Raw genomic sequence first — 57,671 nt, 5'->3', positions numbered from 1 at the left:
ATGCCGAAGTCGGGCTCGATGACGTCGCCCGCGCCGGAGAGGATGAAGGTCTTCTCCTTGTCGGCGACGATGAGGAGGGCTTCCAGACGGCGGAGGAAGCGGTCGGTGCGCCAGTCCTTGCCGAGCTCGACGCAGGCGCGGGCCATGTTCTTCTGGTGCTCCTTGAGCTTGCCCTCGAAGCGCTCGAAGAGGGTGAAGGCGTCGGCGGTGCTGCCGGCGAAGCCAGCGAGGACCTGGCCCTCACCGAGCTTGCGGACCTTCTTCGCCGTGTTCTTCATCACGGTCTTGTCGAAGGAGACCTGGCCGTCGCTGGCGATGGCGACCTTACCGTCGCGCCGCACGCAGAGGATGGTGGTGCCGTGGAACATAGGGCCACGGGTCTAACAAGCCGGGGCCCGCTTTTCCAAGGAACAGTGGCTGCCTGTCCGCTCGCGTACCGTTGATCCGCCCGGACGGGCCGGGCTGGGCCTCACGCCCGGGGGTGCGCGGCGTCGTAGACCTGCTGGAGCTGCTCCCAGGTCACCTGGGTATACCGCTGCGTGGTGGACAGGCTCGCGTGGCCGAGCAGCTCCTGGATGCTGCGGATGTCCGCGCCGCCTCCCAGCAGGTGCGTGGCGAACGAGTGGCGCAGCGCATGCGGGCTCACCTTGCGAGCCAGCGCGCACTTCAGCACGTGGGCATCCAGGTGCCGGGCGATGCTCCTCGGTGTCAGCCGGCCGCCACGGAAGTTGAGGAACATGGCCTCCGGCGCCTGTCCCGCCTTCGGAGTGGCCAGCAGCTCGCCCCGGCGCGCGAGGTACGCCTCCAGCGCGCGGACGGACTGTGCATTCACCGGCACCAGCCGCTCCTTGCTGCCCTTGCCCATGACCCGGACGATGCGCCCGCTCCGGTCCACGTCCAGCGTGTCCAGGCCACACAGCTCGCTGATGCGCAGCCCTCCCGCGTAGAGCAGCTCCAGGATGGCCTTGTCCCGCAGCCCGAGCACCGTCTTCAGGTCATGCACGTCGAGGAGGGCGAACACCTCCTCCACCGGCAGCACCTTGGGCAGCGCCTTCGGCAGCTTCGGACTCTTCACCAGCTTCGCCGGGCTGGCCGGCAGCAGCTTCTGCCGCACGAGGTACTTGTAGAAGGACTTGATGCTCGCCAGCCGCCGCGCCCGACTCGCGGGCGCGTGGTCCGTGCTCAGCGTGCCCAGGTAGCCACGAATCGCCGCGTGCGAGCCCGCCAGGAGCGACAACTTCATCCGCTCCACCAGGTAGCGCTCGAAGTCCACCAGGTCGATGAGGTAGTTGCGCACCGTGTGCGGGGACGAGCCCTTCTCGTCCTCCAGGTGGGAGCGGAACTTCTCCAGCAGCGGCGACAGGTTCGTCATGGCGCGGTCAGCCTACGGGGCCCGGAGATCCTCGCAAGATTCACGGCCCGGGGGAATGACACCCGCCTCCTCGCTCCCGAGGCGGGCTCACCGTGAGTGTTCGTCCCCTACTTCGTCGCGGGCGCCGCGGCAGGAGCTGGAGCCGCCGGAGCAGGCTCGGCGGTCGACGGCAGCACCACCGTGCAGGTGTCCTCGGACAGCCACTGCGCTCCACACATCGCCGTGAGGACGGGCACGCGGACCAGCCAGAGCACGACGAACAGTGCCAGCAGGATGAGGCCCAGCCGCGCCCAGCCGGACAGCCCCTCCTCCTCGCCGTCCTCCTCCCGCTGCCGCACCAGCTCCGGACGCACCATGTCCATGCGGTCCACCCGCGCGCCCTTGGGCAGCCTCGGCCGGCGCGTCACCAGCGAGGACAGCGCGGGCGTCAGCATCAGCCGGTCATTCAGCGCCCAGCCCGAGCCCTCCAGCAGCAACGCCAGGTTGCGCCGCCGCAGCTTCAGCCACCCCAGCAGCCCCGCCGGAGCCATCACCACCAGCGCAATCACCGTCGCCGCCGAGATGAGGTCCACCAGCGTCAGTGACTTCACCTGCGTCACGATGAACGCGAACGACGAACCCAGCGCCGCCGCCGCGATGCTGCCCGCCGCCACCATCCCCGCGATGCCTCCCGTCGGTGCCGCCGCCGCGGCCGCCGGAGGCGCACCCGGAGCCGGAGCCGGCGCAGCCACCGCCTGCGTGTAGCCCTTCTCCAGCGTCGTATCGAAGGTCTTCTCCCCCGTCGTCGCCAACCCCTCCACCTTGCTGGTGATGAACGCGCCCATCCGCGTGAAGGGCATGGTCATCGACTCCCACAGCGACACGGGCTGACGGACGACCTGCATCACCGTGGCGTCGTGCTCCTTGCCGTCCACGTCGTAGAAGATGCCGCGCTTGCCCACCACCAGGTCCGTGCTCCGGCCGCGCGTGACGGGCACCGCCACCTCGTAGCCCGGAGTCCCGTCCTTCGGCGCCACCTGCACGTAGAGGACGCACGTGGTCCCCTGCCCCGTCAGCGCCGAGTGCGCCGCCCGGTTCGTCGTCAGCACCGACAGCGTGTACTTGCGCCCGCCCAGGATGAGCGTCCCCCGCTCCACCAGCGCCAGCCGCCTCGGCATGTAGATGTTGGGCATGCTGATGAAGTTGTTCGCGAACACCAGCAACCACCGCTGGTACAGCACGAGCCGCTCCAGCTCGACGATGGCGTCCAGCGTCGGCTTCAGCGCCAGGTCCGCCGCGCACTCGGCCTCAATCGCCTCCAGGTCCGCCTCCGGCACGGACGGGAGCGCGTCCACCAGCTTCCGCACCGGGCTTGAGTCGAACTTCGCCTGCCACCCGAGCACCGCGTCCGCCTTCGCGGACATCTCCCGCCAGGCCGGGTCCGTCAGCCGCCGCGCGTCGCCTGTCACCGACGTGGCCACGTCCCGATGGAACGCCTCCAGCTGCTCGAACGCGGGGCCCCGGTGGAGTCTCGACCACTCCAGCACTCCCGCCGGCTCGGGCGGGGCGATGGGCAAATCCCCCGCCGCCTTCCCCAGCGCCGCCAGGTCTCCCAGCGCGCCCTCCACCCGCTCCGAGCGCAGGCGCAGGCTCGTCGCCGCCTCGGGCTGCGCGGCCACCAGCCGGCACTGCACGAAGTACGTGTCCAGCAGCGGCGCCACCTCGCGGATGCGCTTCGCCGTGTCCAGGCTCGTCTCGCCCCACGCAAACGCCGCGGGCCTCGCCTCCAGGTGCGCGAGCAGGGCCGTGCGCTCCTCGCGGAAGCGCTTCACCATCGCCGGGTCGACGCCCGGCTCGCCCGCCCGGTTCTTCACCTCCGGGAAGCTGGCCATGAGGTCCACCGCCAGCGGGCGCAAGCGCTCGGGCAGGTGCGCGGGGGAGACGATGCCGTCCCCGTTCTGCCCCGCCGCGCGCAGCGCCGAATCGCTGGCCCGCACCTGCTCCAGCGAGATGCGCGCCCCGTCCGGCGCCTTCAGCGTGCGGAGGATGGTCTCCGCCGCGCTCCGCAGCGGGCGGGCCTCCTCGGTGAGGGAGTCCAGCTCCAGCACGGGACTTCCCGCGTCCGCGCCCCGCCGGTCCTTCAGCCGCTTCGCCGCCCACTCCACCGCGGCCCGCACCTCCGCCACGCGGATGCGGCTGTTGCCGTCCGCGTCCATGAACGTGAGGAAGCGCGAGTCACAGCTCAGCCCCTCGAGCGGACACGCCGTGGCGATCCACTGCGTCTCGGGGATGCGCACCGCCTCCTCGAGGACATCGAAGGACGGAAGGTCGACCTGGAGGGAGCCGCCATAGCGGCGATAGACGAGAGAGGCCATACGGGCCGCGCAAATAAGCACACTGCGCGCGGCCCTGCACGCCTCCCGCGCCCGCTCACTTCGCGGCGGAGGAGTCCTCTGCCGTCGCGGGCACGCTGTAGACACCCGCCTTGGGGCCCTGCGCGATGATGTACACGGCGCGCGAGTCGTCCTTGCCACCGAAGGACACCGGCACCTGCACGCCCTGGTCGAGCGGCCTGCGCGCCTGGGTCTTCACGTCGTACACCGCGACGTCGTACGTGTCCGAGTCCATCCGCGCATACGTGGCGAGCACCCGCTGGCCGTCCGCGGACAGCTTGTAGCTGAAGACGCCCTGCATCCACGTCTGGGGCTCCGCGGTGCGCGGCAGCCCCAGCGCCTTGAAGTCACACGAGCGCCCGTTGCGGATGCAGTTGGAGCGGAACACCACCTGCGTGTTGCCCGGCATGAAGCCGTAGCCGAACACGCCCTTGTGCACCTTCTCCGCCTTCTCCTCGCCCAGCGTGTACAGCATCAGGTCCACCGAGTACTCGGGCTTGAGGAAGCGCGAGAGGAAGAGCACGTAGCGCCCGTCCGAACCCCAGAGGAAGTTGGGCACCCGTCCTCCCACCTGCTTCGTCGCCCCGTCCGGCAGCGACGCCACGGACATCAGCCCCGCGCCCGCCGTCGCGTCGTACTTCTCCAGGAAGCCCACCGCCTGAGAGTCCGGAGAGAAGGCGAACCTCTCCACCCGGTCTCCCAGCTTGCGCCCCGCGCCACCCGCCGCCGGCCCCATGTACAAGTCCCCGGGCACGTCCGGCTTCCCGTTCTCCGTGCGCCCCAGCCACTTGCCGTCCGGCGAGAAGGCGAAGACGCCCGACGCCACCGCCAGCCGCTTCGGCTTCAGCGCCGGCAACTCCGCGAGGTACAAGTCGTACAGGCCGCGCACGGACTCGCTCCGCACCTGGAAGGCCACCCGCTGCCCCTCGGGGGACACCGTGTAGTCGCCCACCTGGTCCGCCAGCTTGCGCGGGGCCTCCTCGGGCTTGTCCACGGACACCGCCGCCAGTCCGCCCGCCGCGGTCAGCCGGCGCTTGATGAGCAGCGTCTTCCCGTCCGGAGTGAACTGCGCGGTGCTCACCTCCGCCGCCACGTCGGTGAAGGGGCCCGAGGGCAGCGGCCCCAGCTTCAGCCGGCCGGCATCCACGAACGCCAGCCGCGAGCCGTCCGGGCTGGGCAGCATGTAGCTCACCGCCGTGCCCAGCACGGTGGGCTCCGCCTTCGCGTCCTCCAGTGACGCCACCGTCAGCGCGCCGGACTGGGAGGCCGGGTTGTAGCCCGCGAGGAAGAGCACGTGCTTCGAGTCCGGCGCGACGAGCAGCCCGCCCGGCACGTTCGTCACCCCGTCGCCCAGCTTGCGCGAGTCCCCGCCCTCCACCGGCACCACGTGCAATTCGCCCAGCAGCATCTGCGGGGGCACCCCGTCCAGCCGGGGCTTCTGGCCGTTCAGGAGGTACGTGGCATGACGCCCGTCCGGCGTCACCCGCAGGTCCGCCGCGCGGCCCGACGCCAGCAGCAGGCCCTGCCCGGCTCCGGGCGCTCCACGGCTCGGAGCCGGAGCGCTCGCCGCCGCGCCACCGCCCGTCGCGCCGGTGCTGGCACCGGGGGCCGCCTTGCCCCCGCCGCCGTCGTCCCCCTTCTTGCAGCCCGCCCCCGCCACCGCGAGGGCGGCCAGCAAACCTGCACCCAGAAGTCGCCCCTGCCGCGTCCGCATCATGCGCTCCTCTGTTCCACGTGCTCCGGGGTGCCCGGCACCGGGACACCCGCGTGCGGCAGCCACCCGGCCAGGTCCTGCTTCGCCCGCGACGAGTACGCTGCCCGCTTGTCCGCCTTCTTCACCCGCCCGGCCAGCGGCGGGAAGAGGCCGAAGATGATGTTGGAGGGCTGGTGCGGGTAGTCCGGCGGGTGCGCTTCTCCCGTCACGTGACGGAACAGCGAGCCCAGCGCCGTGGTGGCCGGCGGCGGCACCCACTCCTTCCCTGTCAGCTTCGCATGCAGCGCCAGCGCCACCAGGTACCCGCACGCCGCGCTCTCCACGTAGCCCTCCACTCCCGAAATCTGCCCCGCGAAGTACAGCCGCGGCTCCGACTTCAGCGACAAGTCCCTCGACAGCAGCCGGGGCGAGTCGATGAAGGTGTTGCGGTGGATCTGCCCCATCCGCAGGAACTCCGCCTGCTGGAGTCCGGGGATGCACGTGCTGAAGATGCGCTTCTGTTCACCCCACGTCAGCCGCGTCTGGAACCCCACCATGTTCCAGGACGTGCCCGCCGTGTCCTCCATGCGCAGCTGCACCACCGCGTAGGGCGTCTGCCCCGAGCGTGGGTCCTGCAGCCCCACCGGCTTCATCGGCCCATAGGCCAGCGTGTCGTCGCCGCGCTCCGCCATCACTTCAATCGGCAGACACCCTTCGAAGTACTTCGGTTCCTCGAAGGCGTGCGGCACCACCTTCTGGCCGGCCTTCACCTCGGCGATGAAGCGGTAGTACTCGTCGCGCGTCATCGGCAGGTTGAGGTAGTCGTCCCCGCCGCCCTTGCCATAGCGGCTCTGGCGGAACGCCACGTCCAGGTCGATGGAGTCCCCTGAGATGATGGGGGCGATGGAGTCGTAGAAGTAGAGCTTCGTCCCCACGTGCCGCTCCAGCTCGCGGGTGAGCGCGTCCGACGTGAGCGGCCCCGAGGCCACCACCACCGGGCCCTCGTCCGGCAGCCGCTCCACCTCGCCCGCCACCACCTCCACGCCCGCCATGCGCTGGAGCGACTCGGTAATCGCCCCGGAGAAGCGCTCGCGGTCCACCGCCAGCGCGTCGCCCGCGGGCACCCGGTGCGTGTCCGCGGTGCCCAGCACCAGCGAGCCCAGGGCGCGCAGCTCCGCGTGCAGCAGGCCAATGGCGCTCTCCGGGTTGTCCGAGCGCAGCGAGTTGCTGCACACCAGCTCCGCGAACTGATCCGACTTGTGGGCCGGCGAGCGCTTGTGCGGCTTCATCTCGCGCAGCACCACCGGCACACCCCGGCGGGCGAGCTGGTATGCGCACTCGCTGCCCGCCAGCCCGCCGCCAATCACCGTCACCCGCTGCTTCACGTCTGACATCCACACCTCCCGGGCGCGCGCTCAGCCCGTCCGTCAACAGTTAGCAGGACCGGGCCGCGCTTTCCCAGCAGTGAAAGCGGGCACGTCAACCCTCTGTCTCAACGGCCTCACGCCTGCCCGGTTGCCCACCAGCCCGCCACACCTCCCCGTTGGAAGGCGCGGTTTCCCTACCTGGGTTGAACCCCTACGTTTCTCGCGTTCGCCGCTCGGGGGCGGCCTGCATCCGGGCGAGCGGAAGTGACCTCGAAGACTGGAGCGTCGGAGACGATGGCCATGCCCAGAAGCAATGACCTGAAGAGGATTCGCGAGCTCCTCCAGCGCCGACGGAGGGAGATCCTCACGGCGAACGCGGGCGCACACCGTGAGCTGACCGCACTCAAGGATCAGGAGAGAGACCCTGAGTACGAGGAGAACGCCCAGTCGGAGCTGGCGGACTACACGCTGTCCAGCCTGATGGAGTCGCAGCGGCGGGAGATCATGCTGATCGACGCGGCGCTGCGGCGCATGGACATGGGCGTCTTCGGAGACTGCGTGGACTGCGGCTTCGAGATTCCCATTGAGCGGCTGGAGGCCCTGCCCTTCGCCATCCGCTGCGAGGAGGACGCCAGCATCCACGAGCTGGAGACGCGAGGCGGGCCCCAGGCCACGCACTCGCTGTAGCCCGGGCGCGGACGACCGAGAGGCGCTCCCGCCGCTGCCCTGGGAGCGCCCTACTCGCCTTCCTTCTGGAGGACCACGAAGCGGTAGTTCTCCAGCTCGTTCTGCCCCGCCGTGTAGAGCACGGTGAGGAGCATGTCGTAGGGGATCTTCTTGTCCGCGATGACGGACAGCTCCCGGCTGAAGGGCGCCGACGGGTTGCGCTCGGCGATGTACTTCAGCTTCTCCACTTCCTTCTTCAGCTGGGCGTCCAGCGGCAGCACCAGCCGGCCCTGCACCTTGTCGGCCGGAATCTGACCGTTCTGGAGCCGCAGCACCTCGCGCTCGCCCACTAGGATGTTCTTGGGGGTAATCGTGACGGCCACCGTGTCCTTCGGGGTGGCGCGCGTGGTGGAGACGGGCGGCCGCACGTCCTCGGACGCGGTGATGGCCGCGGAGGACGACGCGAAGGACTTGAGCAGGAACACCAGGAGGATGGTCATCATGTCCATCATCGCGGTGATGTTCAGCTCCTTGATTTCCCCCGCGGCCTCGCGCTCCTTGCGCTTCTTGCGCGCCAGCGCCTTGCGGTAGCGCAGGCGGGCCAGCGCCTCTTCATCGGCCTCGGTGGGGACGGGTGTCGTCGGCTCGGCCATGATTCAGATCGCCCCGAGGGTGACGTCCGGGAACAGGATGCGGCGCTGCGGGCCCTGCGTCTCGCGGATGGCGTCCAGCGTCAGGGTGAGGGCCTCGTAGGGGATGTCCGAGTCCGCGCCCACGATGACCTTCGTCTCCTTGGGGAAGGCCGCCTTGATCTCCACCATCTTCGCGTTGAGCGCCTTGAAGTCGTAGGCGCCGTCCGCAAGCACGGGGATGGTGGGCGCGTCCGCGGCGCCGCCCTCCTGCGTGAGCACGGTGTTCTCGCTGCTGACGAAGTGCCCCTTCTTGGAGATGAGCACGGACAGCGTCAGCTTCGGCTCGTCGGCGCCCTCCTGCGTCATGCCCGCGGAAGGCGCGCCGTAGGCCGGGGCATTCACGTTCAGGATGCCGAACGTGGCCAGGCCGGTAATCGACAGCAGCATGAAGATGATGAGGTTCATGAGGATGTCGAGGTACGGGACGATGTTCAGCTCGCCCGACTCCTCTTCCTCACGGACCTTCAGCTTGCGGCGGGAGTAGTGGAACGCCATGGACGCGCACCCCTCGCCTCAAGAAGCGCGGGACTCGAGCTCCGTGGTGGCCGGGTCCGTCCCGCCGCGCCGCGACAGGAGGTTCTCCAGCTTCAGCGCGTTGAGCTCCAGCGACTCCACCAGCCCCTTCGCGTACGAGGTGAGGAACAGGTGGAAGACGATGCAGATGACCGCGATGGAGAGCGCGAAGGCGGTGTTGTTCATCGCCTTGGAGATACCGTCCGACAGGAGCACCTGCTTCTGCTCCGCCGGCACGTTGCCGAGCGCCTGGAAGGTGCCGATGAGGCCGAAGATGGTGCCGACGAGGCCCACCAGCGTGGCGATGTTCGCCAGGGACCACAGCCAGGGGATGCGCTTGGACACGTGCGGGCTGTGCTCGATGATGGCCTCTTCCACCGCCTTGGCGACTTCAATCTCGCCGCGGTTGGCGTTCACCAGGCCCGCGCGGATGACCTTCGCCAGCGGCGAGTGGGGCGCCATGCCGCACACCTTCACCGCGCGGTCCAGGTTGCCGCTGCGCACCAGCTTGGAGATCTGCTCCATGAACGGAGGCGCCGGCAGGTTGTAGCGGAACACCACGGTGACGATGCGCTCCAGCGCCACCGCCAGCGAGCACGCCAGCCAGAACAGGTTCACGAACATGAACGGGCCGCCATCCTTGAAGAACTTGATGACGGAGTCCGTGAAGCCCATCTTGCCGCCCTCCGTGGCCGCAAGAGTCACGTCCAGCAGCAGCTCGCTCACCGAGAGAATCATCGCGCCTGGTGTCCTTTCGACGCCCGCCCCCCCGGGTGGGCCCGTCCGGACACGGGCGCCCACGAGACACACCCCGAGGAGGAGGCAGCCTGGACTTCTAGGGCGGGCCCGCCGAGGCTGTCAAGCCACGGACAGGGCCCAGCCCTTTGGAACTACTGGGCTTTCAAGCAGCCGAGGAGGCTTCCGGTCCGCCGGGTACGCCCGCCTGCTCCACGACCTCACGCCGGTAGTCGCATTCCTTGTTGGGGCAGGAGATGTAGGCACCGTCCCGCTTGGAGAACTTCTGCAGGAGGTACGGGGACGCGCACTGCGGGCACTGCTCGGCCAGGGGCCTGTCCCACGCGGCGAACTTGCAGTCCGGGTAGCGGTTGCAGCCGAAGAAGATCTTCCCTCGGCCGCTGCGGCGCTCCGTGAGGTAGCCCTGCTTGCACTCCGGGCACCCCACGCCGATGGAGATGGGCTTGGACGTCTTGCAGTCCGGGTAGCCGGAGCAGGCCATGAAGCGCCCGAAGCGGCCACGCTTGATGACCATGGGCTTGGCGCACTTCTCGCACTTCTCGTCCGTGGTCTCCTCCTCCACGATGACGATCTTCCCCTCGGCGTCCCGCTTGAAGTCCTTGGTGTTCTTGCAGTCGGGGTAGTTCGAGCAGGCGAGGAAGTGCCCCATCTTCCCGAACTTGATGAGGAAGAGGTTGCCGCACTTCTCGCAGGCGATGTCGGTCTTGATCTCCTCGCGCTTGACGTCGCGCATCTCCGCCTTCGCCTTCTCGAGCGTCTCCTTGAAGGGCCCGTAGAAGTCGTGCAGCACGGCCTTCCAGCTGGTGCCGCCCTCGGAGATCTGGTCCAGCTTCTCCTCCATGGTGGCGGTGAAGGTGACGTCCAGCTCGTGGGGGAAGTGCTTGACCAGCATCTCGTTGGTCATCTGCCCCAGGTCCGTGGGCCGGAAGCGGGTCTCCAGCTTCTCCACGTACTTCTTGTCCTGGATGGTGGACAGAATCGCGGCGTAGGTGGAGGGGCGGCCGATGCCGCGCTCTTCCAGCTCCTTCACCAGCGTGGCCTCGCTGAAGCGCGGGGGCGGCTGGGTGAAGTGCTGCTCGTGGAGCAGCTTCTGGAGGGTGAGCTTCTCGCCCTCGGTGAGGAAGGGCAGCTCGCCGATGGCATCCGCGCCGTCCGCGCCCTCTTCCCCGGCGGCCTTCGCCTTCTCCTTCTCGGCCTCCTCCTCGGGGGTGAGGCCCGCGCCGTAGACGGCCAGGTAGCCGGCGAACTTCAGCGTGCTGCCCGAGGCGCGGAACGTGGCCCGGCCCGCGGAGATGTCCGCGCTCGTCTGGTCATACACGGCGGGCATCGTCTGGCACGCCACGAAGCGGTTCCAGATGAGCTCGTAGAGGCGGAACATGTCCGTCTCGCCCATGGCCTCGAAGAAGGGCCGCACCCGCTCGGGCGGGTACTCCAGGGACGTGGGGCGGATGGCCTCGTGCGCGTCCTGCGCGCTCTTCCGGGAGCGGTACACCACCGGCTCGGCCGGCAGGAAGTCCTTGCCGTACTTGCCTTCGATGAACTCGCGCACCTGCTTCACCGCGTCGTCCGACAGACGGGTGGAGTCCGTACGCATGTACGTAATCAGTGCCGTCTGGCCCTCCTCGCCGAGGGGCACGCCCTCGTAGAGCTTCTGGGCCAGCGTCATCGTCTTCTTGGCGGAGAAGGACAGCCGGTTGGCGGCCTCCTGCTGCAGCTTGGAGGTGATGAACGGCGCGGGCGCGTTGCGGCGGCGCTCGCGGCGGTCCACCTTGGCCACGACGAAGTCGGCCCCCTGGAGCTCGGCGACGAGCCCCTCGGTGGTGGCGCGGTCCTTCAGCTCCATCTTCTTGCCGTCCACCTTGGACAGCTTGGCCTTGAAGGGCGGCGGTCCGGCGGTGCCGGCCAGCAGCGCGTCCAGCGACCAGTACTCCTCGGGGACGAAGGCCTTGATTTCGGCCTCGCGCTCCACGACGAGGCGCACCGCCACCGACTGCACGCGGCCGGCGGACAGGCCACGGCGGATCTTCTGCCAGAGCAGCGGGGAGATTTGATAGCCCACGAGCCGGTCGAGGATGCGGCGCGTCTGCTGCGAGTCGTAGTTGTCCTGGTTCAGCTCGCGCGGCTGGGCGATGGCCTCCTGGACGGCCTTCTTGGTGATTTCGTTGAACGTCACCCGGAGGGCGTCGGGGTGCGCGAGCTCCTCCTTGATGTGCCAGGCAATGGCCTCGCCCTCGCGGTCGGGGTCCGTCGCGAGGAAGACGCGGTCGGCGGACTTCGCCATCTTCTTCAGCTCGTTGAGCACCTTCTCCTTGCCCTTGATGACCTCGTACTCGGGCTGGAAGTCGTGCTCCACGTCGACGCCCATCTTGCTCTTGGGCAAATCCTTCACGTGGCCCACGGAGGCCTTCACCGTGTAGCCGGTGCCCAGGTACTTCTTGATGGTCTTCGCCTTGGCGGGGGACTCCACCACGACGAGGTAGTGCGGGCCCTTGCCGCGAGGCGCGGCTTCCTCCTCCGCGTCGGCATCCACGGTGGGAAGGTCGTCGTCGCCCTTCTTGGTGCGGCGTCGGGCCGCCGCCTTCTTCGCCTTGGCCGCAGGCTTCTTCTTGGCGGCTGGCTTCTTCTTGGCGGCCGCCTTGCGGGGCGACTTCGTCTCCTCCGCCGCCTCCGTCTCTTCCACCTTCTTCTTCGTCCGCGTGGCCATGACTCTCCTACCTATATCTTTTCGTACAGCTTGCCCGGGTGCTGGATGACCAGCCCCGTCAACTCCAGCTCCACCAGCGCGCTGGTGAGCGCCGCGGGTGAGAGGGTGCTGCCGACCAGCACCTCGTCGAATGTCCGGGGAACCCGGTCCAACACTTCATAAGTGCCCTTCGCTTCCGCCGAGAGCGCCTCCCACGAATCGCTGTCCCGCGGCGTCACCGTCGCGCCGGAAGAGACGCCCACCACCCTCCACACATCCTCCGGGCCCATGCACGCCCTCGCATGCCCGTCGCGCAGCAGCTCGTTGCAACCAACGGCCGCCGCCTGTCTCACGTCACCAGGCAGCGCGAAGACCGGTCGCCCCTGTGCCCGCCCCGCCTGCGCCGTGTAGAGCGCCCCCGAGCCCTTCCCCGCCCTCAGCACCAGGACCACATCCGATGCGCCGGAGATGAGTCGGTTGCGGCGCGGGAAGGTGGTGATGCTCGCCCGGACCCCGGGCGGCAGCTCGCTGAAGAACACGCCGCCCCTCCCCAGGAAGTGGGGAAGCAGGCGGGCTTGCGCCGGGTCCAACGCATCCAGGGCAGACCCCAGGAAGGCCCACGTCTCCCCGCCCACGTCCAGCGCGCCCCAGTGGCACGCCTGGTCCACCCCGGCCGCCGCGCCCGACACCACCCCCACCCCACTGGCCGCCACCTTCCGCGCGAAGTCCCGGGCAAAGGGCAGGAAGCCCTGGTCCGGGTGGCGGCTGCCCACCATGGCCACCCGCCGCTTCGGCAGCCCCGGACGCCCCCGGTGGAACAGCAGCGGCGGCGCGTCCAGCACCTCGCGAAGCCGGTCCGGATAACCGGGCTGCCCGGCGAATGCCACGCCCATCCCCGCCTTGCGACAGGCCTCCAGCGCCCGCTCCGCCAGGGGCGGGAGCCGGTCCACCGTCGCCAGCCGGGTACGCACCTGTGGGGAGACCGGCGCCTGAGACACCCAGTCCCGTACAGGGACGGCGGCGAGCGCGGAGAGCCGTCCATCCGCGAATTGGCGCAGGGCGGCCAGCGTCCTCGGCCCCAGGCCGGGAACGGCCCAGAGCGCCAGGCACGCCTGCTGCTCCGCCGTGAGGCTGTCCGTGTCAGCGTCCGCCATACCCGTCCCCTGCCCGTTTCCCACCTATATAGAAGATGGGTCCCCAGGAGGGGCGCGACACATAGACACCGGACCGCCACCGGTCAAGCACTCAGCCCCTCCAGTGGCGGAGGGGATGCACATTTCCTGCCGCCGCTCAGCGGCTGGCGGTGGGCTCGCTGACGCGCATGACGGCGCGGTCGCCGGGGAGGAGCTCCTCCAGCGAGCGGAGCATGAGGCAGTTGGACGTGCGCTCCTTCGCCTCGGTCACCATGCAGGTGCCGACGTTCTCCCAGGGGAAGCGCTTCTCCTTCGCGGTGAGCGGCTTGGCCTCCTGGCCGAGCACCTGGAGGGACGGGTCGCCCTGGCGGAGGATGGTGAAGGTGTTGCCCACCTGGACGCCGTCCGCGCTGCCCTTGTCCACCACCACCGTGTGGTGCTCGCCGAACAGCGTGAGGTACGGCACCAGCGCGGTGACGACGGTGGCCTGAATCTCCTTGGCGTTGGGCTTCGGGGCGACGCGCTCGGTGAGGCGCTCGCCGACGGGGCCCACCAGGTCGCCACGCTCCATGCCGTCCCAGGTGTCGACAATCTGCGCGGTGACGATGTTCTCACTCACGCGCACCACGCGCAGCGTGCCGAGGAAGTCGGTGAGGTAGCCCAGCTTCTTCTTCGTCACCGGGTGATTGATGGCCTGGGTGGTGTGGTAGACGACGTACCGGTCCCCCACCTTGGCGGCGCCCTTCTTCTTGAAGCGCACGTAGGCGTTGTCCGGGTAGGACAGCATCAGCGCGCCGGAGGAGGAGCCCTCGATGCGGCCGGCCTCGTCCAGCTCGCGCTGGGTGACGAAGCCCTGCGTCGTCACCGGGCGCGCCGTGGACACGTCGTAGCCAATCTTCCCCGTCACGGTGACCAGGTCGCTGCCGCTCAGCTCCGTGGGCGCCGTCATTTCACCCGGGTCCACCACCATCTCGCCCACGCGGGCCGGCACTTCCTCGCCACCGCCGAAGAAGCGCACCTGGTTGCCCGGGTAGATCCAGTGCGGGTTGGCGATCTCCGGGTTGTAGGACCAGACCTTGGGCCAGTACCAGGGGCTGCCCAGGTAGCGCTGGGACAAGTCCCACAGCGTGTCGCCCTCCTGCACGGCGTGGACCTCGCCCGGGGCGCTGTCACGGCCGCGGGGCGCGCCCGGCGGGACGGCCACGGTGCCGGCGGGACGCTCGGGCGCCTCGTCCATGACCTCGGCGCCTTCCGTCTCGCTGCCGGTGTCGGTGTCCTGCTCCTCGGCACCCTCCTGCTGGGCGCGCGCACTCAGGGCCGGCGCGATGGCGAGGCTCAACATCAGCGAGGTGAGGATCCGGGAGCGCATCGCAGAACGTCCTTTCGAAAGAGCCTTCACTGAGGGAGCGCGGCGAGCCGCTGCTCCGCCTGCGTGGCGGCGGCCGTCCCCGGGAACTGGGTGACGACGCGGGTGTAGAGCGCCTTGGCATCCGCGGCCTGGTTGAGCCGCATCCGGCACTCGGCGAGCCGGAGCATGCTGTCCAGCATGGCATCCCCGGCGGGATAGGTATTGATGAGCCGCTCGAACGTCGTCGCGGCGTCCTTGAACTCGCTCAGGCCAATCTGCCCGAGCCCGCTGAAGTACAGCGCATTGTCCGCGCGCGGGTGGCGCGGGTTCTCCTCGGCGAAGCGGCGCAGGCGCTCCACGCCGCCCTCGACGTTGCCGGTGCGCAGCAGCGACACGGCCTTGTCGTACTCGGCGTCCAGCAGCTCGGGGTCCACCAACTCCGCGCCGTCGTCGCGCGAGGCCACCACCGTGGCGGCGCCGTCCTGCGAGGCCGAGGCCCCGTCCGGCGCGGCGCTGATGAACATCTCCACCTGGTCCGAGTCCGGCTCCACCACCGGCACCGCCGTGGGCAGCTTCGGCGCGGGCTCGTTGCGGGGCTTGAGCTTCACCACCGCCAGCTCCGGGGTGGGGCCCAGGCGAGGGGCTCCCTCGGCGCTGGCGTCCGCCGGGGTGCGCGAAGGGGTGCCGGTGGCCCGCGCCTTGTCCACCGCGTCGTGGGCCTCCAGCCGGGCCAGTCGCTCCTGGAGGCGCGCCTGCGACTCGCGCAGCGTGCGCACCTCGGCTCGCAGCGCCCCCACGTCCGCCTGACTGGCGGCGGTGGAGGCACAGGCGCTCATCGCGCACAGGGGCGCGGCGGCGAGCAGGCGGAAGATGACGGAGCGCGCGGGCACGGGCCTCTTCGGACGGGGATCAGCCCGAGGATAGGAAGGCCCGTCGGAGAGCGTCAAGAAAACGGCCGGCGCGCCCGGCGGGCTAGAAGCGGTTTACCACGTAGTTGAGGTGGCGTCCGGTGCGCCCCGCGTCGCGCCGGTGGGAGAAGAAGCGCTCGGGCGCACACGCGGTACAGGCCGGTAGCACGTCCACGTGCGCCGGCTTCAGCCCCGCGCGCAGCAGCGTCGCCCGCACCGCGCGTGTCAGGTCCAGTCGCACCGAGTCGCCGGCGGACTCCACCACCTCCGGGCCGAACCGCGCGGTGAAGCGCTGGGCCAGCTCCCCGGACACCTCGTAGCAGCAGCGTTGGATGGCGGGGCCCACCGCCGCGAGCAGCCGCTCTGGCCGACCCCCCTTCGCCACCAGCGCCTCCACCGCGCGCGCGCTGATGCCCGCGTCCGTGCCCCGCCACCCCGAGTGCACCGCCGCCACCCTCCGCCCGTCCGGGTCCACCAGCAGCACCGGCACGCAGTCCGCCGTGCCCACCGCCACCCAGGTGCCCGGCGCCTCCGTCCACAGCGCGTCCGCCTCGCCCTCCACGGGCCTCAGGTCCTCCCCTTCCCCACCCCGCGCCTCCAGCACCCGGTCCCCATGCACCTGGGACACGCGGCACAGCGCACCCAGCGGCGTCTTCGCGGCGGCGGCCAGCAGGCGGAGGTTCTCAAGCACCTTCTCCCGCACGTCGCCCACGGAGAAGCCCAGGTTGAGCGAGGCATACGGCCCCTCGGAGACGCCCCCCTCGCGGGTCGTGAAGCCATGGGGGACGGGGAGCAGCGCGGAGGTGAGGAACGCGGTCGTCATGGGAGCCCAGGAGTACGCTGCTGACAAGGCGCGGCAATAGAGGCAACACCAACGATGCAGGAAAATTCTTGTCCCGTTACGTTTGACAGCGCGCGTCAGCCAATTAACAATTCAGTAGGTAGGTCGTGAAACAAGTTTAATCCACCGCAGCGGAGAGCCGCGAACAAGCGCATGCCCCTGGGTCCGGACACTGTTGGAAGGAAGCTCCTCTGGAGCATCGGCCTTCCCGGGCTCGTGGTGGCGTTACTGGGCGTGGGCCACTTCTGGCGCGAGTCGCGGGTGGCGGTGCAGGACGCGACGCAGGTGGAGTCGCTGGCGCTGGCGGAGTTCGTGGCGTCGACGTTCTCCCTGCCGCAGGCGCCGCGCGCCCGGGCGCACGAGGCGGTGGCGGAGGTGCTCCGCTCGGACACGCGGCTGTTCCGCTCGGTGGAGGACGTGCGGGTGCTGACGCCGGACGGGCGCATCCGCTGGTCCCGCCGGCCGGAAGAGGTGGGCCGCGTCCACGACGAGGCCCGGCGGCTGACGTCGCCCGGGCCGGAGACGGCGCGCTCCTCGGCGGGGGTGACGGAGGTGGTGCGGCCCATGGGCGGCGGCCCCGAGTGTGGCAGCTGCCACACCGAGGAAGAGGTGCCCGGCGCGAGCGTCCTGCAGATGCGCATGACGGAGCCGGCGCTGCACCAGCAGCTCTCGGAGATGTTCCGCGGCGCGCTGGGCGCCATGGTGCTGTTCATCGTCCTGCTGGCGCTGCTCACCACGCTGGGGCTGCACCTCAACCTCACCCGCCCGCTGCGCAAGCTGAGCGCGGCCATGGGGCGCGCGGAGGCGGGAGACCTGCTGGTGCGCGCGGACGCGCGGGGCACCGACGAGCTGGCCCGGCTGGGCGCGGCCTTCAACCAGATGCTGGCGCGGCTCACCGCGATGAAGGCAGAGGAGATCGACACCCACCGGGACCTGGCGGTGGTGAAGGAGAAGCTGGCCCTCAAGGATGAGCTGGAGGAGCGCCTGCGGGAGCTGTCGCTGCTCTTCGACGTGGCGCGCTCGCTCAACGCCACGCTGGAGCTGGACGAGCTGCTGGAGGCCGTCACCCGGCTGGTGGTGGAGCGGCTCCAGATTCCCGACTTCTCCACCATGCTGCTCAACACGGAGGGCCTGCTGGAGGTGAAGCACGCGTGGCCCGAGGGTCGCGGCGCGGAGGGGCTGACGTTCGGCCTGGGCGAGGGCGCCTGTGGCCGCGCGGCGGAGACGCTCAAGGCGGTGTACCTCCCGGACCTGGAAGACCGCACCAGCATCTTCGCGCGGCGGGGGCTGGTGGAGGGCGCGGTGGACACGGGCGCGCTGCTGGCGGTGCCCATGGTGCACATGGGCACGCTGCTGGGGGTGATGAACTTCCAGCGTCCGGAGGTGGCCAGCTTCTCCGCCGGGGAAATCGAGCTGCTGACGGCGGTGGCGGACCTGGCGGCCACGGCGGTGAAGAACGCGAGGCTGCACGCGGAGACGGTGAAGCTCACCATGACGGACCCGCTCACCGGCGTGCCCAACCGGCGCCACCTCTTCCAGCGCATGGAGCTGGAGCTGGCGCGGGCGCAGCGCTTCGGCACCCCGCTGGCGCTGCTCATGGTGGACGTGGACCACTTCAAGCGCCTCAACGACGTCGCGGGCCACCGCGTGGGCGACGAGACGCTGCGCCGCGTGTGCGACGTGCTCCGGCTGCGCGTGCGCAAGGTGGACACGCTGGCGCGCTACGGCGGCGAGGAGTTCGTCCTGCTGCTGCCCCAATCCACCAAGGCGGACGCGGTGGAGGTGGCGGAGAAGCTGCGCCGCGCGGTGGCGGACCTGGTGTCGCTGTCGCAGCCCGGCCTGCCCGGCAACCACGTCACCGTGTCCGTCGGCGTGGCCCACTTCCCCACCGACGCCACCACGCAGGAGGAACTGGTCGACTGCGCGGACTCCGCCCTCTATTGCAGCAAGCGCAGCGGCCGCAACCGCACCACCCCGTTCGAGCCCGGCATGGAGATGCACCCGGGCCGCGAGCGGGGCCCGCATGCCCCCGCGACCGAGGGCACCGCCGTCACCACCACCGCACCGGGCGGCGTGGCGAAGGCGTAGGCCGCGGAAGCCCGCGCAGAGCCTACGTCTCAGCGCCCGACGAGCGTGCGCACCGTGGGCAGCAGCAGGTCCGCCCACTCCTCGTACCCCTGCTCCGACGGGTGGAAGCCGTCGTGGCAGAAGAAGTGCGGGTTGTGGGGAATCATCTCCTTGCTGGCCGAGTAGAGGTCCACCAGGTGCAGGCCGTGCGCGCGGGCCACCTCGGCCATGGCGGCGTTGAAGGGCTCGATGCGGCCCTCGTAGAGGGCGCTCGGCACCAGCTTCGCCACCGGCGCCAGGGCCATGTCGGCGAGGTTCACCACCACCAGCGGCGCGCCCGTCTGCTTCAGCCTGCGGGCGATGCGGTCCAGCTCCTCCTGGAAGTCCTCCACCGCGGTGCCGCGCCAGAGGTCGTTGGTGCCCACCCCGAGCGTCACCAGGGTGGGCTGCGTGGCCACCGCGCGCTTCACCTGCCCGGTGAAGACGTCGCGGATGCGCGCCCCGCTCTGTCCCAGGTTGGTGAGGCCCACCGGCAGCCCGTCATTGCGCAGGCGGGAGGCGAGGCGCTCGGGATATCCCCCGCCCCGCGACGCCCCCACCCCCACCGCCGTGCTGTCGCCCAGGGCGACGTAGTTGATGCTCATGCGCCTCCGAGTGTCGGCTGTCTCAGGGCACCCGCAGGGCCCGCAGGTTGCGCTGTCCGCCCGGCCCGGCCACGCGCAGCAGCAGCGTGCTGCCGGACTGCGCGCCCTTGATGACCTTCGCCAGCTCCTCCGCGCTGTTCACCGCCTTGCGGTTCGCCTCCACCACCAGCATGCCGGGCTCCAACTGCGCGCGGTCCGCGGGCGAGCCGGGCAGCACGTCGGTGATGAGCGCGCCCTGGCGCTCGGTGAAGCCCGCCTGCTGCGCGGTGCGCGAGTCCAGGTTCTGCAGGCTGACGCCCACGCGGCGCGAGCTCTCCTGCTCGTCATTGGCGCGCGGCTTGGAGGCCACGCCCTCCAGGTCCGGCCGTGTGCCGAGCGTCACCTTCACGTCCTGCTTCTTGCCCTCGCGGAAGATGCTCAGCGTGGAGGTGCTGCCCGGGCGCTTGAGCGCCACGGTGCGGGTCAGCGCGCCGCCGGACGTGACGGTCCGGCCATCGATGGCGGTGATGACGTCGTCCGGCTTCAGTCCGGCCTTGGCCGCGGGCGAGCCCGGGTTGACCTGCGTGAGGATGGCGCCGTCCGTCACCGGCAGCTTGAGCGCGCCCGCCAGGTCCCGCGTCAGGTCCTGGATGCCCACGCCCAGCCACGCGCGGGTGACGGCGCCTTCCTTCTCCAGTTGGGGCAGCAGCGCCCGGATGAGGTTGCTGGGCACCGCGAAGCCGATGCCCGTGCCTCCGCCGACGATGGCGGTGTTGATGCCCACCACCTCGCCCTTCATGTTGAAGAGCGGGCCGCCGGAGTTGCCGGGGTTGATGGCGGCGTCCGTCTGGAGGAACTCGTCATACGCGCTGGCGCCAATCTCGCGGGCTCGCGCGGAGACGATGCCCAGGCTCACGCTGGAGGCGAGGCCGAACGGGTTGCCGATGGCCACCACCCAGTCGCCCACACGCAGCGCATCCGAGTCTCCCAGCTTCACGGTGGGCAGCCCCTCCACCTTCTCCTTCAGCTTCACCAGCGCCACGTCGGTGAGCGGGTCGCGTCCCAGCACCTCACCGGCGAAGCTGCGGCCGTCATCCAGCCGGATGGTGATGGAGACCGCGTCCGCCACCACGTGGTTGTTGGTGAGGATGACGCCCTTGGATTCGATGATGAACCCGGAGCCCGCGCCCTGGCGCAGCGGCTCGCGCTGCGGGCCGCCCCTGCCACCGCCGCCGCCGAAGAAGCGGTCGAAGAACGGGTTCTCCTCCATGCCGGGCATGCCGCCACCGCCGCGCGCCTGCACGTCCACGTTGACCACCGCGGACTTCACGGAGTCCACCAACGGCGCCAGCGAAGGCAGCGCCTGGGAGTCCCGCGTGGCGGGCTGGAGGACGTTGGCCCCCGCCCCCTGCGCGGGAGCAGGCTGGGCCTGGGCCGCCGGAGCCGCCGGCGCCTGCGCGGGAGCAACGCCGGGCACCACGAGCAGGAGCGCCGCGACCAGGGCCCTCCGGGGAGCGACGGAAGAACGTGTCATATGCACTCCTACCTAAGGCGGAAATGGCGCTCCGCAAGCGAAAGGGGCTTTCAGGAACGACGCGTGAACAGACCGCTGCCCTGCCTGTTCCCGGAGCGCTCAGCCAGGCCGGTAGACGCGGTAGTCCAGCTCGGGGAAGAGGTTGTCGCGGCCCTCGACGTGGGAGAGCCAACCCTCGTCGATGGTGTCGGCGCGAAGCTGGTCGTGCAGCCGCTGGAAGCGGAGGATGTGCTCGCGCGTGCGGCGCTGGGCGTACTCCACCATGGTGCCCGTCTTCATGATGAAGGCCCAGTCGGAGGACTGGGCGAGCAGCAGTTCGCGCGCGGCCTGGTTGAGCGCGCGGCGCTTCAGCGAGTTGGCGTCGGGGAAGTCGCGGGCCAGCTCCACCATCTGCTTCGCGCAGTGGTGCAGGTGCCGGTAGATCCAATCGTTGGCCCCGTCCAGCCACATGTTCGCGTAGCCACCCGCGCCCCATGAGGACAGCGGCGGCGTGGCCACCTGATTCTCAGGGTTCTCCCGCAGGTCGTCCGAGGGCGTCACCAGCGTGAAGGTCTTCTGGTCATACGCGGCCTTGCGGATGAGGAAGTCGAGGAACATGGGCCCCTCGAACCACCAGTGGCCGAACAGCTCCGCGTCGTAGGGCGCGATGACCACCGGCTTGCGGCCGCTCAGGCGCGAGGCGAGGTGCTCTATCTGCTTCTCGCGGTTGAAGAGGAAGTTGCCGGCGTGGACGGCGGCGCGCTCGCGGGCGGCGTCCGGGTCATAGGGCCGCTTGTCGTTCGTCTTCCCGGTGATGCGGAAGTACTTGAAGCCGGTGTTCTTGCGGTCGCCGGTGGGCTGGATGTACGGGCGCACGTAGTCCAGGTCCAGGTCCCAGCCGATGTCCCGGTAGAACTCGCGGTAGTCCGGGTCGCCCGGATAGCCGAACTCGGTGCTCCACACCTGCTGGCTGCTCTCCGGGTCTCTCGCGTACGCGGCCACGCCCGTCTCCGTGAAGATGGGGGCGTAGGGGCCATGCAGCGGGCGCGGGGTGGCGTCCGTGAGGCCGTGCGTGTCCACGAAGAAGTAGCGGATGCGCTCGGCGGCCAGCACGCGCTCCAGGCCGGGGTAGTAGCCGCACTCGGCCAGCCAGATGCCGGCCGGGTCCTTGCCAAAGTTCTGCCGGTAGTGGTTGGCGGCCACCGTCACCTGCGCGCGCACCGCCTCGGGCACCTGCTGCATGAGCGGCAGGAAGCCGTGCGTGGCGTTGCAGGTGAGGATGTCCAGGTAGCCCGCGTCCTGGAGGCGGCGGAAGGCGGAGACCAGGTCGCGCTTGTAGCGGTCGTGGAAGGCGCGGCGCAGCGACTCGAAGTGGTCACGGTGGAATCGGGCCAGTCGCCCGAAGGTGGGGTCGTTCCGGGTGCGGTGGACCTCGCGGTCTCCCAGCTCGCACAGCAGGTCCAGCCGGCGCGCGTAGCGCGACACCAGCAGTTCGTCCCGCAGCATGGTGACCAGCGTGGGGGACAGCGTCATCGTCACCCGGAACGGGACCCCGTCCTCGGCCAGCTTGTCGAAGACGAGGAGCAGCGGGATGTACGTCTCGGAGATGGCCTCGTAGAGCCAGTCCTCCTCGAGGAAGTCCTCGTGCTCGGGGTGTCGGACGAAGGGGAGATGCGCGTGGAGGACCAGCGCGAGAGAGCCCAGGCTCATAAGGGTTCGGAGTGTCGGTACGGGTTCACGAGCGGCCGCTGCCAGAGGGCGGCTTCCGGGGGAGAGGCGCCTCTGAGGAGCCCTGAGGACCCGGCGCGGCTTCCGTGCCGCGCGAGTCCGAGGCACCCGGGGGCCGGGCCACGTATTCCAGGTAGCGCTGGTCGGAGGCACCCGGTGCGCGCGGTGGGGACTCCAGGTAGCGCATGTCCGAAGCGCCAGGAGCACGCGGCGGAGACTCCAGGTAGCGCATGTCCGATGCACCCGGGGCACGCGGTGGAGATTCCAGGTAGCGCATGTCCGAAGCGCCCGGAGCACGCGGCGGAGACTCCAGGTAGCGCATGTCCGAAGCGCCCGGCGCACGTACCGGCGAGTCCAGGTAGCGCATGTCCGAAGCGCCCGGCGCACGTCCCGGCGAGTCCAGGTAGCGCATGTCCGAAGCACCCGGCGCCCGGCCTACGTCCAGGTACTGGTGCGGAGACCGTGCACCACCGACGGGCTGGGAGGCGCCCTCCTGGTAGCGCATGTCCGAGGCCCCGGGCGCACGGCCCGGAGACTCCAGGTAGCGCATGTCCGACGCACCCGGTGCGCGGCCCACGTCGAGGTACTGGCGCTCCCGCGACTGCTCACTGCCCAGATAGCGCTGGTCCGACGCCCCCGGCGCACGCTCCGGCGCTTCCAGATAGCGCTGCTCCGACGCTCCCGGCGCACGCTCCGCGGACTCCAGGTAGCGCATGTCCGAGGCCCCCGGGGCGCGCTCCCGCGCTTCCATGTACCGCTGGTCCGACGCTCCCGGCGCTCGCGGTGGGCCTTCGAGGTGCGCGTCGGGCTGCTCGGACGCGCCTGTCCGCTCGCGGCGGGACTCGGGGATGTCCTGCACACCGGCGCTGCCCGGCAGATTCACCCGGCGCCAGGTGAGGTACTCGCGCTCCTCGAACTCGGGCGTGCGGGCGCGCACCGGAGGCACCACCTCTGGCAGGGGCTGCGGCTCGGGAACGCGCGTGGGGACGCGGAGGAACCGGATGGACGTGTCCGTGGACGTGCCGCTGGGCGGCAATGCAACACGGTTGCTGGAGGGACCGATACGGCGGTTGCGACCATCCCGCCCGACGAAGTGCGCCTCTACCCGATAGGGCCGGCCCGGCGGCAGGTCGTGGATGTAGTGGCCACGAGTCTCGAGCACGCAGTCCAGCTCGCGCACCATCTTCTCGCCGTCGAACACGCGCAGCACGGCACGGGGAGAGTCCAGCCCCTGCAGGGCCCGCGTCCTCGCGGCGGCGCTGAAGTCCCAGGAGACGAAGAGCGTGTGCGGATCCCTCGGGAGCAGCAGCGTGCTGTCGTCCTGGTATTCGCCCGGCAGTCCCCCCAGGCCCTCGTCGTACTCCGGAGGCCCCTCCGGCGTGGTGGGCCGACGGGACGCCTCCACCATGTGGTGTCGACGCGCCTCGTCCTCTCCCATGACCCGGGCGACGAAGAAGCCCTCCACCACCGGCTCGGCGTCATGCTGCACGGGCGGCGGAGGGGGCGCGGCGGGCTGGGCGGCTACCGGCGTTTCCGGTGCCGGTGCGGAGGCACTCGCACTCCCAGCGTTGTTGCCAGTCTCCTCGGCGGCCGAGGCCACGGACGAAGACGCGGCGGATTCTTCCGGCGCGCGGGGTCCGCGCGGCTTGGGTGGGAACGTCACCACCTGGGCAGGGCGGGCAGGCGGGGCGGCGCCCGGCTTCTCGGACGCTCGCTTGGCCGCGACCCGCTTGGGCGCGGAGACCCGTCCCTGCTTCTCCTCCTGCTGGGCCGGCTTCGCCTTGGAGGAGACCTTCGCCTTCAACGCCTTCTTCGGCTCGCGGGCTGCGGGCTTCGCGGCCTTCGGCTCCCGGGGCTTTTCCTCCCGCACCTTGGAGGAAGCGGCACTCCGGCCCGGGCTCTTCGAGGCCGCCGGCTTCGGCCGCTCCGTCTTGGGCTCCTTGGCGGCGACCTTCTTGTCCGTGGAACTTTTGCGCGCCACGGTGATCCCCGCCAACCGGGCGAGCTTCGCCAGGGCGGGGATGTGTGCGGCCAGGGCGGCGATCAATTCCTCCTTCTTCAGCTTGCTGTAACCGCCCCCCAGGTGCTTCTGGGCCAGCTCTCTCAAATGGCTGACGGTCACGCTCTTGAGGTCGTCCATAGGCAAGGTCGCCTTTAGGTCGCTGGCAGTGGAGGGTCAACGTGCCAGCATTTCATGTGTTCGTCGCCCGACCCCCCCTCCCCCGCATCGCCCGATGACACCCAGGATGAGGACCGCTATCCTGCCCACGCTTGAGCGACCTGCCCAGACTGCTCCTGTGCAGTTTCGACGTCATCCCCGGTCCGTCGGGCTCGTCGCGCCGTGTCACGGAGTACCTCAAGGCGCTTCCGGACCGCTTCTCCGTGGTGGTGCTGTCGGCGAAGACGCCTGACCACTCCCATATCGAGAAGTACCAGGGTGCCCGCCTGCTGCGGGTCCCGGTAGGCTCCGGCGACCTGGCCTCCCGCATCCAGGCCTTCGAGCGCGCCGTGCGCCGCCAGTTGGAGAGCGAGGAGTATGCGCTCGCCCACTTCACCGACCCCTTCGGTGGCTATGCGCTGTGCGAGCTGAAGGCGTACTACGGCCACCGCCTCATCTATGAGGCGCAGACCTTCCCGTCGCAGGAGCTGCGCTACACGCACCCCCAGACGGAAGGGGACCGGCGCTTCCTGTCGAAGATCCGCAGGCAGGAGCTGTTCTGCCTGATGAACGCGGACCTCATCATCACCGGCTCGCAGACGACCCGCTCGTACATCCAGTCGCTCGGGGCCAGTGAGGACCTCATCCACGCCGTCCGGGCGCCAGTGGACCTCAAGCCGTATGCCCTGGACGCGCTCGGCGCTCCGGACGGGCAGCCGCTGCGGCTGATGTACCTGGGCAGCCAGGTGGGGTGGCAGGGCCTGTCCACCCTGCTGCGCGCGGTGGCGGTGGCCTCCAAGCAGGTGGAGGTGCGGCTCACGCTGGTCGGCGCGAGGCACGCGGACTGGCAGCCGCACCTGGACGACCTGGTGAAGGAGCTGGGGCTCAAGGACCAGGTGGAGTTCCAGCCCCCCGTCCTCCATGACGACGTGGCCAAGGTGCTCGCGCTGGCGGACGTGGGCGTGCTCCCGCTGGACGACGTGGAGCGCAACCGCGTGCAGGGAGGCCCACTGGCGAAGGTGTCCGAGTACTTCGCCGCCGGCCGACCCGTCATCGCGTCGGACCTGCCCATCACGCGCGAGCTCATTCCCCAGAACGCGGCCGCCTTCTTCCCGCCGGGCGACATCCAGGCGCTGGCCCAGAACATCATCGAGCTGGCGCGCGACATTCCGCGCCGGGTGGAGCTGGGGCGCCGGGCACGCGCGTACGCGGAGGAGGTGCTCGACGCGGGAGTCATCCGCGGCAGGCTCCTGGACCTCTATGACTCGCTGCTGGAGAAGCGCTCGACGTCGGTAGCGCCCCGGAGCGAGGACGACCTTCCCTCCCCCACCATGGTGACGGGCACGCCCACCAACCGGCTCGCGGCCCTGCTGCCTCCGGAGGGGCCTCCGACCTCCAGGAAGGAGGGCGCGGACAAGGAGGGCGCTCGGGCCACGGGCGCCGAGCCCCCGCGCGAGGACCTGCCGCTGGTGATGGGACAGGTGCTGGAAGAGGGGCTCGACACGCGCCTCATCAAGACGGAGCTGGAGGTGCAACCCTCCGAGCCGCCCGTGGTGATGGGGCTGCCCCTGCGTGAGAGCGCCGCGTCCGTGCCAGGCAGTGCGAGCGAGTCTCCCGCCTCCGTCATCGTGGACACGGGAGCTCCCACGACAAGTCGTGCGGAGTCCGCCGAGCCCGTGGGAGCGAAGTCCTCCACGTCGGGCAAGGCCGGGGCGTCCTCGTTCGTGGAGGAGCCGCCCGCGCCCACGCCCATCATCCGGGTTCGTGGCACTTCCGAAGCTGAAGAACCTCCAGCCCCCACGCCCGTCGTGCGGGCCCCGGCCTCTTCGGGCTCCGAGGAGCCTCCTGCCCCCACGCCCGTCGTGCGGGCTCCGGCCCCATCGAACTCCGAGGAGCCCCCCGCGCCCACGCCCGTCGTGCGCGCGCCCGTCTCCTCCGAGCGAGAAGAGTCGCTAGAGCCCACGCCCGTGACTCGGAGCCCCGCTCCGAGTCATCGCGAGGATTCGCCAGAGCCCACGCCCGTGACTCGGAGCCCCGCCCCGAGTCACCGCGAGGATCCGTCAGCGTCCACGCCCGTGACTCGGACTCCCGGCCAGGGTCACCGTGATGAGCCCACGGCCCCCAGCCCCGTCATCCGTGTCCCTACCCCACCGGGTCGCGATGAGCCCCTGGCCCCCACGCCCATCATCAAGGTGCCGGCGGGGCTGCACATGCGAGAGGAAGCATTCTCGGCCTCGTCCAGCCGCGCGGCCACGCCCCCGGCCCGAAAGGACGAGCCGCCCGAGCCGACGCCCATCGTCCCCTCGCGCGCGCTGCTCAGTGGGCGAAGCACTTCGGCCCGAGTGGAGACGCCCTCGGGACGTATTTCCTCTCTGCCCACGCCACCCCGGGGCTCCTCGTCCATCGAGGCCGAGCGCCCGGCCCCGGTGCCTCGCCCAGGTTCCTCCCCCTCCGAGACCGGGCTCCCCGCGGCAGGACGGGGAGGCGCCACGCCTTCCGAGACAGGGCTCCCTGCCGTAGGGCGAGGGGGCGCAGCATCCTCGGAGACGGGGCTGCCTCCGGTGATTCGTGGCGGCTCGGCCCCCTCGGAGACGGGGCTGCCTCCGGTGATTCGTGGCGGCTCGGCCTCCTCGGAGACGGGGCTGCCTCCGGTGATTCGTGGCGGCTCGGCCCCCTCGGAGACGGGGCTGCCTCCGGTGATTCGTGGCGGCTCGGCCTCCTCGGAGCCGGGACTGCCTCCCGTGCTCCGCAGTGGCACCGCCACTTCCGAAACGGGACTGCCCCCGATGATTCGCGGCGGCTCCGCCTCCTCGGACACGGGACTGCCTCCGATGATCCGCGGTGGAGCCGCCTCCTCCGACCCGGAGCGCCCGCCCCCGGTGCTGCGCCAGGGCGCAATGCCCTCGGAGACGGGGCTGCCTCCGATGGTTCGCGGCGGCGCCTCGACCTCCGAGCCCGAGCGTCCGCCCCCGGTACTGCGTCCCGGCGCGCCGCTCTCGGACACCGACCGTCCCGCGCCGATCCGCGGCGGCAGCATCACCTCCGAGTTCGAGCGCCCGCCCGCGCTGCCGCCCCGCGCCCCCGCGCCACCGCCCGTCCCCCGCCAGCGCCCGCCCCAACTGATGCCGGCGGCCCCTCCCCGCCTCGCGCCCACGGACGCGCCCGGCTCGCGCCCCGCGGCGCTCTCGCTGAAGGCCTCGGTCCCCGCGTCCTCCAGCTCCGAGGACGAGCCCGAGGAAATCTCCGAGGACGAGGCGCAGCCCATCGACGACGGGTCCGACTCCTCTGCGACTCCCGCGCACTCGCGCCCACGTCTGGAAGAGCCGGATGAGATCAGCAGCGACGAGGTGGAGGAGGCCGAGGTCTCCGTCAGCAACGCCGCTCGCCTGCTCGAGGACGACGCCGAGCTGCACGAGGTGGAGCCCGAGCCCGTGGACGAGGGCCCCGCGCCGGAGCCCGTCCCCTCCTCTCTGAATCCCTGGTTCGCGCAGCTGGCACACGGCTACTGTCCACCCGACGGCATCCGATTCGACCGCCACACGCCGCCCACCACCTTCCCCGGCCGGGACGAGGGCGCACACCCCTCCCGTGAGCCCCAGGGGCCGCGTGCACAAGGCGTCGTTCGCGGCAAAAGCTCGTGAAGCAGCCAACCGAGCACCGCCCATAAACTTTCCAAGCGTTCCACGCGCCCGATAGGATGCTGCGGTTTTCACTGCACTTTTTCCGGGTCAAAAGGGCTTCATGGAGCGTCGGGTCCTCATCGTCGAAAGCCAGAACGAATTCGCCCTCAGCATGGCCACCGTGCTCAAGAGCGCGGGGTATCAGACGGCCATGGCGGCGACTGCGTCTGACGCGCAGCGTGAGCTGGAGAAGCGTCGGCCGGATCTGGTCGTCCTGCGCGCCGAGCTGCCGGATCAGTCCGGATTCGTCCTCTGCGGTCAGATCAAGAAGGGCAAGTGGGGACAGAACCTCAAGGTCCTCCTGCTCTCCTCGGACACGGGCGTGGATGGCCTGACGCAGCACCGGCAGACGCCGGGCGCCGCGGACGGCTACCTCGTCATCCCCTTCGAAATGGGGGAGCTCGCGTCCATGAGCTACGGCATCGTCCCGCCGGGCGTGGACGAGTCGGACGCGTCCCTGGACGCGGCGCTCAACGGCTCGCCCCGCGAGGCGCCGCCGCCCATGCCGCCTCCCATGCGCACCAGCGCCGGAGGCCCGCCCAAGCTGCCCAAGCGCGAGCGCCGCAGCGCGATGACGGACGAGGACCGCGCCTTCCTCGACCGCGCCTTCCAGTCCATCGCCGACCGCAAGGCCGAGCTGCTCGCCGAGTCCCGCCAGCTCAAGCGCCCGCCCCCGCGGCGCGAGCTGATGGGCACGCCCGAGGGCAAGATTCAAATCCTCCGCGACGAGCTGAAGACGCGCGAGGCCCAGCTCGCCCGCCTCTCCGAAATCTGGAGCGTGCGCGAGCGCGAGCTCCTGTCCGGCGAGGACCGGCTCCACGAGAAGGACGTGGAGCTGCAAGGGCTGAAGATGCAGGTGGACGACCTGCTCCGCCGCTTCAACGAGGCCCAGCAGGGCATGCTCCAGAAGGAGCGCGAGCACGGCGCCGCCGTGGACGACCTGCTCCTCCAGAAGTTCTCCTCCGAGAAGGACCTCATCGAAGTCGTCGCCTCCAAGGAGAAGGACATCAACGTCCTTCGCAAGGAGGTCCACAACCGAGAGGACGAGCTGGAGCGCCGCGTCTCGGAGCTGGAGAACCTCCGCGGCGAGTACGACAAGCTGGAGAAGCACCTCGGCGTCGTCACGCTGGAGTTCGAGGTCAAGGAGCAGAAGCTCCAGGACGCCATCCGCGCCCACGAGGCGGAAATCGCCCGGCTGGGCAAGCGCGGCGACGAGTTCGAGGCCGAGCTGGCCCGCACCGTCAGCGAGCGCGACCAGCGCTACGCCGAGCTGAGTGGTGAAATCCAGGCGCTGCAGGACCGGCTCCAGGAGACGGAGCAGGAGCGCGACACCACCGTCCGCGCCCTGGAGGCCCGCGCCACCGCCGCCGAGGAGCACGGCACCCAGGCGGACGCGGAAATCGTCCGGCTGAACGCCGAGCGAGAGGCCCTGGAGGCCCGGCTCACGCAGCAGGTGGCGGACCTGGAGGGCGACCTCGCGCGCACCACCAGCGAGCGCGACCAGCTCCGGATGGACAAGGACGCCCAGGAGACCGAGCTCACCCAGCGCGTCGAGGACCGCGACGCGAAGATCGGCACCCTGGAGCGCGAGCTCTCGGAGACCATCGCCCGCAACGAGCAGAACGAGGCGGAGCTCAACGCCAACATCCAGCAGCACATGGAGCGCATCGGCGAGCTGGAGGGCGAGGTCGAGTCCGTCAAGACGCACCTGGCGGACCGCGAGGCGGAGCTCTCCGCCGAGCTGCAGGCCCTCAGCCAGGCCAAGGACGAGCTGGAGACGGACCTCACCGACCGGCTCCAGGCCCTCAACCAGGCCAAGGACGCCCTGGAGGCCGACCTCTCCCAGAAGCTGGAGGAGCTGAACTCCGCCAAGAACGAGCTGGAGGCGGACCTCACCGGCCAGATTCAAGCGCTCACCTCGCAGCTGGAGCAGTCGCAGAATACGGGTGAGCAGCTCACCGCGCGCGTGGCGTCCCTGGAGGACACCGTCGCCCAGCGCGAGGCCTCCATCGAGGGCCTGCAGGGCGACGTGGCGACGCGCGACGAGCGCATCGCCGAGCTGAGCGGCAACCTGGAGGCCACCAGCCAGACGCTGGCCCAGACGCAGGACACGCTGTCGCGCACCGAGGCCACCCTCGCGGACACCCAGGGCTCCCTGGCCCGCACCGAGGAGTCGCTCTCCGAGACGCGCGGCGAGCTGGAGGCCACCTCCCAGACGCTGTCGGACACGCAGGCCCGCCTCTCCCAGACGGAAGAGGCGCTGGCCAACACCCGCGGCGAGCTGGAGGCCACCTCCCAGACGCTGGCCCAGACGCAGGACGCCCTCTCCAACACGGAAGCGACGCTCGCGGACACGCAGGCGCGGCTGTCCCAGACGGAGGGCTCGCTGGCGGAGACGCGCGGCGAGCTGGAGGCCACCTCCCAGACGCTGGCGCAGACGCAGTCCGCGCTGGAGGACACCCGCGAGCAGCTCGCCAGCACCACCGGCCAGCGCGACGCGCTCCAGGCCGAACTGGAGGAGACGCGCGGCGCGCTCCAGGAGACGAACGACACCCTGGCCCGCACCACCCGCGAGCGCGACCAGCGCACCGCGGAGCTGCAGGCCCTGGGCGTGGCGAAGGACACGCTGGAGCAGGACCTCACCGGCCAGATTGGCCAGCTCCGCGGCGAGCTGTCCGAGACGCTGGGCAACTACGAGGCCGAGCGGGCCGCGCACGAGAAGCTGGCCGCCGAGACGAGCGCGCACATCGCGGACCTCACCGGCGAGCGCGACGGACTGCGCTCCGAGCTGGAGGCCACCAGCCAGACGCTGGAGCAGACGCAGGCCCAGCTCGCGGCCACCCGCGACAACCTGGGGCGCGAGCAGCAGGCCCACACCGCCAGCAGGCAGGCCGCGGCCAGCGCCCAGGCGGCGCTGGAGTCGCAGCTCAACGAGGCGCGCAACCAGGGCGAGGACCTGGGCGAGCAGCTCACCCTCACCAAGCATGAGCTGGGCGCCGCCGTCGCCGAGGTGACGCGGCTGTCCTCGCAGCTGGCCCAGGTGGAGAACGCCAAGGGCACCCTGGAGGAGCGGATCCACGCGCTCACCGAGGAGTCGCAGCGCAAGGAAGAGCTGCTCCAGAACGACCTGGCCAGCAAGGGCAAGGAGCTGTCGGACACGCTCCGCAAGCTCACCCAGGTGACGCAGGAGAAGATGCGTCAGGCCGAGGTGCTCAACCGCGAGGTCGCCACCCGCACCGAGCAGCTCAAGGCCCTGGAGGCGAAGCTCCAGCAGCAGGCCGCCGACTCGAAGCGCCAGGCGGACGCCCTGGGGCAGCAGATGGCCGGCCTCAACAACCAGCTGGAGCTGGGCAAGAAGGCGCTCGCCGACCGCGAGGAGCAGCTGCGCGCCGCTGGCGTCGCCCAGCAGAAGCTGACCGCCGAGCGCAACGAGCTGACCACCCACCTCCAGCAGACGGAGGCGAAGCTCCAGCAGCAGACGCAGCAGTCCACCCAGGAGCGCGCGGACGCGAAGCGCGCGGCGGACGACCTGGCCGCGAAGCTGGCCAAGGCCGAGCAGCGCGTCGCCCAGCTCACCCAGGAGGCCCAGGCCCGCGCCACCGAGGCGGAGGCCAAGGCCAAGGACCTGCAGGGACAGCTCGCCACGCGCACGAAGAAGATCCAGGACCTGGAGCTGGCGGTGGAGAACGCGCAGGGCGCCAAGGCCCGCGTGGAGAAGGAGCTCAACGCCCGCGTGGCCACCGCCGAGGGCAAGGCCAACGAGTCCGCGGCCCGGCTCGCCACCGCGCAGAAGGAGCGCAAGGACCTGGAGACGCGGCAGCTCAAGGAGCTGGAGGACCTCACCGCGAAGCAGAAGGCGGAGCTGGAGCGCCGCGAGGCCATCAAGGCCCAGGAAGTGGCCCGCCTGCAGCAGTCCGTGCAGGAGAAGAGCAAGGCGCTCAAGGTCGCCGAGCTGGAGCTGGCCCGCTTCAAGAGCAAGGCCCCCGCCGCCGCCGCCGCCCCGGCCGCCAAGACGGCCGCGGCCAAACCGGCGCCCACCGAGGAAGAGGACCTGGCCGTGAGGACGCAGCTCAACCAGGTCATCCCTCCCGCCCAGCCCGCCGCCGCCGCGAAGCCCGCGGCCAAGGCCGCTGCCAAGCCGGCCGCGAAGAAGGCCGCGGCTCCCGCTCCGGCACCCGCGCCCCTGGGCGGCGACGAGTCCGAGCCCACCGACCGGACCGTCATGATCCAGATCCCCACCGGCGTCGCCAAGGAAGACGACGACTGGACGGCCCTGGTGGACGAGCTGGACAAGTAGGCGGGAGTCCGGCAGCCCCGCCGGAACCCCGGCACCCCGCCCCGGAAACGACTCACCCCGGAGCGCTTCCCGGCGGTGAGCCGGAGCGGTCCAGGGTGAGGGGTGCTTCGTCCTGATTTCGTGAGCCGCCCCGGAATACTGGGGGGCTCGGGGTCACCCATGACATCCATGCCCTACCGGGGCGCGGACGTCACAGGGAGGCGCGTGCCTCGCGGACCAACTCCTTGAGCTGCAGGGTGGAGACCACGTGCCGGAGGGAAGCCTCGCGACCGTTGCTCTGGGCCTCCACCTGCGCGTTGTGCCACCGCAGGCGGAGCGTCCGCACCGCGATGTAGGTCAGCAGGAGCGGGAAGCCGCCCGGCATCAGGACCACCGCCACCGCCATCGCCATCTTCAACCACGCCCACACCATGACCGCTGACCTCTTCGCTTCGTGAGTTGCGAAGGGGTAGATGCACGACGTGTGCCCACGGTGCGCAGAATATTTCCCTACGTGGTTACGCCGGGTTGCAGGGCAGAGAGGCAGGTTGCCCACGAAATGGGGACTGGAACCCTGGCATTTTTGCCGCAGTCCCCGAGGAGGGGTCGGTTAAGTTTCCCGAGGTGAGCACCCCTTCGACGGCAGAGACGCGCCCCTTCAGCACCGTGGCGGACGCGGAGCAGCGCCTGGAGCAGGTCGGATACCTGTCCTCCCCCGAAATCGCCACGGCGGCCTTCCTGGCGGACCGGATGGACAAGCCCATCCTGGTGGAGGGCCCCGCCGGCGTGGGCAAGACGGAGCTGGCCAAGGCGCTGGCGCAGGCCCTGGGCCGCGAGTTCATCCGGCTCCAGTGCTACGAGGGCCTGGACGAGGCCAAGGCGCTGTACGAGTGGGAGTACGCCAAGCAGCTCCTCTACACCCAGCTCCTCAAGGACAAGATTGGGGACATGGTGCAAGGCGCCACCACCCTCTCGGAGGCCGCGGACCAGCTGGCCTCCGGCGACGCGGTGTTCTTCTCCGAGCGCTTCCTGCTGCCCCGCCCCATCCTCCGCGCCCTGCTGTCCGAGCGCCCCGCCCTGCTGCTGGTGGACGAAATCGACAAGGCGGACCCGGAGTTCGAGGCCTTCCTCCTGGAGGTGCTGTCGGACAACGCCGTCACCATCCCCGAGCTGGGCAACTTCCGCGCGAAGCACATCCCCCGCGTGCTGCTCACCTCCAACAACGCCCGCGAGCTGTCGGACGCGCTGAAGCGCCGCTGCCTGCACCTGCACATCGACTTCCCGGACCGCGAGCGTGAGCTGCGCATCGTCAAGTCGCGCCTGCCCGGCGTGTCCCAGGTGCTGGCCGAGCAGGTGGTGGAGGCGGTGGCCGTCATCCGCACGCTCGACTTGAAGAAGGCGCCCTCCATCAGCGAGACGCTGGACTGGGCGCAGAGCCTCGCGCTGCTGAACGCGGAGCAGCTCACCTCGGACCTGGTGGCCTCCACGCTCAACCTCGTCCTCAAGTACGAGGGCGACATCGAGAAGGCGAAGGCCAACCTCTCGCAGATCGCCCAGGCGTGAGGCGCCCGGCGCGCCCCGGGACACCTCGCCCGTGCTGCTGAAGGAACGCTTCCAGATCAACCGGCCGCTCGAGGAGCTGGAGCTCAACCTCGTGCGCGCGGCCATGGCGAACCCGGGCCTCCTGGAGGCGCGCGAGGAGGCCGTGCTCCGCACCGCGCTGTCGCTGGCGCGCCTCTACAAGGTGCAGCACGGCGGGCTGGACGTGGGCGTCGGCGCCCTGCTCACGCCCTTCCGCGAGGAGGTGGAGCGGCGCCTGTCCCCCGTGCTCGGTGGCACCCGCCGCCCCACCAGAGACCAGCTGGTGCCGCACGTGAAGGACTTGCGCGAGCACGCCGCGCGGGCCCGGGACGGGGTGGCGGCGCGGCTTCGCGAGCGCGTCCCGCTGGAGGCGTTGGATCGCGAAATCCGCCAGAAGGAGCTGGTGCTGGTGACGGGTGGCGGCGGCGGCACCGCGTTCGTCTACCTGGGGGTGATGAGCCTGCTGGACGAGCACGGCCTGGAGCCGAAGCTGATTGCGGGCGCGTCCATGGGCGCCATCCTCGCCATCATGCGCGCGCGCATGGAGCGCTTCGACCCCACGGAGATGATCAACATCGTCCGGGGGCTGTCCTTCCGGAAGCTCTTCCGCTTCATCTCCACGGAGAGCCGCTACGGGCTGCCGGCGGCGCTGCGCCTCTTCCTGCGCGCGGGGCTGGGGCGCTTCTTCGGCGCGGGGCCCGAGGGCAGCGGCATCCGGCTGAAGGACCTTCCGATTCCCACCCTCATCTCCGTGGGCGGCATCCGCCGCGGCATGCTGCCCCGCCCGCTGGAGTACTACGAGCGCCTGCTGGGCACGAGCCCGCTGGGCCTGCTCAACCCCGCCGGCGTGGCCCGGCGCATCCAGGCCGCGATGGGCGCCATGGCGGAGCTGTTCACCCGGCCCGAAATCACCGTCCGTCTCCACCTGGGCGCAGACGACACCACCGGCGACTTCGACGCGCTGGACGCGGCGGGCTTCTCGTCCGCGCTGCCGGGCGTCATCCACTATGACGTGCTGCGCGAGGACCCGAACATGCACTCGCTGCTGGACGGGCTGCTGGCACAGCACGGCGTGGCGCGCCTCATCGACGGTGGCCTGGTGGACAACCTGCCGGCGAAGGCCGCGTGGAAGGCGGTGGCCCGCGGCCGCATCGGCACGCGCAACACGCTCATCCTCGGGCTGGACGGCTTCGCGCCCCGGCTGGCCACGCCCTTCTGGCTCCCCCTGCAGCGGCTGGCCGCGATGACGGTGGCGCCCAACCTGCCCTACGCGCACCACGTCAAGCGCTTCTCCCGAACGCTGTCCCCGCTGGAGGTGGTGCCTAACGTAGAGCTGGCCTCGAAGGCGCTCCACCTGGGCCGCAAGGCCATGGCCGAGGACATGCCCTTCCTTCGCAGGATGCTCGCCCCGCTGCCTCCGGTATTGTGACGCCGGGTGAACCTCCCCATTACTGCTTTGACCTCATAGGGTTGGCTGGCTAGAAGGCCCAGGCAGCCCCATCTTGAAATCCCCCATGTGAAGGAACCTTCGAATGAGCTCGACCTCGAGTAGCACGGTGCGCGCGGACCAGATCTGGCTCGATGGGAAGATGGTGAAGTGGGAAGAGGGCAGCGTGCATGTCATGACGCACGCGCTCCACTATGGGCTTGGCGTCTTCGAGGGCATCCGGGCGTACAAGACGCATGACGGCCGGCTGGCGGTATTCCGGCTGCGAGAGCACATCCAGCGCCTGCTGGACTCGGCACACATCATCCAGCTGAAGATTCCCTACTCCGAGGACGAGCTGGTCGAGGCGTGCCTGGAGCTGCTGCGCAAGCAGAAGACCCTGTTCGCCAATGGCGCCTACCTGCGCCCGGTGGCCTTCATGGGCGACGGCGCCATGGGCCTGGGCGCGGTGAACCCCACCCGCGTGGCCGTCACGGCCTGGGACTGGGGCGCGTACCTGGGTGACAAGGGCATCAAGGAGGGCATCCGCGGCAAGGTGAGCTCCTTCACGCGCATGCACGTCAACGTCAACATGGTGCGCGGCAAGATTACCGGCCAGTACGTCAACTCCATCCTCGCCAAGCGCGAGGCGGTGCAGGCGGGCTACGACGAGGCCATCCTCCTGGACATCAGCGGCTTCGTGGCCGAGGCGTCCGGCGAGAACATCTTCATGGTGAACAAGAAGGGCGTCATCAAGACGCCTCCGCTGTCCTCGCCCATCCTGGACGGCATCACCCGCGACACGGTGCTCCGCCTCCTGCGTGACAGCGGCCGCGCCGTGGAGGAGGTCACCTTCACCCGTGACGCCCTCTACATCTGCAATGAGATCTTCTTCACCGGCACCGCGGCGGAAATCACCCCCGTGCGCGAGGTGGACAACCGCACCATCGGCACCGGCAAGCCCGGCCCCATCAGCCAATTCGTACAGGAGACCTACTTCCGCACCGTGCGTGGCCAGGAGCCCCGCTACGCGGAGTGGCTCACCTACGTCTGAGCGACGTCCCGCCCCGCCGCTCCTCCCATCCGGGGAGCGGGGGGCCCCCGGGCCCCGGGCCTGACTCCCTGCCCGGAGTCCGTACGGGGCTCCATGTGCACCGGCAGTCGCACGTCGTCTGCCCGCCGCCCTCTGGATGGGCTAGAACAGGCCCCGATGGCTCCCGCCGGGCACGCGTACGACGACAATCCGTTCAAGCTTGAGAACCCGTCCATCCTCGACATCGCTCCGGCCGAGCCGAAGTCGGTGGAGGAGACGGGCCTCAAGATGGGCCTGCTGGCCGACATTGCCCTGAAGTACCTGTACTACGCGGGTACTGGCACGGGCATGGGCATCGCGGACGAGATGTGCCTGCCCTGGCCGGGCGTCATCGAGCACGTGGTGGACTTCCTCACCACCGAGAAGCTCGTGGACCTGCGCGGCGGCAAGGGCTTCGGCCGCGCCTCCGTGGAGTTCATCCTCACCGAGAAGGGCCGCGAGTACGCGCGCGACGCGCTCACCCGCACCACCTACGTCGGCCCCGCCCCGGTGCCGATTGAGCAGTACAACGCCCTCATCACCAGCCAGACGGAGGAGACGCCCGTCGTCAGCCAGGAGGAGCTGGTGATGGCGCTCAGCCACCTCACCGTCCACGCCGAGCTGATGGACAAGCTGGGCCCGGCGGTGAACTCGGGCCGCTCCCTCTTCCTCTACGGCCCGCCCGGAAACGGCAAGACGAGCCTCGCCGAGGCCGTCTCCCACATGTTCGGCGGCGAGGTGTACGTCCCCCACTGCCTCGAAATCGGCAATCAGATCATCCAGGTCTACGACCGGCTCATCCACACGCCGGTGTCCCTGGAGATGGGCCGCGACTCGTCCGGCCGCCGGCAGACATTCGAGATGGACAACCGCTGGCTCCTCTGCCGCCGGCCCTCGGTGGTGGTGGGCGGCGAGCTGACGCTGGAGACGCTGGACCTCATCTACTCGGAGAGCACCCGCTTCTACGAGGCGCCGTTCCAGGTGAAGGCCAACGGCGGCATGCTCCTCATCGACGACTTCGGCCGCCAGAAGGTCCACCCCACGGACCTGCTCAACCGCTGGATTGTCCCCCTGGAGAAGCGGGTGGACTTCCTCACCCTCCACACGGGCAAGAAGTTCGAGATTCCCTTCGACCAGCTCCTCATCTTCTCCACCAACCTGGACCCCAAGGAGCTGGTGGACGAGGCCTTCCTCCGCCGCATCAAGTACAAGATTGAGGTCGGCAACCCCGACGAGGAGTCGTACCGGGAGATCTTCCGCCGGGTCTGCGAGGCGGCGGGCATCCCCTACGTGGAGCAGGCGGTGACGTACCTCGTCGAGCACTATTACAAGCCCCGCAGCATGGAGCTTCGCTCCTGCCACCCTCGCGACCTGGTGTCCCTCATCAAGGACGCCGCCCGCTACCGGCAGATACCGCCGGCGCTCTCCAAGGACCTGCTCGACCAGGCGTGCGAGGTCTTCCTTGTCAATCTGTAATGATTTCGTTGTTACAACCGTGCGGAATTTCTAGAATCCGCGTGCCGTTGTACTGCTCGGCCGCATGCTTCGGATACCGCCCGCGGCGGACCCGCAGCGAGAAGGAGCCGTAGTCCGTGAAGGAACGCTATCAGGACATCGACGAGAAGAACGAGGCGCTGCGCGAGTACCTCGACATCTACAAGGACAAGCAGCCCGCGCGCGAGTTCCTCGACAGGCTCGAGATGTCGTGGATCTACCACGACGCAGCGCTGGAGGGAGTCGTCTACACCCACCAGGAGCTGATGGCCGCGCTGTTCCCCGGCCGAACCAACGCGGAAGCGTCCATGATTCCGGTCGTCCTCGAGATCCGGAACCACAAGGCCGTCTGCGACTACATCCGCGAGGAGGCTTCCGGCGCCAAGAAGCAGGCGCAGATCACCCTCACCACCATCAAGCGCATCCACGACCTGTTCCTGGGCAACACGCCCGAGGCGCAGACGGAGCGGGCGCGGATGGAGCGGCGTGAGCGCACGGAGAAGGAGCTCGCCAAGGAGCGGGACCGCTCGGGCTTCCGCAAGGACATGCCCCTGCACCGCACCTACTTCCACGACATCGCCCAGCCCGCCAAAATCCAGCCCGCGCTGGAGAAGCTGGTGGACTACACCGCGAGCGCCGAGTTCCGCGAGTTCCATCCCATCAAGCAGGCGGCGACGGTGCAGCACAGCTTCCTGCAGATCTTCCCGTTCACCGAGCACAGCGGGAAGGTGGGGCGCATGTGCAGCAACCTCATCCTCGTGCGCAACGGCTACATGCCGGCCATCATCCACTCCATCGACCGGCAGCGGTACTACGAGTCCTTCCGGGGGCCCGTGGCGCAGTTCCGCACGGTGTTGATGGATGCGATGGAGAACTCGCTCGACAACGGGGTGAAGTACTTCAAGGACCTGGCCCGGAAGTACAAGGCCATCAACAACTAGCGGCCCTCCGCCCCGTCGCGGTGCCCACCGGAGCTCACGAGTCCCCTGCCGGAGGCGTGAGCCCACGTCCTCCCTGGACGGGTGCGACCGCCCGGTGGGACCGCCCCGGGTGCGCCGCACCCACCCCGGCCAACGCCAGAAAACCCTGGGATGTCGCGGGGATCGCCCTGGGAAGCCCGGCGAGGGAGCGCTCGGGCTCACGGCCTTCCGCTGTCTCGTGAAGGTTCCGGGCCTCGTCGACACCATTGGTGTGCTGGAGACACCGTTCCCCGAACGTTATGGGGAGAACATCCGGCTTCTCGAATCCCTCGGCCGGAGGAAGTAAAGAAGAGCACCCATGCCTGTGACCCAGTCCTTCAACAGCCGCCGAACCACCGGAACCCCCCCCGGAGGCGAGCTGACGGAGCCCCCGCCACCACGACTGGCCCAGTTGCCCGCCCGCGACAAGCTGGAGCGACTGCTCAGGGTGGCGAAGGGCCACAAGAAGGCCCTCATCCTCACCCACGACAATCCGGATCCGGACTCCATGGCGGCGGCGGTGGCACTCGCCCAACTGCTGGAGCGGCGGGCGGACGTGGAGGCCCGCGTCGGCTACGGCGGCATCATCGGTCGGGCGGAGAACATCGCCTTCGTGAAGGTGCTGAAGCTGCCCATCTCCCACGTCTCGCAGCTCGACTTCGACGAGTACGACCTCTTCGGCCTGGTGGACACGCAGCCGAAGGTGGGCAACCACTCGCTGCCCGCGAAGCTGACCGCGCACCTGGTGGTGGACCACCACCCGCTGCGCGAGGAGAGCCTGGAGTCGCCCTTCGCGGACGTGGGCGGCGACTTCGGCGCCACGTCCACCATGCTGGTGGAGTACCTGCGCGCCGCGCGGCTGGAGCCCTCCGAGGAGGTGGCCACCGCCCTCTTCTACGGCCTCAAGGCGGACACGAGAGACCTGGGCCGCGAGACGACGCAGACGGACATCGACAGCTACCTGTGGCTGTTCCCGCGAATGAACAAGCAGCTGCTCGCGCAGATTGAGCACCCCGAGCTGCCGGCGCGGTACTTCCAGCTGTACCACACGGCCTTCGAGCGGGCGAAGGTGTACGGCACCGCCATCATCACGGATTTGGAGGAGGTCTACTCCCCGGACATGGTGGCGGAGGTGGCCGAGCGGCTGATGTTCCTGGAAGGCACGAAGTGGTCGCTCGCCTTCGGCACCTACCGCAACCAGCTCTACATGAGCCTGCGGGTGAAGGACCGGCGGATGAACGCGGGCCGCCTCATCCGCGAAATCTTCGAGGACTACGGCGGCTCTTCAGGCGGCCACGGCAGCATGGCGGGCGCACGGCTGCCGCTGTCCGGCAAGGCGGCGCAGCGCAAGGCGCTCAAGCGCGAGCTGGTGAGCCGCTTCAAGGAAGCGTTCGGCGTCGCGGGCGAGCGCCCGGTATCGCTGCTGTGCGCGCAGGACACGTGATCTACTGGGACTACAACGCCGCCGCCCCGGTGCGCCCGGAGGTGGTGGCGCTCCTGGCCCACGCCTTCTCGCAGGGCGGCTTCGGCAACGCCTCCAGCGTGCACCAGGGCGGCCGTGACGCGCGCGCCCGGCTGGACGCCGCCCGTACCAAGGTGGCCCGGGTGCTGGGCTGCGAGCCGAAGGAAGTCACGTTCACCGGCTCCGGCAGCGAGGCGGACGCGCTGGCCCTCGTCGGCGCCTTCCACGCCAGGCCGGTGCCGGAGCGGCGCCGCGTGGTGACGTCCGCGGTGGAGCACCCCGCCCTGCTGGGCGCGGTGGCGCAACTGGAGCGCGAGGGCGCCCACGTCGTGCGCGTGGCGCCGGGGCCGGACGGGCGCGTGCGCGCGGAGGACGTGCTGGCCGCGCTGACGCCGGACACGGCGCTGTGCTCGCTGATGTGGGCCAACAACGAGACGGGCGTGGTGCAGCCCGCGGCGGAGGTCGCCCGCGCGTGCCGGCAGCGGGGCGTGCTCTTCCACACGGACGCGGTGCAGGCGGCGGGCAAGGTGCCGCTGTCGCTGCGCGAGGTGGACGCGGACCTGCTCTCCCTGTCGGCGCACAAGTTCGGCGGCCCTCCGGGCGTGGGCGTGCTGGTGGTGCGCAAGGGCGTGGACGTCCGGGCCCTGACGCCGGGCCACCAGGAGGGCGGCCGGCGCGGCGGCACGCAGAACGTGCCCTACGCGGAGGCCCTCGCGCTGGCGCTGGAGCTGGCCTCGGCGGAGCAGCCGGAGATCGCCATGCGCGTGGGCGCGCTGCGTGACGCCTTCGAGCGCGAGGCGCTGGCGAGCGTGCCCGGTGTGGCGGTGAATGGCGCCGGGGCGCCGCGCGTGCCCAACACCAGCAACCTGCGCTTCGACGGCGTGGAGGGCGAGGCGCTGCTCATGGCGCTGGACCTGGACGGCATCTGCGCGTCCTCCGGGGCCGCGTGCGCGTCGGGGACGCTGTCGCCCTCGCACGTGCTGCGGGCCATGGGCCTGACGGCGCCCCAGGCGCGCGGCAGCCTGCGCTTCAGCCTGGGCCCGTCCACCTCCGAGGCGGAGGTGGAGCGGGTGCTCCAGGCGCTCCGCCAGTACGTGCCCCGCGTCCGCGAGCTCGCGGGCCAGGCTTCAGCGACGTAGCGGCAGCCGCAGGTGGAAAATGGAGCCCTCGCCCAGCGAGGAGCGCACCGACAGCGAGCCGCCATGCAGCCGCGCGAGCTGCGAGGCGATGAACAGCCCCAGCCCATGGCCCCGGTTCGGGTCGTCATCCGCCCGCTGGAAGCGGTCGAAGATGTTGGGGAGCTCCGCGGCCGGTATCCCCACGCCCCAGTCCCGCACGTGGATGACGGCCTGCCCCGGGCTGAGGGACAGCCCCAGCTCCACCCGGAGGTGCTCGCCGCAGTACTTCACCGCGTTGGAGAGCAGGTTGTTGAGCACCTGCCGCACGCGCTCGGTGTCGAAGGCGAGCATCACCGGCGTGTCCACCTCCGACAGCATGAACTCCACGTGCGGCTCCAGCTCGCGCCACTCCTGCACGAGCTCGCGGAGGAAAGGGACGAGGTCGCAGTAGGACGGGCGCAGCTCCATTTTGCCCCCGGACAGGCGGCCCGCGTCGAGGATGGAGGTGATGAGCCCGTTCATCCGATCCAACTGGCGGAGCACCGCCACGGCGGAGCGTTGCTCGTCCTCACTGCCCCGCTTCTCCATCTTCCGCAGCAGGAGCTGCGCATTGAGGCGGGCCGAGCTGAGGGGCGTCTTCAGCTCATGGGCCACCCAGTGGAGCACCTCCTCGCGCATCGCGCCCACCGCCGGCCGCTTGTCGCCCGGCGTCCGGCTCTCGGGGGCCGGGGCGGGAGCGCGCAGCCGCAGCGCCGTCGAGACGGCGTCCTCGAAGGTGGACAGGTCCACGGGCTTGGACAGGAAGGTGTCCGCCTCCTCGCGCCCCGAGGGCCGGGCCGCGCTCAGCAGCACGAAGGGCACGGAGGACAGCGGGGGCTCGGCGCGCATGGCCCGCAGCAGCTCCATGCCCGTGCGCCGCGGCATCATGTGGTCGCTGACCACCAGGTCCGGCGGCTCCGCGCGCGCCAGGGTGAGGGCCTCCTCCCCGTTGTGTGCGCGCAGGGCGCGGTGCCCGAGCCCCTCCACCACCTCGGCGAAGACCTCGAGCAGCGCCTCTTCATCCTCCGCGATGAGAACCCGGCTCATTCCGTGGACCCGATGCTGGCGCCAATGGGCCGGGCCTGGCCCGTCAGCAGACCCTCCGCGGAGCGCAGCGGCGAGAGGACCTTCATGCCCGAGTCGGCAATCTCGAACTCACGCAGCTGGTTGTCGTACTTGCTGTCGCGCATCTTCAGCACGGACAGGATGCGGTGGATGCGACCGCGCAGTTCCACATAGCGCAGCAGCAGCAGGTTCTCTCCGAGGATGGCAATGGGCGCGTCGCTGAAGTCCAGCTCCGTCCCGGCGATTTTCGGTACCTCGCGCGTGAAGAGCGCGGTCACCCCCGCCTGCCGCAAGCGCAGGGCGAGCGCGGCGAGGAAGTTGCGCCGCCGCTCCGGGTCCTCGATGGACAGCTCCAGGCCGGTGAGGCCGTCGATGACCAGCCGCTTCGCACCCAGGCGCTGGAGCTCCATGAGCACCTTGTCCACGACGAAGTCGGCCTCGGCCTCGACGGGGCGCACGTGCAGGTAGGTGAGCAGGCCGGCGCGCACGTGGCGCTCCACGTCCAGCCCGATGCGCCGCGCCCGGGCGTTGAGGGCGGCCGGGGAGTCGAAATAGGAAACGAAGAGGGAGGGCTCCGCGTGCCGAGCCCCCTCCACAGCGAAGTGCGCGGCGAGCAGCGTCTTGCCGATGCCCATGCTCCCCGCGAGCATGGTGGTGCTGTGCAGCGGCAGCCCGCCCTCCATCAGCACGTCCAGCTCCGGCAGGCCGAAGCCGGCGCGGCCTTCGGGAGGCGCCACGTCCTCCCCGCCAGGCTCCTGCGACTCCAGCCGGGGGATGAACCGCACCCCGTCCGTGCCGATCTGCATCTGGTGCTCGCCGGTGAGGTGCGGGCGGCCCCGAAGCTTCACCACCTCCACGCGGCGCAGGCGACGTGCGGCCCGCTTGTTGACGGACAGCGAGACGACGCCGTCCACGGTGGTGGCCTCCGGGAGCGCGAGCAGCTTCTCCAGGGGGTACTCCGTGGTGAAGAGTCCCACGCAGTCCGCCGCCGCCAGACCGATGCCCAGCTCGTAGAGGAACTCGCGCAGCTTCGCCTCGTCCTGCCACAAGTCACGGATGGCGCGCAGCCCGTCGATGAAGAGCAGCTTCGCGCCCCGCTTCCGCACCGTCTGGACGAGCAGGTCGCGCGTCTCCCGTGCCCCCTGCTTCAGGGTGGAGTACGCGCTCATCACGAAGAGCTTCTCGTCGAGCAGCTCGCGCTGGAAGAAGGAGAACCCGGACAGCTCGGTGACGAGCTTGTCATGGGGCTCGGAGGTGACGGTGGCGAGCACCACCGGCAGCCCCCGCGCCGCGGCGAGGAAGGCCACCTGGCTGCACAGGAGGGTCTTCCCGCAGCCCGGGTCCCCCGTCACGATGACGGACTGACGCCGCGGGATGCCGCCACCCAGGAGCGTGTCGAAGCTGGGAATGCCACTCTCGAAGAGCGGCCCCATCCGGCTGCTTTCCATCTGGTGTCCATCGAGCGAAGGGTGCGGCGCGCAGGGCTCTACCGCTCAAGCAGAGGGTGCGAGGAGAGGGGCGCCCCGTACCGGGGCCCATGGTTCCGGAAGTAACAACTGCGAGCACGGAGGGCCAGATGTCGCGCGCCGGCTCAGCGCCCGAAGTGCCGCTGATTGCATGGTGCACAACACGCGGTCCGGCGGCCCGGACGCGTGCTCGCCCATCGCCACGTTCCGGCCTCGTCTTTCAACCAGGCGACACTCGCGGGCCTACCACTTCTGCTCGGGGAGGGACTGCTCGCGCACCGACTCGTCGGGCTGGCCGTAGCCGGGCATCCCATCCTCCCGGGCCTCGTCGGCCTTGGAGAACCGCCGGGGCGCCTCCTCCCGCGTCTTGCGCTCGGGCTCGTCCTGTTCGGGCTTCGGTTGCTTGGGCTCGGTGGCCATCGCTCTCCTCCCCTGCGCGACCTCACGCGCGGGAGGAAATGTCGACATCCTCACGCCCGGGCGCAGGGGCTCCTCCCTCCGTGAGCAGGCGGGCGCACGGTCCACCGTCCCCACGCCAGGTGGGGACGGTGGCCGGTGCCAGCGCCGGCTACTTCGGAAGGGTCAGCGGGCCGCTCTCGAGGACCTGCTGGCCCTGCACGGCCCTACCGTAGCTCGGGTACCGGTACGCGACGCCTTCGGTATCCGTGGTCTCGTGCAGCGTCAGCTCCGGCGAGTCCACCAGGTAGCCCACGCGCAGGCGCAGCTCGCGCACGGCGTCGAGCGGCAACGTCTCTCCGGGACGCGAGGCATAGGGCAGCGCCTCACGCACCGGGAGCGCCAGCACCACGCGCCGGCTCACCGTCTTCCCTGCCTCCACGCGGGTGGCGGCGGGGACCTCGGGGGACTCGACCAGCACGTCGTCCGGGACGGCGAGGAGCATCCGGGAGACGACGACGCGGCTGCCGTCGACGTCCACGTAGGCCTTGTCCGGCGCCAGCGTGACGTGCCCGGAGGGCGCCGTGTCGAAGAGGCCGTCGAGCAGCCACAGGGCCTGGGCGCGGCGGTTGTGTACCTCATAGGTGAGCACGAGGGTCTCCCCGTCGCGCTCCACCGGCTTCACCTTCAGCTCCACGTCCCCTTCAGCCACGCGCGACCTCCCCGTGTTCGTGGGCCCGGCCGCGCTCCCCATACAGCCGAGGAGCAGCGCGAGGCCCACGCACCATCCTACCCTCCAGGCACCTTCCCGCGGGCAACTCCGTCGCACGGCCTAGTAGCGGGGACGGGTGGGCAGGTTCAGGTCGTCGCGCAGGTCGTTCTCCGCGGTCCGCTCCTGCTTGATCTTGGGCGTGCTCGGGTCGTTGTCGTGGTCGTACGGCAGGCCCACGGCGGAGTGCTCCAGGTTGCGGGTGCCGCCCTCGGACGTGCCCGGGGCCAGCTCGCCGTTCACGAAGTCGGAGGCATGCACCAGCTCGTGGAAGAGGCCGACGACGGGCGGGCGGTTCATCCACTCCTCGCCGCCCAGCGAGATGCGCGTGGTGTTGTAGTTCACCTGCGAGTCGGTGCCCTTGCCCGCCGTGCCATCCGCCGTCATGTAGCCGTCGTTGAAGTTCGTCCCGGTGGCGCTGTTCCCACCAGTCGTCGCCTGGATGGTGGTCTTCTTGCCGCTGTCGTCCAGCCGGCGCAGCAGGTCCTGCCCGGACGGGAGCGAGCGCATCGCGTCCAGGTCCGACTGCACCCGCGCGTTGAAGTCCGCATCGCCGGTGACGGAGACGGAGCTGCCCAGCGAGTCCGAGTCCGTCATGTCGACGTTCTCCCGCGTGTCCCCTTCCCCGACGGAGACGGTGTCGTCGTCCTGGACGTAGAGCTTGTCGCTGCCCTCGCCGCCATTGACGGTGTCCGTGCCCAGGCCGCCCGCCACCGCGTCGTTGCCCTCGCCGCCGGACAGCGCGTCGTCGCCCCGCCCGCCAATCACCTGGTCGTCACCCTCGCCGCCGCTCACGGAGTCGTCGCCCGCGCCGGCATCGATGTAGTCACGCCCGGCGCCACCGCTCAGGCTGTCCTTGCCGTCGAGGCCATACATGACGTCCCGGCCGTCGCCGCCGCTCACGGCGTCGTCGCCGCCGCGCGCCTCGATGTAGTCGTCACCGGCGCCACCCTCGAGCGCGTCGTTGCCGCTGCCGCCGATGAGGGTGTCATTGCCCTCGCCACCGTCGATGTTCACGCCCTGCGTGACGCTCGAGTCCACGGTGATGGAGTCGTTGCCGGCCCCGCCGCGGATGACCGCGTTCCGGGCCTGCTCCGCCGTGAGCGTCACGGTGTCGGTGCCGGAGGTGATGGTCAGCCCGCCGTCCTTCGTCTGGGACACGGTGGCGGTGTTGTTGCCGCTGCCCAGCTCCACCACGGTTTGCCCGGAGGGGTCCGCGGCGACGGTGGGGCCCGTGCTGCCAGGCGTCTTCGGGCCAGGGGCCTTCTGCGCGGTGGCCTCGGTGCCGGGGGTATGGGAATGCGAATGGTCGCCAATCTCCCCCAGCAGCTTCTGGCGCTGGGCCGCCACTCCGCGAGGCGCGGCGTCGAACCCGTCGCGGAGGCGCTCGGCGACGGCCGCCTTCACGGTGTTGACCGCGGGCTGCGTCTTCACCGGGGCCTGCGCCGCGGGCTTCGGGGCGACCCTGGGCTCCACCTGCCGGACCTGCGACGACGTGGAGAGGCTGGAACCGGCGCGACCAATGGTGGACATGTGACTCTCCCGAGGGCGGAGACAGGCTGGATGGGTCCGCCCCCACGGCTTCGCCGCGGAAGGAGACCCTGTATTCCATTATCGGCCTGTGTCGCCTGGAGTTGCCTCCCCCTCTCCGATTCGCGCCCTCGGGGCCTGGAAGGCGCGCCCTACCCCGCCCGCGAGCCGGGAGTGCCCGACGTGGGGGCCGCGCCACCCGGGGACGGGGGCGCGGGCGCGTCGTCGCTGGCGCCGAAGAGGCCGCGCACCACGGCGGCGATGGCCAGGGGCGTGCCCACGCGCTCGTCATAGTGTGGAGTGAGGGCCTGGGCGTACTCCTCGGCCGAGGGGAAGCGCTCCTCGGGCCGGGCGGAGAAGGCTCGGTCAAGCACCGCCGCCAGGGCCTCGGGCACGTCCGGGCGCAGCTCGCGCAGCGGCCGGTACTCCCGGGACCAGATGGCGGCGAAGACCTCGTCGGGCGAGCCTCCGAGGAAGGGGCGCTCCAGGGTGAGCAGCTCGTAGAGCACCACCGTGGCCGCCCACAGGTCCGCGGCGGGGTTCACCTCGCCGAGCAGCGACTCCGGGGACAGGTAGTACGGCTTGCCCAGCACCTCGCCGCCCTGGAGCTTGCCGTCCACCAGCACGCGCGACACGCCGAAGTCGCCCAGCTTGATTTCGCCCACGCGGGAGATGAAGAGGTTGGACGGGGACACGTCACAGTGGACGATGCCCAGCGCGTCCCCCTGCGGGCCGGTGGCGGTGTGCGCGTACGCGAGCGCCTCCAGCAGCACCTTGCCCAGGTACACCGCGAAGTCCAGCGGCAGGGGGATGCCGCGCACCTTGCACCGCCGGAGGATCTGGCCCAGGTCTCTCCCGTCCACCAGCTCCATGACGAGGAAGTAGATGCCCTCCAGCTCGCCGGCATCCAGCACCGTGACGATGTTGGGGTGGTGCAGCTGCTTGGACAGCTGCGCCTCGCGGGCGAAGAGCGTCACCGACTCCGGGTCTCTCGTCAGCGCCGGCTGCAAGCGCTTGAGCGCCACCGTCCACCCCTCGCGCGGGCCGGACAGCACGCGGGCACGGTACACCTCCGCCATGCCGCCCTTGCCGAGCACGGAGAGGATTTCGTAGTTGCCGAAGACCCGGGTGGTCTTCCCTGGGGAAGGCGGCTGGCTCACGGGCTCGTGCTTCCGGATCCTATCGCCTCGCGGCCGGGGGTCCGCTTCCGGGACCGCTGCTGCATCACCGCTTCGATGTCGGCTTTCAGCGCAGTCTCGGGAATGGCCTCCGCGGGCCGATTCCCGGGCGTCCAGCCCAGGTCCATGAGCTTGCGCAGCACCTCCCGGGCCCGGAAGCGGTTCTTGTCCATGGAGTACGCGTGGGCCAGCCACAGGTGCAGGTCCGGCCGGCTCGACGTCTTCGCGGCGGGCTCCAGCGTCTTCAGCGCCCCGTCCGCGTCCCCCCGCCCCAGCTGGCAGGCCGCGAGCCCCACCACCGCGGAGATGTTGCGGGGGTCCGTGCGCAGCACATGCTCGAAGTGGGGCTGCGCCGCCGCGTGGTTGCCCGCCGCGAGCTGCCGCTGGCCCTCATCCAGGGTCAGCACCTCCGGAGCCTGCTGGCGCGCCTGCGCCACCCCCGCCGCGGGAGCCGTGGCCGCCGGGGCACGCGCCTCCTCGGCCCCCGCCTCCGACTCCGGCTCCGGCTCGGAGTCCGACTCGGGCTCGGCCTCGCGGGCCTCCTCCTGCGGCGCCGTGGCCCTGAGGAACAGCTGGAGGTTCTGCTTCAGCGCCGGGGAGGTGCAGCCCTCGCGCAGGCGAATCAGCGCGCTCAGCACCCGGTCCTGCGGGTTGACGAAGATGAGCGCCGGGTGGGGCTCGCGGGCCGCGCACTCCGGGCGGCCCACCTGGCACAGCAGCACGGTGCCCACCAGGACGTTGCCCTGGAGCTCGCCCGAGATGACCTCGGTGCCGGGCTCGAACTGGCAGGGGCCACCCTTGCCGGCGGCGGTGCCCACCACCCGCTCGCCTTCCATCCGGAAGTCGACCTGGCCGTAGGCATCTCCCAGGTAGGGGCCAGAGATGTTGGGCCCCGGCCCCGCCCACGCGAGGCCAGAGGCGACGGAAAGAATCGTCGCGAGTGCCTTGTTTGAAAGCGTGGGCAGCATGTGAGGGGTACTTTTCATCATAGAAGCCGCGAGGCTGCCTTGTAAACGCGCGAGGAAGCCTTGACCCCGCCGTCCCCCGTCCTTATCATTTCCCCAGACTCTTACGGGTTTTCCCAATAGATTCGAGGACTTGGTAGCACTGTAGCTTTGTTTTTGTTACAAAGGGCTGTCCCCTGCGGGGCGCGTGATGCCCAGCAGAAATTCGAACCGATACGTCCATTCCGGGGTCCGTTTCGGTCGCCATGTGCAAGCCCTCCCCTCTCACGGGGGATGAGGGAAGCCTGCGGCGGCATGATTTCGGTTCCCACCTGGCTTTCAGAGGGTTCAATGGACGCTGGGCACACGGCCATGCGGCGGGGGACTTTTTCTGCGGAGTGGCGGCGGTGAGCGAGACGGTGGTGGAAGAGGCGGCGGCGAGGAAGCAGACCCTGCGTGAGGAGTTGACGGCGCGTCGCAAGGCGATGACGCCGGACATCATCGACACGCGGGGTCTCAAGGTTCAGTCTCGGTTTCTGGCAGCTCCGTATTATCAGAAGGCGAGAACTGTGGCCTTGTATGCCCCAATTCGGGGCGAGGTGCCCACACGGGACATTTTGATCGCGGCGTTGCAGGACGACAAAATCGTCTGCTACCCGCTGTCCCACGTCCACGGGCGCATCCTCTCATTCAGGGCCATCAAGTCGGAGAGCGAGCTGGAGCCGGGAAGGCTGGGGGTGCGGGAGCCAAGCAACTCCTCGGACCTCATCCCGGTGGACCAGATAGACCTCTTCGTGGTGCCGGGCCTGGGCTTCACCCGGGACGGCAAGCGGCTGGGGCGTGGAGGTGGCTACTACGATGCCACCCTCCGTGCGGCCAGCCAGCGCAGTCGCAGGGTCGGCCTGGCGTTCAATGACCAGGTCGTCCAGGTGCTGCCCACCACGGCTGACGACGTGGACATGGACCTCATCGTGACGGAGTCCGAGTCGCTGCGCGGCCTGTACCGCGACTGGGACTTCCTGGATACGTGAAGGCTCTCTTCATGGGAGATGTCGTGGGCCGCCCGGGACTCCAGGCGGTCCGCGCCCTCTTGCCCCGACTGGTCTCCGAGCATGGCGTGGACGTGTGCGTCGCCAACGCGGAGAACAGCGAGGGCGGCGCCGGCATCAGCCCGGAGACGGCGACCTTCCTGCTCGCCAGCGGCATCCAGCTGCTGACGAGCGGGAACCATTTCTACTCGAAGAAGGGCATCCTCCCCTGGGTGAAGGAACATCCGGACCTGCTGCTGCGTCCGGCGAACTACCCCAAGGGGACGCCGGGACGCGGGCACGGGCTGGTGCGGCTTGCCGACGGCCGGGCCCTGGGCGTCATCAACCTGGAGGGGCGCGTCTTCATGCGCACCGAGGACAGCCCCTTCGAGGTGGTGCTGCCCCTGGTGGAGGAATTGCGCAAGCAGACGCCCTGCATCCTGGTGGACATGCACTGCGAGGCGAGCAGCGAGAAGAACGCCATGGGCGTGCACCTGGACGGCAAGGTGTCCGCGGTGGTGGGCACGCACACGCACGTGCAGACGGCGGATGAGCGAATCCTCCCCGGCGGCACGGCCTTCATCACCGACGTGGGCATGTGTGGCCCGCTGGACTCCGTCATCGGGATGAAGAAGGAGTCCTCGGTGGCGCGCTTTCTTGGAGAGAAGGCCCCCTACGAGGTGGCCGAGAAGCTGGTGTACCTGCAGGGCGTGGTCATCGACATCGACGACACCACGGGCCGGCCCCGGAGCATCGAGCGGGTGCGCCAGCGCCTGCCGGGCACCTGACGTCCCCCGAGGAAGTGCCGCCACGGGCGGAGCAAATCGGCTAGGTTGCGCGGCGTCATGACCATGGACGCGCTGCGCAAGGCGACCCCCGAGGAGCAGTTCGAAGAAGTCACCCGAGGCACCGTGGATATCCAGGTGCCCGAGGAGCTGAAGAAGAAGCTCCAGCGCTCGTATGACGCGGGCAAGCCGCTGGTCATCAAGGCGGGGTTCGACCCGAGCCGGCCGGATTTGCATCTCGGCCACTCGCTCCTGCTGACGCGGATGCGGCGCTTCCAGGACTTCGGACACACGGTGGTGTTCCTCATCGGCGACTTCACGGCGCTCATCGGCGACCCGACGGGGCGCAACGCCACGCGCCCGGCGCTGACGCGCGACGAGGTGAAGGCCAACGCTGAGACGTACAAGCAGCAGGTCTTCAAGGTGCTGGACGCGGACAAGACGCAGGTGCGCTTCAACTCCACCTGGCTGGACGCGCTGGGCACGGAGGGGATGATCCGCCTGGCGGCGCGCTACTCGGTGCAGCGCATGCTGGAGCGCGACGACTTCAAGAAGCGGTTCCGGGAGAACGTCTCCATCTCCCTGCACGAGTTCATGTACCCGCTGCTGCAGGGCTACGACTCGGTGGCGCTGAAGTCGGACATCGAGCTGGGCGCGACGGATCAGCTCTTCAACCTGCTCGTGGGCCGCCAGCTCATGAAGGAGGAGGGGCTGGAGCCGCAGGTCATCATGACGGGGCCCATCCTCGAGGGGCTCAACGCGAAGCTCGTCGACGGGAAGATTACCGGCGACAAGATGTCCAAGAGCCTGGACAACTACGTGGGCATCGACGAGCCGCCGGAGACCATCTTCGGCAAGCTGATGAGCATCACCGATGACCTGATGTGGCGGTACCTGGAGCTGCTCTCCGCCAAGCCGCTGAAGGAGCTGGCGGAGACGCGGGCCAAGGTGCAGGGCGGCGAGCTGCACCCCATGACGGTGAAGAAGGACTTCGCCCGGGAGATGGCGGTGCGCTTCCACGGTGAGGAGGGCGGCCGCAAGGCGGTGGAGGCCTGGGACAACCTGAAGAAGGAGCAGCCGCAGGCGAGCCTGGAGCTCATCGAGGTGTCGCTGGCCGGCGCGGAGAAGCAGCTCCTCTTCAAGCTGCTGCCGGAGACGAAGCTGGTGGCCTCGGCGACGAAGGCCCGCGAGGCGATGGCCCAGGGCAGCGTCCGCGTCAACGGCGAGAAGGTGACGGACCTGAAGGCGGAGTACGGCCCGGGCGAGTACACCGTGCAGGTCGGCAAGGCGCGGACGGACAAGCCGAACGCAGTGCGCCTGAAGCTCGGCTGAGGCCCGCGGTTCTGACAACGTGTGGGCAAGGGCGGCTGCCTTGCCGCCTCGGCCCGGGTACTGCGGAAGGAACAGTCATTCCACCCGGCGGGCCTCCGGGAGCGGAGGTCTCGACTGTGCGCCTCCGTGCAACCACCTCCGCGCATCCGGAAGAGCCCGCCCGCCTGCTCCCGGTGAAGCCCGGTTGAATGCCGGACGGGAGGGGGACGTCCCACGCGCCGACCCGTCCCTCCGGGCCGCTCTTCCCGAGCGGCCGGCGGGACGCTGTAGACTCCCGCGCGCCATGCGTCTTCCCCTCCCCTTCCTTGCCCTCTGCCTCCTCACGGCCCTCCCCGTCCTGGCCGGCCCCGGAGCCTTCGTCTCCGACGCCCGCGTGGACGCGGTGGAGCAGCCCGAGTCGACGAAGGTGGTCTTCACGGTGGAGCCGGGCACGTCGTACCCGCTCTTGAAGAAGGGCGGCCCCGGCCGCGCGTGGTGCAAGCTGCGCGGCCCCGCCGCGGAAGGCTGGGTGCTGTGCGAGGGCGCGCCGGAGGCCGCGGCGCCCCGAGCCCCGGACGCGGCGGCCCTGGCGGAGGCGGACCGGGCCCACTCCGCGCAGCAGGCCCGAGGCCGGACAGAGCAGCAGGCCCGCTTCGCCAGCGCGGCCCGGGAGTCCTCCGACGAGGAGCGCGGCGCCGGCGACGTCCAGGTCGCATCCTCGCGCCCGGCCACGGTGCGAGCGGACTGGAAGCCCGCCACGGGCTGCGCGACGACGTGTGACACGAAGCCCCTGTTCGGCAAGCTGCCGGCGCTGACGCCGCTGGACCGCGAGGTGCTGGACCTGTGCCCGGCGCGCCCGGACGTGAGCGTGAGCGCGGGGGACGTGCAGCGCTTCTTCTCCCGGCACTACAACGACGCGCGCATCCAGACGGCGCTGTCCGTCGCGGGGCGGCCGGGAGCACGGCAGGGCAACCTCGAGTGGCTCACGGGGCTGTGGGTGAGCACCGGCCCGCGCAACGCCTTCACGCACGTGTTCTGCGGAGACGAATGGGACCGTGGCCCCATTGGCGGGCTGCACTTCCTGCCGCGCTACGCACAGCTCGAGTCCGAGGGGAAGCTCTGCTACGGCGGCCCGGCTCGCGGAGGCAGTGCGCAGAAGGGTGACGAGTACCTCATCAAGTTCCGCGGCGTGGCGCCGTGGTCCTGCGGCGAGAAGAAGCTTGGCGGTTTCTCGCGCTCGCCGGACGCGGTGGGTCTGGTGGCCATCGGCACGCGGGCCTTCGCACGGTGCTGCGCGCGCGGCGGGGCGAAGAAGGAAGGCGGCGTGTACTCCGCGCCGGACCTGGGCGGCACGAGCTGGCGCATCTGGTGCGGCACCCGGAATGGCACCTACGGCATCGCCACCCTGTACCCCACCGACGAAAAGGCCACCTGCGGGGACTGAGGCTGAACGCGGACAGGTCCCTCCGAGCGAGGGACTCAGTCGCTCCGGCCTTCACTGCTCCCGTGAGCGAGCTGGAGCAGCCCCTGCCTCGATGAATCGGCCCGAGGCCGCGCGCCAGACGCACGGCCCCGGTGCCCGCTCAGCGGCTCAGCAGTTCTGCTTGCACCGGGCCTCGGGCAGCCCCGGCGGCGTGGTGGCACTGCTGCCGCACATGGTCTTCTGCGGGCCGCACTCCTGGCGGTAGTAGTAGGTGGTGGGGCCCGAGTAGTACCGGTACTGCTTGCAGTTCCAGTAGCTCCACGCGAACTGGCCCGGGCACGACGGGCTCGAGTAGCCGCCGTTCCCGAAGTCACGGCACTCGCTGATGTACGAGCCCACCTGGCACACGCCCTGCTCCGCCGTGCCGACCTCTTCGACTTCCAGCGCGTCCAGCTCTCCGCCGCAGGCGGAAGCACAGGCCACCAGCACACCCAGACACAACGGACGAAGCACCTGCTTGAACATGGGTCCACCCCTCGGGTTGTCGGACCTGCCGACCCGGGCGTGCGGCCTCATGCCTCCAGCGCCGGGCGACAGGTGGCGGCCACCCTACGCGGGACACGGATTAAGCGGGATTAAGCGCAATTAAATATCAACCGCAACCCCGTGACGGTTACGGCGACCCGCGGGAGTGGATGCTCGCGCTCCCGCGGGCCCGCCGTGGGTTACTTCGCCGGGCTCACCGTGAGCACCGCGCCCGTGGAGTACGCGGTGAACTCGGGCGCGTACATGGACTGCACGGTGGCGGGGCCCACTCGGAAGGTGCCGGCCATGTTGGCGCGCAGGCGGTACTTGAAGGTGTACTCGCCGGCGGGCAGCCACTCGAAGAAGAAGTTGGTGCCCGAGTCCCGCGTCTCCTCGTACCAGACGATGCCCAGGTCCCACTTGTGGCGGGACTGCGCGTTCTCCGGCTCCAGGCCCGCGGCGCGGGGGTCTCTCAGGTGGACGTACTCCGCCGCGTGCTTCGTGCGCAGGGAGATTTGCACCTCCACCTCGTCACCGGGCTTGAGCGCCGCGCCTTCCGCCAGCGGCTGGAGCACCGCCTCGCGGCCCTCGCGCTCGCGCCGGAAGTAGCGCCGCGACACCTGGAAGAAGTCGCCGCGCTCCTCCTCCGGCAGCTTCTCCGTGGAGAAGTGCCACGTGGCGGAGGCGAAGGCGAAGCCCGGCGTCGTCTTCTCCACCACCACCGAGCTCATGGTCGCCGGGTTCAGCTCCGGCCCCGGCACCACCACCTGGTTCTTCTTCCCGGTGTACTCGTCCGGGGAGAACTCCATCTGCACCACGCGCGGGCCCACCGTCACCTTCGCGTCCTCACGCACGCCCAGCGCCCCCTCCGACTGGAGGTACTTCACCAGCGCGTAGAGCGCCTCCGCCGTGGCGCGGGTGGACTTCCAGTGGTTGAGCTTCTTGTCCAGCAGCAGCCACTGCACCAGCCCCTCGCGCCGCGGGTCCTTCGGCTTCAGCTCCGTCAGCGTGCGCAGCGCGAAGGCGTGCGTCTCCGTGGTGTCGTTGTACCAGAGCCAGCTGCGGTCCTCGGGCGCCCAGTACGTGCCCAGCTCCTCGCTCGTCTTGGCGGAGTCCATGACGCTCTCCCAGACCCGCTCGGCGTCCTTGCCCTGCCCCGCGCGCTTGAGCGTCAGCGCCAGGTAGCCCTTGAGGTACGGCGAGTGCTTCTTCCAGTGCTTGTAGCTGAAGGCCAGCATCCGCTCGCGCTCGGCGGCGGTGAGGGCCTCGCCCGTGAAGCGCTCGTTGGGGTACGCGGAGGCCACGTAGTTGAGGAAGGTGAGGAACTCCCAGCCCTGGTTCTTCTTCATCAGCTTCTCCGCGTACTCGTCGCGGAAGTGGCGGGCCACGTAGCCCCACGCGTTGCGCGTCATCTCCGGCGGGACTTCCACGCCGTACTCCATGGCGCGCGACAGGCCGTGGAGGATGTAGAGCGTCATGTACGGCGACGGCGGCCCGCCCGGCCACCACGGGAAGCCACCGCTGGACGTCTGCGCCTTGCGCAGCTTCGCCATGGACGCGGTGCGCTCGGCGGCGGCCACCTTCGGGTCCAGCACCCGCACCAGGTCGGCGTCCGCGTCCCCGCCGCCCTTGGCCATCTCCAGCCAGGGCGTCTCCTCCAGCGACATCTTCCGGTTCGGGTCCACCGCGTCCCACGTCTCGAAGCGGGTGGAGCGCTCGCTCAGCTTCTTCGCCATCTTCGCCACCTCGGGGTACTGCCCGTAGAGGCTGGCGAGGATGCCGGAGGACACGAAGCGGTTGAGCGTCTGCTCCGTGCACTCGTAGGGGTAGTCCATCAGGTACGGCAGCGACTGGAGCGCCGCGTAGAAGAGCTGCGCGTCCACCGTGACGACGAGCTGCTCGTTCACCCGCGTCGGGTCCCCACCCGCGCGCAGGTCCTCGAAGGTCATCGTCTTCGAGGACTTCCCCTTCAGCGTGACGAAGCGCGACTGCGCCAGGTGCATGCGGCCCGGGAGCACGGGCAGCGGGCGCAGCTCGCCGTCGCTCAGGTTGCCGGCGCGCGCCTCCACGCGGAAGGCCACCGCCCCCACCTTCGCGGGCGCGGTGAGCGCGAAGCGCAGGTTCGTGCCCCGGCCGGCCGCCACGTTGAAGGACTGGGACGCGCCCTTGACGCCGAAGTCCGCCAGCAGGCTCTTCTGCGTCTGGGCGTCCACGATGTCGAGCGTCAGCGTGCCCTGCTGGGGCCGCTCCGCCGCGTTGTTCACCACCACCTCCAGCACCGCCCGGTCGCCCTCGCGCAGGAAGCGCGGCACGTACGGCCGCACCATCAGCTCCTTCACGCTGCGGGTGGTGCGCTGCACCGAGCCGCCCTTCAAGTCACGCGTCAGCGCGTGGACCCACACGCTCCACGCCGTCACCGAGTCGGGCACGGTGAACTCCAGCGTCGCCGTACCATCCGGCCCCATGAGGAGCTGCGGCACCCAGAACGCCGTCTCCGCGAAGTTGGAGCGGAGCCCCTCGGCGGGAGCGGCCTCGGCCGCCTGGGCCCGGCCATCCGCCTGCGCCTTCGACTCCTGCTTCGCCGCCTCGGCGGGAGGCGCGGGGGGCGGTGGAGGCGGCGCACCCTCGAGCGACTCGAACGACCTGGCCTCCCGCGCGGCGGTCGGCCTGGGGGCCGAGGCGGCCTGGCGGTGCACCATGCCCCCCATCGTATAGCCCTTGTTGCGCCGGTAGCCGGGGCCTCCCAGGCCATAGCTGTCCTCGAAGCGCAGGGAGTCCGGCGTCGGCGGCTCCCACCCCTTCACCTCGCCGAAGTCGTCGCTGACGAGCCACTGGGCGCCAGATACCCCCAGCGACGCGCGCAGGTCCACCGTCGTCGCGCGGCGCGGATAGAGCGACGCCACGCTCTGCGGCACGTGCGGCGCGAACAGGTCCAGCGACTGGTCATACATATACGCGAGCAGCTCGGCGGCGCCGGCCTCCACCTTCGCGCCCTTCGGCCCGCGCACCGTCACGCGCCACGTCTCCTTCGCGCCGGGCCGCAGCTTGTCGCGGAAGGTGGCGAACTCCAGCGCCAGCTCCTTGTCGTCCCACGGGACGAACACGGGCTCGGAGAAGCTGAGGTACTGCCAGTCGCGCACGGCCACCAGCACCGCGGTGAAGCCGCCGCGCAAGTCCTCCGTCACCGGCACCTCCACCACCACCGGGGCCTTGCCGCCCGTCAGCGCCTTGCGCAGCACGCGCCGCTCGCCCTGGTACAGGTCCAGCATCAGGGGCTGTCCCTCGTAGCCGGAGAAGGCCAGCAGCCGCGCCACCTCGCCCACTCGCACCGTGTCGCGCTCCAGCACCAGCGACGCGGGCAGTGCAATCGGCGCGGCCGCGCCGGCCACCAGCACCTCACGCGCCACGGTGAACGTCTGACCGAAGGCGTCCGTCGTCTCGTAGTGCAGCCGGTACGCCCCGGCCTTCAGCGCGGGCAGCTTCACCCGGGCCACGCCCTCCGCGTCGTGCTGCACGGCGCCCTTCGCCTGCTCGGTGCCGTCCTGCCAGCGGGCCAGCGTCGCCTTCGGCGTGTACTCCGTGCCCCAGCGCGGCCGGAGCTTGTCGCCCGGCGTGGGCGTACGCACCGCCTCCGGGTCCACCTCCACGGTGGGAGGCGCCACGACGGGCTCGTCCGCGGGCAGCAGGGGCTGAGCGGGCTGCTTCAGGGCC

42 protein-coding genes and 1 other RNA gene (2 of these 43 running past the window's edge) are annotated in these 57,671 nt (G+C 70.3%); 16 read left to right on the top strand and 27 right to left on the bottom strand.

Features of this window, described 5'->3' with window-relative positions; all coding sequences use genetic code 11:
* From hslV to trmFO, 5 genes are all read right to left on the bottom strand, one after another.
* Positions 1-368, bottom strand: partial view of an ATP-dependent protease subunit HslV gene (gene hslV, locus G4D85_RS27735; protein WP_164017017.1) — the 5' portion only. 160 nt of this gene lie to the left of the window's left edge; the window shows 368 of its 528 coding nt (coding positions 1-368); it begins with the start codon at positions 366-368; its stop codon lies beyond the left edge, outside the window.
* A 101-nt stretch (positions 369-469) separates the two neighbouring features.
* Positions 470-1,372 carry a tyrosine recombinase XerC gene (locus tag G4D85_RS27730; protein WP_164017016.1) on the bottom strand — a complete coding sequence of 301 codons (903 nt, stop codon included), beginning with the start codon at positions 1,370-1,372 and terminating at the stop codon, positions 470-472.
* 107 nt (positions 1,373-1,479) lie between these two features.
* Positions 1,480-3,726, bottom strand: a complete 2,247-nt coding sequence (locus G4D85_RS27725) for a kinesin (protein ID WP_205525735.1) — start codon at positions 3,724-3,726, stop codon at positions 1,480-1,482.
* Between the two features lie 55 nt (positions 3,727-3,781).
* Positions 3,782-5,461 carry a gliding motility protein gene (locus tag G4D85_RS27720; protein ID WP_164017014.1) on the bottom strand — a complete coding sequence of 560 codons (1,680 nt, stop codon included), beginning with the start codon at positions 5,459-5,461 and terminating at the stop codon, positions 3,782-3,784.
* On the bottom strand, positions 5,458-6,831 hold the full coding sequence (trmFO, locus tag G4D85_RS27715) for a methylenetetrahydrofolate--tRNA-(uracil(54)-C(5))-methyltransferase (FADH(2)-oxidizing) TrmFO (RefSeq protein WP_164017013.1): 1,374 nt from the start codon (positions 6,829-6,831) through the stop codon (positions 5,458-5,460). Before trmFO ends, G4D85_RS27720 begins: the two co-directional genes overlap by 4 nt.
* Before the next feature lie 267 nt (positions 6,832-7,098).
* Between trmFO and G4D85_RS27710 the strand changes: the two genes are divergently transcribed.
* Entirely contained in the window at positions 7,099-7,491 is a 393-nt protein-coding gene (locus G4D85_RS27710; RefSeq protein ID WP_420821728.1) for a TraR/DksA family transcriptional regulator, read from the top strand.
* 50 nt (positions 7,492-7,541) lie between these two features.
* Here G4D85_RS27710 and G4D85_RS27705 read toward each other — a convergent pair whose 3' ends face one another.
* The 8 genes from G4D85_RS27705 to pgeF form a co-directional block, all read right to left on the bottom strand.
* Positions 7,542-8,123 (bottom strand): ExbD/TolR family protein, encoded by a 582-nt coding sequence (locus tag G4D85_RS27705; RefSeq protein WP_164017011.1) that lies wholly within the window; start codon positions 8,121-8,123, stop codon positions 7,542-7,544.
* 3 nt (positions 8,124-8,126) lie between these two features.
* Entirely contained in the window at positions 8,127-8,657 is a 531-nt protein-coding gene (locus G4D85_RS27700) for an ExbD/TolR family protein (RefSeq protein ID WP_164017010.1), read from the bottom strand.
* A gap of 18 nt (positions 8,658-8,675) precedes the next feature.
* Entirely contained in the window at positions 8,676-9,413 is a 738-nt protein-coding gene (locus G4D85_RS27695; RefSeq protein ID WP_164017009.1) for a MotA/TolQ/ExbB proton channel family protein, read from the bottom strand.
* A gap of 163 nt (positions 9,414-9,576) precedes the next feature.
* Positions 9,577-12,135 carry a type I DNA topoisomerase gene (gene topA, locus G4D85_RS27690; RefSeq protein ID WP_164017008.1) on the bottom strand — a complete coding sequence of 853 codons (2,559 nt, stop codon included), beginning with the start codon at positions 12,133-12,135 and terminating at the stop codon, positions 9,577-9,579.
* Between the two features lie 11 nt (positions 12,136-12,146).
* Entirely contained in the window at positions 12,147-13,268 is a 1,122-nt protein-coding gene (locus tag G4D85_RS27685) for a DNA-processing protein DprA (protein WP_164017007.1), read from the bottom strand.
* A gap of 136 nt (positions 13,269-13,404) precedes the next feature.
* Complete coding sequence (locus G4D85_RS27680; RefSeq protein WP_205525734.1) at positions 13,405-14,616, bottom strand: LysM peptidoglycan-binding domain-containing protein; 1,212 nt, start codon at positions 14,614-14,616, stop codon at positions 13,405-13,407.
* 26 nt (positions 14,617-14,642) lie between these two features.
* Positions 14,643-15,485 (bottom strand): tetratricopeptide repeat protein, encoded by an 843-nt coding sequence (locus G4D85_RS27675; RefSeq protein WP_164017005.1) that lies wholly within the window; start codon positions 15,483-15,485, stop codon positions 14,643-14,645.
* A gap of 82 nt (positions 15,486-15,567) precedes the next feature.
* The gene (pgeF, locus tag G4D85_RS27670; protein WP_164017004.1) at positions 15,568-16,326 is read right to left on the bottom strand and encodes a peptidoglycan editing factor PgeF; all 759 of its coding nucleotides are present in this window, start codon (positions 16,324-16,326) and stop codon (positions 15,568-15,570) included.
* 171 nt (positions 16,327-16,497) lie between these two features.
* Between pgeF and G4D85_RS27665 the strand changes: the two genes are divergently transcribed.
* On the top strand, positions 16,498-18,432 hold the full coding sequence (locus G4D85_RS27665) for a GGDEF domain-containing protein (protein ID WP_164017003.1): 1,935 nt from the start codon (positions 16,498-16,500) through the stop codon (positions 18,430-18,432).
* Positions 18,433-18,461: 29 nt separating this feature from the next.
* On the opposite strand, the gene G4D85_RS27660 is transcribed toward G4D85_RS27665, so the two are convergent.
* The 4 genes from G4D85_RS27660 to G4D85_RS27645 all read right to left on the bottom strand — a co-directional run bounded on the left by G4D85_RS27660 (position 18,462) and on the right by G4D85_RS27645 (position 24,415).
* Positions 18,462-19,055, bottom strand: a complete 594-nt coding sequence (locus tag G4D85_RS27660) for an SGNH/GDSL hydrolase family protein (protein WP_164017002.1) — start codon at positions 19,053-19,055, stop codon at positions 18,462-18,464.
* Positions 19,056-19,077: 22 nt separating this feature from the next.
* On the bottom strand, positions 19,078-20,568 hold the full coding sequence (locus G4D85_RS27655; RefSeq protein ID WP_164017001.1) for a trypsin-like peptidase domain-containing protein: 1,491 nt from the start codon (positions 20,566-20,568) through the stop codon (positions 19,078-19,080).
* Between the two features lie 99 nt (positions 20,569-20,667).
* Positions 20,668-22,257: a glycoside hydrolase family 57 protein gene (locus tag G4D85_RS27650; protein WP_164017000.1), complete on the bottom strand. Its 1,590-nt coding sequence runs from the start codon at positions 22,255-22,257 to the stop codon at positions 20,668-20,670.
* A gap of 25 nt (positions 22,258-22,282) precedes the next feature.
* Positions 22,283-24,415, bottom strand: coding sequence for a DUF4912 domain-containing protein (locus G4D85_RS27645; RefSeq protein ID WP_164016999.1), 2,133 nt, complete (start codon positions 24,413-24,415; stop codon positions 22,283-22,285).
* A gap of 131 nt (positions 24,416-24,546) precedes the next feature.
* Here G4D85_RS27645 and G4D85_RS27640 point away from each other — a divergent pair, with 131 nt between their 5' ends.
* Complete coding sequence (locus G4D85_RS27640) at positions 24,547-28,074, top strand: glycosyltransferase family 4 protein (protein WP_164016998.1); 3,528 nt, start codon at positions 24,547-24,549, stop codon at positions 28,072-28,074.
* A 100-nt stretch (positions 28,075-28,174) separates the two neighbouring features.
* On the top strand, positions 28,175-32,410 hold the full coding sequence (locus tag G4D85_RS27635; RefSeq protein ID WP_164016997.1) for a response regulator: 4,236 nt from the start codon (positions 28,175-28,177) through the stop codon (positions 32,408-32,410).
* 190 nt (positions 32,411-32,600) lie between these two features.
* Here G4D85_RS27635 and G4D85_RS27630 read toward each other — a convergent pair whose 3' ends face one another.
* Positions 32,601-32,822, bottom strand: a complete 222-nt coding sequence (locus G4D85_RS27630; protein ID WP_164016996.1) for a hypothetical protein — start codon at positions 32,820-32,822, stop codon at positions 32,601-32,603.
* Between the two features lie 191 nt (positions 32,823-33,013).
* Between G4D85_RS27630 and G4D85_RS27625 the strand changes: the two genes are divergently transcribed.
* The 7 genes from G4D85_RS27625 (at position 33,014) to G4D85_RS27595 (ending at position 41,522) form a co-directional block, all read left to right on the top strand.
* Positions 33,014-33,952: an AAA family ATPase gene (locus G4D85_RS27625; protein WP_164016995.1), complete on the top strand. Its 939-nt coding sequence runs from the start codon at positions 33,014-33,016 to the stop codon at positions 33,950-33,952.
* 31 nt (positions 33,953-33,983) lie between these two features.
* Positions 33,984-35,399, top strand: coding sequence for a patatin-like phospholipase family protein (locus tag G4D85_RS27620; protein WP_164016994.1), 1,416 nt, complete (start codon positions 33,984-33,986; stop codon positions 35,397-35,399).
* Positions 35,400-35,502: 103 nt separating this feature from the next.
* Positions 35,503-36,450: a branched-chain amino acid transaminase gene (locus tag G4D85_RS27615; protein WP_164016993.1), complete on the top strand. Its 948-nt coding sequence runs from the start codon at positions 35,503-35,505 to the stop codon at positions 36,448-36,450.
* Positions 36,451-36,606: 156 nt separating this feature from the next.
* Positions 36,607-37,944, top strand: a complete 1,338-nt coding sequence (locus tag G4D85_RS27610) for an AAA family ATPase (RefSeq protein WP_164016992.1) — start codon at positions 36,607-36,609, stop codon at positions 37,942-37,944.
* Between the two features lie 116 nt (positions 37,945-38,060).
* Positions 38,061-38,903 carry a Fic family protein gene (locus G4D85_RS27605; protein ID WP_164016991.1) on the top strand — a complete coding sequence of 281 codons (843 nt, stop codon included), beginning with the start codon at positions 38,061-38,063 and terminating at the stop codon, positions 38,901-38,903.
* Positions 38,904-39,240: 337 nt separating this feature from the next.
* A complete protein-coding gene (locus G4D85_RS27600) occupies positions 39,241-40,365 on the top strand; it encodes a DHH family phosphoesterase (RefSeq protein WP_164016990.1) in 1,125 nt (374 codons plus the stop codon).
* Positions 40,362-41,522 (top strand): cysteine desulfurase family protein, encoded by a 1,161-nt coding sequence (locus tag G4D85_RS27595; protein ID WP_164016989.1) that lies wholly within the window; start codon positions 40,362-40,364, stop codon positions 41,520-41,522. Before G4D85_RS27600 ends, G4D85_RS27595 begins: the two co-directional genes overlap by 4 nt.
* Here the strand turns inward: G4D85_RS27595 and G4D85_RS27590 are convergent.
* From G4D85_RS27590 to G4D85_RS27565, 7 genes are all read right to left on the bottom strand, one after another.
* Positions 41,511-42,587: an ATP-binding response regulator gene (locus G4D85_RS27590; RefSeq protein ID WP_164016988.1), complete on the bottom strand. Its 1,077-nt coding sequence runs from the start codon at positions 42,585-42,587 to the stop codon at positions 41,511-41,513. The two genes, G4D85_RS27595 and G4D85_RS27590, sit on opposite strands and share 12 nt — an antisense overlap.
* Positions 42,584-44,038, bottom strand: coding sequence for an ATPase domain-containing protein (locus G4D85_RS27585; RefSeq protein WP_240359524.1), 1,455 nt, complete (start codon positions 44,036-44,038; stop codon positions 42,584-42,586). The genes G4D85_RS27590 and G4D85_RS27585 overlap by 4 nt, the downstream gene beginning before the upstream one ends.
* Before the next feature lie 276 nt (positions 44,039-44,314).
* Complete coding sequence (locus G4D85_RS48965; RefSeq protein WP_205525733.1) at positions 44,315-44,491, bottom strand: hypothetical protein; 177 nt, start codon at positions 44,489-44,491, stop codon at positions 44,315-44,317.
* A 148-nt stretch (positions 44,492-44,639) separates the two neighbouring features.
* Positions 44,640-45,179 (bottom strand): hypothetical protein, encoded by a 540-nt coding sequence (locus G4D85_RS27580; protein WP_240359523.1) that lies wholly within the window; start codon positions 45,177-45,179, stop codon positions 44,640-44,642.
* A 120-nt stretch (positions 45,180-45,299) separates the two neighbouring features.
* On the bottom strand, positions 45,300-46,769 hold the full coding sequence (locus G4D85_RS27575; protein WP_164016985.1) for a M91 family zinc metallopeptidase: 1,470 nt from the start codon (positions 46,767-46,769) through the stop codon (positions 45,300-45,302).
* Positions 46,770-46,918: 149 nt separating this feature from the next.
* Positions 46,919-47,926 carry a serine/threonine-protein kinase gene (locus G4D85_RS27570; protein ID WP_164016984.1) on the bottom strand — a complete coding sequence of 336 codons (1,008 nt, stop codon included), beginning with the start codon at positions 47,924-47,926 and terminating at the stop codon, positions 46,919-46,921.
* Complete coding sequence (locus G4D85_RS27565; RefSeq protein WP_164016983.1) at positions 47,923-48,912, bottom strand: tetratricopeptide repeat protein; 990 nt, start codon at positions 48,910-48,912, stop codon at positions 47,923-47,925. The genes G4D85_RS27570 and G4D85_RS27565 overlap by 4 nt, the downstream gene beginning before the upstream one ends.
* Before the next feature lie 167 nt (positions 48,913-49,079).
* Between G4D85_RS27565 and ssrS the strand changes: the two genes are divergently transcribed.
* The 5 genes from ssrS (at position 49,080) to G4D85_RS27545 (ending at position 53,456) form a co-directional block, all read left to right on the top strand.
* A non-coding RNA gene (ssrS, locus tag G4D85_RS51005) (6S RNA) lies at positions 49,080-49,276 on the top strand.
* 97 nt (positions 49,277-49,373) lie between these two features.
* Positions 49,374-49,919, top strand: a complete 546-nt coding sequence (locus tag G4D85_RS27560) for a 5-formyltetrahydrofolate cyclo-ligase (RefSeq protein ID WP_240359536.1) — start codon at positions 49,374-49,376, stop codon at positions 49,917-49,919.
* An 11-nt stretch (positions 49,920-49,930) separates the two neighbouring features.
* A complete protein-coding gene (locus tag G4D85_RS27555) occupies positions 49,931-50,704 on the top strand; it encodes a TIGR00282 family metallophosphoesterase (protein ID WP_240359522.1) in 774 nt (257 codons plus the stop codon).
* A 57-nt stretch (positions 50,705-50,761) separates the two neighbouring features.
* Complete coding sequence (tyrS, locus tag G4D85_RS27550) at positions 50,762-52,033, top strand: tyrosine--tRNA ligase (RefSeq protein WP_164016980.1); 1,272 nt, start codon at positions 50,762-50,764, stop codon at positions 52,031-52,033.
* A gap of 283 nt (positions 52,034-52,316) precedes the next feature.
* Positions 52,317-53,456, top strand: a complete 1,140-nt coding sequence (locus G4D85_RS27545; protein ID WP_164016979.1) for an EndoU domain-containing protein — start codon at positions 52,317-52,319, stop codon at positions 53,454-53,456.
* 147 nt (positions 53,457-53,603) lie between these two features.
* Here the strand turns inward: G4D85_RS27545 and G4D85_RS27540 are convergent, their stop codons facing one another.
* Together G4D85_RS27540 and G4D85_RS27535 are read right to left on the bottom strand one after the other, a co-directional pair.
* Positions 53,604-53,960 carry a hypothetical protein gene (locus G4D85_RS27540; protein ID WP_164016978.1) on the bottom strand — a complete coding sequence of 119 codons (357 nt, stop codon included), beginning with the start codon at positions 53,958-53,960 and terminating at the stop codon, positions 53,604-53,606.
* A 200-nt stretch (positions 53,961-54,160) separates the two neighbouring features.
* Positions 54,161-57,671, bottom strand: the 3' portion of a protein-coding gene (locus G4D85_RS27535) for an alpha-2-macroglobulin family protein (RefSeq protein ID WP_164016977.1). 2,543 nt of this gene lie beyond the right edge of the window; 3,511 of the gene's 6,054 nt are visible here — the last part of the coding sequence; the start codon falls outside the window, past its right edge — the gene reads right to left on this strand; its stop codon occupies positions 54,161-54,163.

It is taken from the genome of Pyxidicoccus trucidator (genome assembly GCF_010894435.1).
GTDB classification, from domain to species: Bacteria; Myxococcota; Myxococcia; order Myxococcales; family Myxococcaceae; genus Myxococcus; species Myxococcus trucidator.
This window is presented reverse-complemented; position numbering and strand designations above follow the sequence as displayed.

Bases quoted from the DNA above. Each gene is read 5' to 3' on its own strand.
- G4D85_RS27575 (WP_164016985.1), bottom strand. From the start codon at position 46,769: ATGTCCACCATTGGTCGCGCCGGTTCCAGCCTCTCCACGTCGTCGCAG.
- G4D85_RS27720 (WP_164017014.1), bottom strand. From the start codon at position 5,461: ATGATGCGGACGCGGCAGGGGCGACTTCTGGGTGCAGGTTTGCTGGCC.
- G4D85_RS27710 (WP_420821728.1), top strand. From the start codon at position 7,099: ATGGCCATGCCCAGAAGCAATGACCTGAAGAGGATTCGCGAGCTCCTC.
- G4D85_RS27705 (WP_164017011.1), bottom strand. From the start codon at position 8,123: ATGGCCGAGCCGACGACACCCGTCCCCACCGAGGCCGATGAAGAGGCG.
- G4D85_RS27560 (WP_240359536.1), top strand. From the start codon at position 49,374: ATGACGCCGGACATCATCGACACGCGGGGTCTCAAGGTTCAGTCTCGG.
- G4D85_RS27655 (WP_164017001.1), bottom strand. From the start codon at position 20,568: ATGACACGTTCTTCCGTCGCTCCCCGGAGGGCCCTGGTCGCGGCGCTC.
- G4D85_RS27725 (WP_205525735.1), bottom strand. From the start codon at position 3,726: ATGGCCTCTCTCGTCTATCGCCGCTATGGCGGCTCCCTCCAGGTCGAC.
- G4D85_RS27635 (WP_164016997.1), top strand. From the start codon at position 28,175: ATGGAGCGTCGGGTCCTCATCGTCGAAAGCCAGAACGAATTCGCCCTC.
- G4D85_RS27540 (WP_164016978.1), bottom strand. From the start codon at position 53,960: ATGTTCAAGCAGGTGCTTCGTCCGTTGTGTCTGGGTGTGCTGGTGGCC.
- G4D85_RS27645 (WP_164016999.1), bottom strand. From the start codon at position 24,415: ATGGACGACCTCAAGAGCGTGACCGTCAGCCATTTGAGAGAGCTGGCC.
- G4D85_RS27610 (WP_164016992.1), top strand. From the start codon at position 36,607: ATGGCTCCCGCCGGGCACGCGTACGACGACAATCCGTTCAAGCTTGAG.
- G4D85_RS27660 (WP_164017002.1), bottom strand. From the start codon at position 19,055: ATGAGCATCAACTACGTCGCCCTGGGCGACAGCACGGCGGTGGGGGTG.
- G4D85_RS27695 (WP_164017009.1), bottom strand. From the start codon at position 9,413: ATGATTCTCTCGGTGAGCGAGCTGCTGCTGGACGTGACTCTTGCGGCC.
- G4D85_RS27600 (WP_164016990.1), top strand. From the start codon at position 39,241: ATGCCTGTGACCCAGTCCTTCAACAGCCGCCGAACCACCGGAACCCCC.
- G4D85_RS27565 (WP_164016983.1), bottom strand. From the start codon at position 48,912: ATGCTGCCCACGCTTTCAAACAAGGCACTCGCGACGATTCTTTCCGTC.
- tyrS (WP_164016980.1), top strand. From the start codon at position 50,762: ATGACCATGGACGCGCTGCGCAAGGCGACCCCCGAGGAGCAGTTCGAA.
- G4D85_RS27650 (WP_164017000.1), bottom strand. From the start codon at position 22,257: ATGAGCCTGGGCTCTCTCGCGCTGGTCCTCCACGCGCATCTCCCCTTC.
- G4D85_RS27665 (WP_164017003.1), top strand. From the start codon at position 16,498: ATGCCCCTGGGTCCGGACACTGTTGGAAGGAAGCTCCTCTGGAGCATC.
- G4D85_RS27630 (WP_164016996.1), bottom strand. From the start codon at position 32,822: ATGGTGTGGGCGTGGTTGAAGATGGCGATGGCGGTGGCGGTGGTCCTG.
- G4D85_RS27680 (WP_205525734.1), bottom strand. From the start codon at position 14,616: ATGCGCTCCCGGATCCTCACCTCGCTGATGTTGAGCCTCGCCATCGCG.
- G4D85_RS27730 (WP_164017016.1), bottom strand. From the start codon at position 1,372: ATGACGAACCTGTCGCCGCTGCTGGAGAAGTTCCGCTCCCACCTGGAG.
- pgeF (WP_164017004.1), bottom strand. From the start codon at position 16,326: ATGACGACCGCGTTCCTCACCTCCGCGCTGCTCCCCGTCCCCCATGGC.
- trmFO (WP_164017013.1), bottom strand. From the start codon at position 6,831: ATGTCAGACGTGAAGCAGCGGGTGACGGTGATTGGCGGCGGGCTGGCG.
- G4D85_RS27555 (WP_240359522.1), top strand. From the start codon at position 49,931: ATGGGAGATGTCGTGGGCCGCCCGGGACTCCAGGCGGTCCGCGCCCTC.
- G4D85_RS27585 (WP_240359524.1), bottom strand. From the start codon at position 44,038: ATGGGGCCGCTCTTCGAGAGTGGCATTCCCAGCTTCGACACGCTCCTG.
- G4D85_RS27615 (WP_164016993.1), top strand. From the start codon at position 35,503: ATGAGCTCGACCTCGAGTAGCACGGTGCGCGCGGACCAGATCTGGCTC.
- G4D85_RS27700 (WP_164017010.1), bottom strand. From the start codon at position 8,657: ATGGCGTTCCACTACTCCCGCCGCAAGCTGAAGGTCCGTGAGGAAGAG.
- G4D85_RS48965 (WP_205525733.1), bottom strand. From the start codon at position 44,491: ATGGCCACCGAGCCCAAGCAACCGAAGCCCGAACAGGACGAGCCCGAG.
- G4D85_RS27590 (WP_164016988.1), bottom strand. From the start codon at position 42,587: ATGAGCCGGGTTCTCATCGCGGAGGATGAAGAGGCGCTGCTCGAGGTC.
- G4D85_RS27685 (WP_164017007.1), bottom strand. From the start codon at position 13,268: ATGGCGGACGCTGACACGGACAGCCTCACGGCGGAGCAGCAGGCGTGC.
- topA (WP_164017008.1), bottom strand. From the start codon at position 12,135: ATGGCCACGCGGACGAAGAAGAAGGTGGAAGAGACGGAGGCGGCGGAG.
- G4D85_RS27545 (WP_164016979.1), top strand. From the start codon at position 52,317: ATGCGTCTTCCCCTCCCCTTCCTTGCCCTCTGCCTCCTCACGGCCCTC.